This window comes from Pseudonocardia sp., assembly GCF_050246655.1.
Lineage (GTDB): Bacteria > Actinomycetota > Actinomycetes > Mycobacteriales > Pseudonocardiaceae > Pseudonocardia.
In genome coordinates this window covers 1-40,655 of record NZ_JBFWVQ010000051.1, presented here as the reverse complement: position 1 = coordinate 40,655, position 40,655 = coordinate 1, and the positions used below count along the sequence as shown (strand labels likewise).

The following is a 40,655-nucleotide window of genomic DNA, read 5'->3' as shown; positions in this document are numbered from 1 at the left end:
CAACACCGGTCATCGGCCTGCGTCGCGAGCGCGAGGTGCTCACCGTGGCGCTGGCCACCGGCCGCCACATCGTGATCGAGGGCCCGCCGGGGACGGGCAAGTCCACGCTGCTGCGCTCGATCGCCCGCGACCACGGCAAGGACGTGGTGTTCGTCGAGGGCAACGCCGAGCTCACGCCCGCGCGGCTGGTCGGCGCCTTCGATCCCTCGCAGGTGCTCAACGAGGGCTACCACACCGCCGCGTTCGTCGACGGACCGCTGCTCACCGCCATGCGCGGGGGCGGCCTGCTCTACCTCGAGGAGCTCAACCGCGTCCCGGAGGAGACCCTCAACGTCCTCATCACGGTGCTCACCGAGGGCGAGATCGCGGTGCCGCGGCTGGGCACCGTCTCGGCCGGGCGCGAGTTCCGGCTGATCGCTGCCATGAACCCGTTCGACGCCATCGGCACGGCGCGGGTCTCGCAGGCCATCGCGGACCGCATGTGCCGGGTGGTCCTCGGCTACCAGGACACCGAGGCGGAGAAGGCGATCACCGGGTCGGTCTCGGGGCTCTCGGGCCCCGTCGTCGATCTGGCGGTGACGCTCACCCGCGCCACCCGCGAGCACCGCGACGTCCGCATGGGGTCGTCGGTGCGTGGGGCGATCGACCTGTCGCTCGTGCTCACGGGCCTGTCCTCGCTGCGCGGCGAGCCGGCGCTGCTCCGCGAGACCGCCCGCGACGCCGCCTACGCCGCGCTGTCCGGGCGCATCCGGATCGCGGACGGCGTGGACCGCACGCCCGAGTCGGTGATCGACGAGCTGCTGGAGCTGCACTGGCCCGCCGACGCTCCGGACACGCCGGACTCCGATGGGGGTGAGCCGGGAAAAGCTGACGGCCCGTCGCCGCAGGCGGCGGGCTCCCCGAAGCGCGAGCGGCCGCACCGCAACCGGGCCCCGCGCCAGCTGGGCCGCCAGGAGCTCGCCGCACGCCACGAGCAGTTCGAGGAGGTCTCCCCGGAGCTCGGGGAACTCGACCCCGAGGCGTTCGACGAGGCGATGGCCGCGGACCCCGAGGCCGCGGCGGCGCTGCTCGCGGACCTCGCCGTCGCGACGGACCGCCAGCTGCGCGCCGCGGCCCGCCGCCTCGCCGGCCGGGTGTTCATCCAGCTCGGCCGGGTCGGCCCCGCCCGCGCGCGCGGCACCCGCAGGCTGGGGCCGTCGCGGCGCCTCGACGGCGACCTCGACCTGGACCGGACGCTGGAGCGCTGGGACCCGGGCACGGGTGCCCGCCGCCCGGGCCCGGACGACCTCGTCACGCGCACGTGGTCGGCCCACCGGCGCGCGGTCTGCCTGGTCGTCGACATCTCCGGCTCGATGCACGGCCTCGCCGTCGCGCTCGCGTCCGTCGCGGCGGCGGGCGTCATCGTCGCGAACGAGCAGGGCACGCGGAAGCTGGAGCCGTCGGTGCTCGCGTTCTCCTCCGGCATCAGCGTCCTGCAGGCCCAGGGTGTGCGCCGGTCCCCGGAGGAGCTGCTCGGCGAGCTGGTCGCGTTGCGCGGGCACGGCACCACCGACCTCGCCGCCGGGCTGCGGGAGGCGGCCGTGCAGCTCGCGGGGGCGGCCGCGGACGAGCGCGTGGTCGTCCTGCTCTCGGACTGCCTGCACACGGCGGGCGACGACCCGGCAGAGGCCCTCGCCGGCATCGACCGCCTGCACGTCCTCGTCCCGCTGCCGTCGCCCGAGGCCGCGCTCGCCGCGGCCGCCCTGGCAGCGCGTGGCGGGGGGACGGTGCAGGAGGTGCGGCGGCTGGCGGAGGTGGGGCCTGCGCTGACGCGGATCCTGGCGTGAGCGGCCGCGGTGAGTGATCACCGCGGCCGGTACACCACGCTCGGATACGAGCGTCCTGCACCGGCGACGGTGATCATGACGCCCGGGCCAGGGTCGCGCACAGCTCCGCGACCACCGCGGGTCCGCGCCGCTCGAGGTCGTGCCAGGTGAACCGCAGGAGGTCCCATCCGGCCCGGACCAGCGCGTTCCCCTTGCGGCGGTCGGCCGCGAACCGCTCCGCGTCGACGTGCCACGCCCATCCGTCGACCTCCACCGCCACCCGCAGCGCCGGGAACGCCAGGTCGATCCGGTACGGGCCGAACGGGTGCCCGAGCACCCAACCGGTGAGGCTCGCGTCCCGCAGCAGGGCGACGAGCAGCCGCTCGGCGGCGGAGTCGGCGCGGTCGGCCGCGGCGACGAGCATCCGGTGTACGGCGGCGCTGCCCGGACGGCCGAGGTGGCGGCAGTGCGTCCGGTAGAAGGCCGCGAACCGGACGTGGCGCTGCAGCGCGCGATCCAGGAACAGCGAGTCGCCCGCGCCGGTGCGCAGCGTCTCCCACACCGCGAGCGGCTTCTGCACCAGGCGGATGCCGCCGATCCGGACGGTGTCCGCGCCGCGGTCGAGGTCGCGGCGGGTGGCGCGGATCCCCGGCCGCGGACGCGGGTGGCGGGCGGCGGGGACGACCAGGTCGACCACCGGCGGGGGGAGATCGACGATCCGGTGCCAGAACGCCGCCGCGGCACCGGAGACCACGGCGTCCTCCCCGGCCCACAGCCACGCCGCCCGGATCCGGCCCGCGGCGGTGAGCCGGTGCCCGCCCGCGAGGTAGACGGCGGGGTGCAGGCGGGTCCAGCGGCCCTCCCGCACCCACCGGCGCACCGTCGGGCCGGGTAAGCCTGCCCCGGCCGCCTGGGCAAGGGAGACGACCCCGTCCTGGGCCGCCAGGAGCTCGTGCACGGTGATCACGCGGCACAGGGTGGGCGGTGCGGTGGGGTCGGCGGGGCGGAACGGCGAAACTCGCGTCCATGATCGCCGTGGCAGGTACCTGGCGTCCGTATCCGATCGCTCCGTACCGGCGACGGTGATCATGGTCTGGCGCGGTTAGCCTCCCCTTGTGGGCACCCTCGTGAGCTTCCAGGCGCACCCGGACGACGAGTCGATCACCGTGGGCGCCACGTTGGCCAAGGCCGCTGCCGCGGGTCACCGCGTGGTGCTGGTCTTCGCCACCCGCGGTGAGCTGGGCGAACCGGTGCCCGGCGTGCTGGCGGTGGGGGAGCAGCTTCCGGTGCGCCGCTCGGCGGAGTGCTTCGCGTCGGCGGCCGCACTGGGCGCGAAGCGGGTGGAGTTCCTCGGCTGGACGGACTCCGGGATGATGGGCGAGCCCGCCAACGCCGAGCCGTACTGCTTCTGGCAGGCCGACGTCGAGCACGCGGCGCGTCGCCTCGCGGTGATCCTCGACGAGGAGGAGCCCGACGTCCTCACCGTGTACGACGACAACGGTGGGTACGGCCATCCGGACCACATCCAGGTGCACCGCGTCGGGAACCGGGCCGCGCGGCTCGCGGGCGTGCCCGTCGTGGCGCAGTCGACGTTCCCGCGGGAGCTCGTGCGGGCGCGGCTGGCCGAGCGGCTGCCCGAGGGCGTCGAGCCCCCGGCGATCGACGTCGACACCTTCGGCAAGCCCGAGGCGGAGATCACCCACCGGGTGCTCGCGGCCGGACACGCGGCGGCCAAGCGGGCGTCCATGCTCGCCCACCGCAGCCAGATGGCCGACGACCACTTCCTGCTCACCCTCCCCGACGAGGCGTTCGCCGCGATGATGGGCACCGAGCACTACGTCGTCGACCCGCTGCCGGTGGACGTGCCGGAGCTGTTCACGGACCTGTTCACCCCGGCGCGCTGATTTCGTCGCGGCCCGCGGCCCGCGGCCCGCGCCCAAGCGCCCCGCGCCCCGCGCCCCGCGCCCCGCGCCCCGCGGCACCGGCCCCGGTGCCGCCGCCCCAGGAGGGGTATCCCGCTCTGTGGGCGGAGGGCGTCGACCCGGTGGGTCGTACCGCCGATTGAGGGCCCCTCACACAAGCCTTCGACAACGAGTAGAGCTACGATCCTCCAGCAATGGCCGTACGCGATGGAGGCAGTGACATGGAGGTTGGGCCGTGACAGCCGTCGAGCCGCGCCCGATCACGACGACGCCGTACCCGGTGCGGCGGTCGATCAAGGGCGCCACCTTCCTGAAGATGCTCCACACGACGGACCCCAAGGACATCGCGATCCTGTACCTGGTCACGTCGTTCGCGTTCTTCATGATCGGCGGGGCGATGGCGCTGCTCATGCGCGCCGAGCTGGCCGTGCCCGGGGCCCAGTTCCTGTCGCCGGAGCAGTTCAACCAGCTGTTCACGATGCACGGCACGATCATGCTGCTGCTGTACGCGACGCCGATCCTGTTCGGCTTCGCGAACTACATCGTGCCGCTGCAGATCGGCGCGCCCGACGTCGCGTTCCCCCGGCTCAACGCCTTCTCCTACTGGCTGTTCCTGTTCGGCGGGACGATCGTCGTCTCCGGCTTCCTCACCCCCGGTGGTGCGGCGGACTTCGGCTGGTTCGCCTACACGCCGCTGTCGGACGCGATCCGCTCGCCCGGGGTCGGCGGTGATCTCTGGATCGCGGGGCTGGCCCTCGCCGGTCTGGGCACGATCCTCGGCGCGGTCAACTTCATCACCACGGTCGTCTGCATGCGCGCGCCCGGCATGACGATGTTCCGGATGCCGATCTTCACCTGGAACATCTTCATCACCGGTGTCCTCGTCCTGATCGCGTTCCCGGTCCTCACCGCGGCGCTGCTGGGCCTGCTCGCGGACCGCAAGCTCGGCGCCCACGTCTTCGACCCCGCCAACGGCGGCGTCATCCTGTGGCAGCACCTGTTCTGGTTCTTCGGCCATCCCGAGGTCTACATCGTGGCGCTGCCGTTCTTCGGCATCGTCTCCGAGGTCTTCCCGGTGTTCTCCCGCAAGCCGGTCTTCGGCTACAAGGGCCTGGTCTTCGCCACGATCTCGATCGCGGCGCTGTCCATCGCCGTCTGGGCGCACCACATGTACGCCACGGGCGCGGTGCTCCTGGCGTTCTTCTCCTTCATGACCTTCCTCATCGCCATCCCGACGGGCATCAAGTTCGTCAACTGGATCGGCACGCTGTGGAAGGGCAAGATCACCTTCGAGACGCCGATGCTGTTCGCGCTCGGCTTCCTCGTCACGTTCCTGTTCGGCGGCCTCACCGGCATCCTGCTGGCGTCGCCGCCGCTGGACTTCCACGTCTCGGACACCTACTTCGTCGTCGCGCACTTCCACTACGTGCTGTTCGGCACGATCGTGTTCGCCACCTACTCGGGCATCTACTTCTGGTTCCCGAAGATGACCGGGCGGATGCTCGACGAGACGCTCGGCAAGTTCCACTTCTGGACGACGTTCATCGGCTTCCACACCACGTTCCTGGTGCAGCACTGGCTGGGCAACGAAGGCATGCCGCGCCGCTACGTCGACTACCTGCCCTCGGACGGCTTCACGACGCTGAACGTGATCTCGTCGATCGGGGCGTTCGTCCTCGGTGCGTCCACGCTGCCGTTCATCTGGAACGTGTTCAAGAGCTACCGGTACGGCCGGGTGGTCACCGTGGACGACCCGTGGGGTTACGGCAACTCGCTGGAGTGGGCGACGTCGTGCCCGCCGCCGCGGCACAACTTCACCGAGCTGCCCCGGATCCGCTCGGAGCGCCCGGCGTTCGAGCTGCACTACCCGCACCTGGTGGAGCGCTACCGAGCGGAGGCGCACGTCGGCCGCGGGCACGCGCCGTCCGAGCTCGCGGCGCAGGGCGTCGGCGAGGAGTCGCAGCCGGACGACGACCCGCAGTCGCGCTGAACCCGCCCGGGGAGGCACCGGTGACCGCTGGAACAAGCGTCCTGATCACGGTCACCGGGCCGGACCGGCCGGGGGTGAGCTCGGTGCTCTTCGCCGCGCTCACCCGCCACGAGGTCGACCTGGTCGACGTCGAGCAGGTCGTCATCCGCGGCCGGCTCACGCTCGGCGTCCTCGTGGCGACGCGGCGGGACCCGGAGGAGCTGCAGGAGACGGTCGAGCAGGCGATGGCGAGCATCGCCATGCAGGTCGAGGTCTCGATGGCGGCCGCGGACACGCCGCCGGCCCGGCGGCACTCCACGCACGTCGTCACCGTGCTGGGGCAGCCGGTGACGGCGCGCGCGTTCACGAGGGTCGCGACGGCGATCGCGGAGCTGGGCGCCAACATCGACGCCATCCGGCGCCTCGCGGACTACCCCGTCACCGCTTTGGAGCTGCTCGTCTCGCAGGACCCGTCGGACCCGACCGTCTACCCGCCGGGCACTCTGCGCGCCCGGGCGTTGGAGGTCGCGCAGACGGCCGGGGTGGACGTCGCGGTGGAGCGGATGGGGCTCATGCGGCGCAGCAAGCGGCTCATCGTGTTCGACGTCGACTCCACGCTCGTCCAGGGCGAGGTGATCGAGATGCTCGCTGCCCGTGCGGGTGCAGAGGCGGAGGTCCGCGCCGTCACGGAGGCGGCGATGCGCGGTGAGCTGGACTTCGCAGAGGCGTTGCGGCGGCGGGTGGCGGTGCTCGAGGGGCTGCCGGTCTCGGTGCTGGACGAGGTCGCCGCCGAGCTGACCCTGATGCCCGGGGCGCGCACGACGATCCGCACGCTGAAGCGGCTCGGGTTCCGCTGCGGGCTCGTCTCCGGCGGGTTCACGTCGGTGATCCGCAGGCTCACGGACGAGCTGGGCATGGACTTCTGCGCGGCGAACGAGCTGGAGGTCGTCGACGGGAAGCTCACGGGCCGGGTCGTCGGCGAGATCGTGGACCGGGCGGGCAAAGCGGTGGCGCTCGGCCGGTTCGCGGAGGAGTCCGGCGTGGCGCTCACGCAGACGGTCGCGGTCGGCGACGGCGCCAACGACATCGACATGCTCTCCGCCGCCGGCCTCGGCATCGCGTTCAACGCCAAGCCCGCGCTACGGGCGGTCGCCGACACCGCGATCACCCACCCCTACCTCGACATCGTGCTGTTCGTGCTCGGCATCAGCCGCGACGAGGTCGAGCGGGCGGACGCCGCGGAGGGCCTCCTGCGCCGTGTCCCCATCGCCTGAACCCCGTCGAGAACGACATTGTGCTGATCCACAGGGCCCTGCAGGCTGCACAACGTCGTTCTCGACGGTGCTGGACGCGGTTGCGGCCCGGTACCCGGGGGTGAAGGCCGGGGTGATCCCACCGGAGGCGGACGGGCCCGTGCGCGCCATGGCGATGGTGCTGCACCTGGAACGCGACGCCCCGCCGCGCACGGCCGTCCTGGAGGCGGCGGCCGCCGCGGCGCTCGCCGTCTGCCTCGATCCCCGGTGCGCGCCGGGCGGGGAGTGGCACGAGGCCGTCGCGTCGTGGACGGCCGGCCGGATCCGCAAGATCGCCCGTCGGGCGCGTGGCGCGCACTGGGCGGCGGTCCAGGAGGTGCCCGGGGTGACGTGGGCGGTGCCGATCGGCGGAGGTGCCCCTGGCGGCGGACCGGCCGTCGCCGAGGTGCGGGCGCTGGTGCCCGGCCCGGTCGACGAGGTGCCCAAGGTCGTCTCCCGCCTGCAGATCGGTGGCACGGACCTGCCCGAGGACGAGCCCGGCCCCGTTCCGGACGGCGCGGTGGCGATCCACCTCAACCCGCGGATCGGGATGTCGGTCGGGAAGGCGGCTGCGCAGGTGGGGCACGCGTCGATGCTGTGGGCGGCGGTGCGCGGCGTCGACAGCATCGACGAGATGCCGCGCTTCGCCGTGCGGACGGCGTCGCCGGACAGGTGGGCGCAGCTGTGCGCCGCCGTCGGCCGCGACGAGGCCGTGGCGGTGCGCGACGCGGGCTTCACCGAGGTCGATCCGGGCACGATGACGTGTGTGATCGACGGTTGAGCTGACGCGCCCCCGTCGAGAACGGCGTTCTGCTGATCAACAGGGCCCCGTGGGCTGCACAACGTCGTTCTCGACGGGGCCCCCACGGGACCGGCACCGGGACCGGACCGCGCGGGAATCCCGCGACCGCCGTTCCCGTGTGACCATGGGCTGTTGATCGACCACGGAGGGTGGCTGTGGCGTCTCGGGGGTCCCGCAACGGCTCGTCCGTGCGCCGTCGGATGCTGGCGCGGCGGCTGCGGCTGCTGCGCGAGGCGGCCGGGCTGACCCTCGCCGACGCCGCACCCGCGCTGGACTGGTCGGTGAGCAAGCTGAGCCGCATCGAGATCGCCCAGGTCGGGGTGGACGTGCACGGCGTGCGCAGCATGCTCGACCTCTACGAGGCGGCCGACCAGTGGACCGAGCTGGTGGAGCTGGCCCGGGAGGCGAACCAGCGGGGCTGGTACCGGGCGTACGGGCTCGGCGACCACAGCTACGTCGGCTACGAGACCGAGGCCGTGCAGGTGCAGGAGTACGCCGCCGGCTTCGTGCCCGGGCTGCTGCAGGTGGCCGACTACGCGAAGGCGCTGTTCCTCGCCACGCCCATCCGGCGCAGCGCCGCGGAGCTGGAGCGGGAGATCGCGGTCCGGATGATCCGCCAGCGGCGGCTCACCGCGGCCGAGGACGAGCTGCGGCTGGTGGCGATCGTGGCCGAGGGGGTGCTGCGCAACCCGGTGGGCGGGCCAGCCGTGCTGGGCGCCCAGCTGGAGCACCTGCTGATCGCCGCCGAGCTGGACAACGTGTCCCTGCAGGTGCTGCCGGCCGGGGCCGGCGCGCACGCGGCGCTGGCGTCCGGGTTCTACGTGCTGAGCTTCGGCGACATCGGCGAGCCGGACATGGCCTACGTCGAGCACGCGCTCGGCGCGGTGCATCTGGAGAAGGAGGCGGAGGTGTCGCTGGCTAGACTCGCATTCGACCAGCTGCGGTCCCTCGCGCTGGCCCCGGCCGAGTCGCTCGCGCTCGTGGAGCGCGCGCTCGCCGAGTCGTAGGCGACACCGGAGGAGGGCGTCGTGCACCCCGACGGCCTGACCTGGCGGACGAGCAGCTTCAGCGGTGGCAACGGCGGGAGCTGCGTGGAGGTGGCGTTCCTGCCCGACGGGGGCGTCCTGGTCCGCGACACGAAGGACCGCGCACTCGCCCCGCACCGCTATACCGCCGCCGAGTGGGACGCGTTCGTCGCCGGTGTGCGGGCGGGGGAGTTCGACCGGCCCTGACGAGGGCGCCCTGACGAGGGCGCCCTGACGAGGGCGTCCGGCCCCGCACACCGGGCCGATCCAGGCCCGATGACCTGCATCGTCGGCTGATCGCCCGAGTCGTCCGCGACGAACGGTCGAATGCACCACTCGGCTTCGCGCCACGACCGTTCCCCGAGCGCCGTTCACTCGTTGGGGTCTTCGGGTGGTCGACACCGGGAGGTGGCCGTGGGGGATGCAGGTGGGCTGGTGGTCCTCGCCGTGGACGACGAGGAGCCGGCTCTGGACGAGCTCGCGCTGCTGCTGGGCGAGCAGCCGGGCGTCGGCACGGTGCTGCGCGCGAGCGACGCCGCGGAGGCGATGCGGATCGTCGACGGGAACGGGTCCCGCCCCGTCGACGTCGTCTTCTCCGACATCCACATGCCCGGCCTGGACGGCATGGAGCTGGCCCGCCACTGCGCCGGCCTCGCCGATCCGCCCGCCATCGTCTTCGTGACGGCCAACGACACGTGCGCGCTCGACGCCTACGAGGTGGGCGTCGTGGACTACGTGCTCAAGCCTGTGCGGTCGGACCGGCTCCGCCAGGCTCTGCGGCGCGCGCCCACCGGCCGCCGGGAGCGCCCGGCCGTCGCCGGTCGTCGGGAGCGTCCCACCGGGGAGGTCGTGGCGGTCGAGCTCGGCGGCCACACCACGCTCGTCCCGCGCGACGCGGTGCGCTGCGTGGTCGCGGAGGGCGACTACGTCCGCCTGCACACGCCTGCCGGGAGCCACCTCCTCCGGGTCCCGCTGTCGGTGCTGGAGGAGCGCTGGGCGGGTGCGGGATTCCTGCGGGTGCACCGCTCCTACCTGGTGGCCGCCTCCGCGATCTCCGCGCTGTGCCCGGAGGGCGACGGCCACGTCCTGGTCCTCGGCGCGGGGCCGCAGGCGATGCGGGTGCCGGTGAGCCGCAGGCGGATCTCGCAGGTGCGGCGGATGCTGCGCGGGGAGCACGGTCGCCGCAGCGCCTGACGATCCGGTCTCAGGCGTCCCGGAGCCGCCTCAACGCGCCGAGCACGGTGTCACGGTCCTGCGTCGGCCAGAACGGGGGCAGGGACGCCCGCAGGAAACCGCCGTAGCGGGCGGTGGCGAGGCGGGGATCCAGGACCGCGACGACCCCCCGGTCGCCCATCCCGCGCAGCAGCCGGCCCGCGCCCTGCGCGAGCAGCAGCGCGGCATGCATCGCCGAGACCGACAGGAAGCCGTTCGCGCCACGGGCGTCCGCGGCCCGCTGCCGGGCGGCGACCAGCGGGTCGTCGGGACGGGGGAACGGGATGCGGTCGATGATCACGCACGACAGGGACGGTCCGGGGACGTCCACGCCCTGCCACAGCGACAGCGTCCCGAACAGCGTTGTCGCCTCGTCCTCGGCGAACTTCTTCACCAGCAGCATCGTGGCGTCCTCGCCCTGGCAGAGCAGGGGGGTGCCGAGCCGTTCCCGCAGCGCCTCGGTGGCCTGTTTCGCGGCGCGCATGGACGAGAACAGCCCCAGCGTGCGGCCACCCGCGGCCTCGACGAGCCCCGCGATCTCGTCGAGGTAGGCGGGCGGGAGGCCGTCGCGGCCGGGTGGGGGAAGGCGCCGGGCGACGTAGAGGATGCCGGCCTTCGCGTGCTGGAAGGGCGAGCCGACGTCCAGGCCGGTCCAGCGGACGGTGTCGAGGTCGACGGCGTCCGTGTCGGGCCGACCGGCCTCCGACGTGGTGGCGTCGCCCGGAGCGGGACGGCCCTCCGGTGCCCCCGTTGCGGCGCCGGGGCCGCTGCCCGCGGTACCGGGGGCCTGCGGGGGCAGGCCCCACTGGCGGGCCAGCGCGTCGAACGAGCCACCCAGCGCCAGCGTCGCGGACGTCAGCACCACGGTGCTCCGTCCGAAGAGCCGCTCCCGCAGGAGACCGCCCACCCACAGCGGTGCGATCCGGACGACCCTGTGTCGCGCCGTCTCCGAGCCCTGCGACTGCGCGGATGCGCGCTCCGCCTGCGCACCGCGCTCGGCGAGCCACACGACGTCGCGGCGCTTCGCCGGGTCGGGCTCGTCGAACGCCCCCAGCAGGCGGACGGCGGTCTCGGCGATCTCGTCCAGCGCGGCCTGGGCGACCTTGCGGCCCGTACCGTCCTCCTCGCCGCGCCGCTCGCCGGACAGCGCCTGCCGGCACCGGCCCGCGGCGTCGCGGATCGCCGACACGGCGCCCGCGACGGGGCGCGGCAGGCTGTCCCAGCGGCCGGGCGGCAGGTCCTCGCAGATGAGCGCGAACCCCTCCCCGGCCTCGACGAGCCGGTCCGCGAGCGCCTCGTCGACGAGCTTCGCGCACCGCTTGCCCGCCGTCGTGACCATGGCCGAAGTCAGCTCCGCCGTGGCGACGCCCGTGACGCGGTCCACCAGCTCGTGCGCCTCGTCGACCACCACGACGTCGTGCTCCGGCAGCACGGGGCGACCCTCCAGCGCGTCGATGGCGAGCAGTGCGTGGTTGGTGACGACGATGTCGGACTGCCCGGCCACCGCGCGCGCCCGCTCCGCGAAGCAGTCCTCGCCGACGGGGCAGCGGGACGCGCCCAGGCACTCGCGGGCGCTGACGGAGACCTGGCGCCACACGGTGTCCGGGACGCCGGGGACGAGCTCGTCGCGGTCGCCGGTCTCGGTGTCGTCGGCCCACTCGTGGATGCGCTTGACCTGGCGGCCCATCGCGGAGACGGCGAACGGGTCGAACAGCTCCTCGGCGGGGTCCACGTCGTCCTCGGGGCCGTGGAGCTTGTTGAGGCACAGGTAGTTGCGCCTGCCCTTGAGGATCGCGAACGTCGGCGCCCGGCCGAGCAGCGCCTTCAGCGCCTTGGCGAGCTTGGGCAGGTCGCGGTCCACGAGCTGGCGCTGCAGCGCGATCGTGGCGGTCGAGACGACGACGGTGGCGTCGTCGGCCACGGCGTGGCGGATCGCAGGCACCAGGTAGGCCAGCGACTTCCCGGTGCCCGTCCCGGCCTGCACGGCGAGGTGCTCGCCGGAGACGATCGCCCGGCGCACGGCCGCGGCCATCTCGTCCTGGCCCTCGCGGCGGCTCCCGCCGACGGCGTCGACGGCGGCGGAGAGCAGCTCGGCGACACCGGCCGGTTCGGAGGGGGGCACCCGAGGGAGGCTACCGAGCGGCGCCGCGCGGCGCGGCCGGATGCGTCAGGACACCGCCCGGAGGACCGCTCAGACGATCTCGACGCCCGCCTCGCGCATCATCGCGATCGCGGCCGACGTCGTCTCCGGCGCCACGCCCACACACAGGGCCAGCAGCACGCGCGTGCGGAAACCGGACGCCACGGCATCCAGCGCGGTGGCGCGGACGCAGTGGTCCGTGGCGATGCCGACGACGTCCACCTCCTGCACGCCGCGCTCGTGCAGCCATTGGTGGAGCGGGACGCGGGCGTGCGCGTGTCCCTCGAACCCGGAGTACGCGGCCGCGTGGGCGCCCTTGTCGAACACCGCCTCGATCGGACCGACGTCGAGGGCGGGGTGGAACGACGCCCCGGGGGTGCCGGCGCGGCAGTGCGGCGGCCAGGAACCCGCGAAGTCCGGGGTGTCGCTGAAATGGTCGCCCGGTTCGACGTGGTGGTCGCGGGTGGCGACGACGTGGTCGTAGCGCCCGGCTCGCGCGTGCGGGCCGATCGCCGCCGCCACCGCCGAGCCCCCGGTGACGGCGAGCGAGCCACCCTCGCAGAAGTCGTTCTGCACGTCGACGACGATCAGCGCGCGCATGACGCCACGCTACCGGCGCGAACCCGAGAGCGTGTGATCACCGAGAGTGTGACGGCGGGCCCGGATACGAGCGCCGTGTCCCATTCCCGGCGATCATGCTCGGAACTCTCCGGCGCAGGCCGCGTCGGCCGAGGCACTGATCGACGACCCGCCGAGCCGATAGCGTGGCCGCCGTGTTCCTCCCCGCGCGCCTGCTCGACCCCGCCCATGCGGCGGCGGCCGTCCTCGTCGAGCGCGGCGAGACGCTCGCGGTCGCCGAGTCCTCGGCGGGCGGGCTGATCTCGGCGGCGCTGCTGTCCTTCCCGGGGGCGTCGCGCTTCTACCGGGGCGGGCTCGTCGTCTACACCCTTGACGGGGCCCGCACACAGCTGGCGGGGGCGACCACGCCCGCACCGCAGCCACTGCGCGGGGCGTGCGAGCCGTTCGTCCGCTACCTCGCCGCCGCGGCGGCCGAGCTGCTGCGGGCGGACCGGGCCGTCGCCGAGACCGGGGCCACCGGCCCCGCCGGCAACCCCTACGGCGACCCGCCGGGCCACGCCTGGGTCGCGGTCGCCCCGGGGCAGGCCGAGCACGTGCTCACCGGCAGCGCGGACCGCGACGCGAACATGGTGGAGTTCGCGGCCAGGGCGCTGGAGCTGCTGCGGCGCGCGCTCGGGGCGTAGATCGCCGCGGCGGGTACGCAACGTCCGCCGACGAGCGCCCTGCACCTGCGGTGGCGATCATCGCGGGGATCGGCGTCAGCCCAGGAACACCGTCGGAATCGCCGGCTCCCCGCGGGAGAGCTTCAACCCCTCCCACGGCACGGACACGAGCGCCGCCCGCAGCCGTTCCCGGGCCTCGTCCAGGCCCGGCAGGCCGTCGACCGGCCGGCCGTCGCGCATGAGCGCTATGGGCAGCACCTGGTCGTGGGGGCCCAGCTCGGGCACCACGGTGGCCGGGTGGACGACCTCCTCCGTCGCGGTGCCGGTGGGCCGGTGGCGGCGCACCGCGGACTTGCGCCCGCCCTTGGACTCCTTGGACGCGCTGCGCTTGGCCACCGGCCGCTCGTCCACCTCGACGAGCTTGTAGACCATCCCCGCGGTCGGGGCGCCCGAGCCGGTGACGACCGAGGTGCCCACCCCGTAGGCGTCGACCGGCTCGGCGCGCAGCGCGGCGATGGCGTACTCGTCGAGGTCCCCGGACAGGACGATCCGGGTGCCGCCGGCCCCCAGCGTGTCCAGCTGCTCGCGAGCCTGGCGGGCGAGCACGCCCAGATCGCCGGAGTCGATGCGGATGGCGTCCAGCTCGGGGCCAGCGACGGCGATGGCGTTCTCGATCCCGCGGCGGATGTCGTAGGTGTCCACCAGCAGCGTCGTCTTCGCCCCGAGGGTGGCGACCTGGCTCGCGAACGCCGCCCGCTCGTCGTCGTGGAGCAGGACGAACGCGTGCGCGGCGGTGCCCGCGGTCGGGATGGCGTGGCGGCGCTGCGCCTCCAGGTTCGACGTGGCCGCGAACCCGGCCAGGTAGGCGGCCCGGGCCGAGGCGACGGCGGCCTCCTCGTGGGTGCGCCGCGAACCCATCTCGATCAGCGGCCGCCCCGCAGCGGCCGTCACCATGCGGGCCGCGGCCGACGCGACCGCGCTGTCGTGGTTGAGCACCGAGAGCACGAGCGTCTCCAGCAGCACGGCGTCGGCGAACGTGCCGGTGACGGTGAGGATCGGCGAGCCCGGGAAGTACAGCTCGCCCTCCGGGTAGCCGTCGACGTCGCCCGCGAACCGGTACCCGGCGAGCCACTGCAGCGTCGGCTCGTCGACGACACCGGTGAGGACCGCGAGCTCCTCCTCGCCGAACCGGAACGCCTCGATCAGCTCCAGCAGCCGTCCCGTGCCCGCGACGACACCGTAGCGGCGGCCGTCCGGCAACCGCCGCGCGAACACCTCGAACACGCAGCGCCGCGCCGCCGTGCCGTCCGCGAGGGCCGCGGCGGCCATCGTCAGCTCGTAGCGGTCGGTCAGCAGTGCGGAACCGGCGACGGCGGTGCTGGTCATGACCGTGCAGGGTATGTCCCCGTGCGGGGCGGTGGGGCCAGGTGTCACCATGGAGCCATGGCCATGCCCCTTCCCACGCCCACGAGGCAGGTGGACGAGGAGACCGACAACGTCGCGGCCGCCGAGACGCCCTGGCAGGCAGTCGTGTGGAACGACCCTGTCAACCTCATGTCCTACGTCTCCTACGTGCTCCAGAAGCTGTTCGGCTACCCCGAACCGAAGGCGACCGCCCTGATGCTCGACGTGCACCACAAGGGCAAAGCCGCGGTCTCCTCGGGCGACCGGGAGAAGATCGAGAACGACGTCGCCAAGCTGCACGCCGCCGGCCTGTGGGCCACGATGCAGCGCACGTAGCCAGGGAAGGACGAGCGGTGAACGGCTGGAAGCGGTCGGGCCGCGGTGCGCGCAGCCGTCTCGTGGCGACGTTCGCCCCGCAGGAGGCGGCCGTGCTGCGGGGGCTGGTCGAGGAGGTGCGCCAGCTGCTCGCCGGCCGCGTCGCCGAGCACCCCGTGGACGAGCTGGCCGCCCTCACCGGGATGGCGACGGGGCCGTCCACCCGCCCGGACGACCGCGTCCTCGCCCGGCTGCTTCCGGACTTCACCCGCGACGATCCCGGCCTCGCCGGGGCCCTGCGCTCCCTGCACGAACCCGCGCTGATCGAGTCGAAGCAGGAGATGGTCACCGAGGTGCTCGACACGCTGCCGTCGCAGGGCGGCCGGGTCGAGCTCACCCCCGGGCAGGCCGACCGGTGGCTGGGGGCGCTCAACGACGTCCGTCTCGCCCTCGGTACCGCCCTCGACGTGAGCGAGGACATGCCCGAGCAACTGGACCCGGAGGATCCCCGGACCCCCCACCTGGGCGTCTACCACTGGCTCACCTACGTGCAGGACGCGCTCGTGCAGGCGCGGATGCGGGTGGGCTGACCCGGTCTGCGGCCGGGAGCGATGCGATGCTGCGGCCATGGGTGCCCGCCACACCGTCCGCGTCCGCGTGCGCAGCTACGAGCTCGACGCCAACGCCCATCTCAACCACGCGAACTACCACCGCTACGGCGAGCACGCCCGAGCCGAGCACTTCCTCGCGGCGGGCGCGTCGTTCGAGCGGTTGCTGGAGCACGGTCTGGGCTTCGTGCTCCTGGAGACCCACGTGCGCTTCCTGCGCGAGCTCTGCGCGGGTGACGAGGTGGAGATCGACTCCCGCGTCGGGTTCGGCACCGGCAAGACGTTCACGATCGACCACACGCTCACCCGCGCGGACGGGGTGGTCGCCTGCGAGATCACCTGCCGGATCGGACTGATCGACTCGACGGCGCGCCGGCTCGTGGCGGATCCGGTGGGGCGGCTGCGGGAGATCGCGACGGACCCGGGGGTGCTGGGGTTGTAGCTGCGTGCGCGACCGGGTGCCGCGTGTGAGACCGGGCTCGGCGGTGTGCGACCGCTCCGGGGTGCCACGTACCCTGGACGACGTGCTGGTCATCCGAGCCGACCTCGTCGAGGCCGTCATGGCGCACGCCCGTGAGGAGCATCCCCACGAGGCCTGCGGCATGATCGCGGGCCGCGAGGGTGCCGATCGGCCCGAGCGGTTCATCCGGATGACCAATGCAGCGAAACCCACCGGCGACGCCGCCGCCGATCAGCAGGAGCGCGCGCACCGCGCCGTCCTGCTGGGCGATGCCCACGCCGAGTACGACGGCGAGGTGCGCTCCTCGCTGACGTACTACACGTACGAGACGAAGGAACGGCTGCGCGTGCAGCGCGAGATGGATGCGGCCGACGAGTGGCCGGTCGTGATGTACCACTCGCACACGCGCAGCGGGGCCTACCCGTCGCAGGTCGACGTCGACCTGGCGTCCGGTCCCGCCGCCGATCCGCGCATCCACTGGGTGATCGTGTCCACCAGTGAGGACGCGACGCCCACGGTCGCGGGCCACGAGTTCCGGTCGTTCCGGATCGTGGACGGTGTGGTCACCGAGGAAGAAGTCGACGTCGTCGAGACTTATATGTTCGCCCACACCGGCGCGGACGACGTCCCCGACCTCGGCTGACCCGCACCACCACCGATCCGGACCGATCTTCACAGGAGCACACGCATGGCCGTCACCGTCTCGATCCCCACCATCCTGCGCACGCACACCGGCGGCGAGAAGACCGTCGAGGCGAAGGGCAGCACCGTCGCCGAGGTGATCGACGACCTCGAGTCGCGCCACGCGGGCATCGCGGGGCGCCTGGTGAACGACGGCAAGCTGCACCGCTTCGTCAACATCTACGTCGACGACGAGGACGTCCGCTTCGCCGGTGGCCTCGAGGCTCCGGTGGGGGAGAACTCGACCGTGACGATCCTGCCGGCCGTCGCGGGCGGCTGATCATGGCGCGGTACGACTCACTGCTCCAGGCGGTGGGAGACACACCGCTGGTGGGTCTGCCGAACCTGTCGCCCGCGGAGCACGTCCGGCTGTGGGCAAAGCTGGAGGACCGCAACCCGACCGGCTCCATCAAGGACCGCCCGGCGCTCGCGATGATCGAGAAGGCCGAGGCGGACGGGCTGCTCGAGCCCGGGTGCACGGTGCTGGAGCCGACGTCCGGCAACACCGGCATCTCGCTGGCGATGGCGGCGAAGCTCAAGGGCTACAAGCTCATCTGCGTGATGCCGGAGAACACCTCCGTGGAGCGCCGCCAGCTCCTCGAGATGTACGGCGCCGAGATCATCTCCTCACCCGCAGCGGGTGGCTCCAACCAGGCCGTCGCGATGGCCAAGGAGCTGGCGGCGCGCAACCCGGACTGGGTGATGCTGTACCAGTACGGCAACCCGGCCAACGCGGACGCGCACTACCGCACCACCGGGCCGGAGATCCTGCGGGACTGCCCGGAGATCACGCACTTCGTCGCGGGGCTGGGCACCACCGGCACGCTCGTCGGCACCGGCCGCTACCTGCGCGAGAAGAAGCCGGACGTGCAGATCATCGCGGCCGAGCCGCGCTACGGCGACCTCGTCTACGGGCTGCGCAACCTCGACGAGGGCTTCGTCCCCGAGCTCTACGACCCGGACGTGCTCACCGGCCGCTACTCCGTCGGGTCGGCGGACGCGCTGCGGCGCACCCGCCAGTTGGTGGAGCAGGAGGGCATCTTCGCCGGCATCTCCACCGGCGGCATCCTGCACGCCGCGCTCGCCGTCGCCGAGAAGGCCGCCGGGTCGGGGGACCGGGCCGACATCGTGCTCGTCGTCGCGGACGGGGGCTGGAAGTACCTGTCCACCGGCGCGTACACGGGCACGCTGGACGAGGCCGCGGAGCGGATCGAGGGGCACCTCTGGGCGTGACGGCCGCCGTGGGGGTGACGGCCGCCGTGGGGGTGCCGCCGTCGAGAACGACCTTACGCTGATCAACAAGCCCTGTTGATCAGCAGAACGTCGTTCTCGACGGGGAGTCGGTAGCCTCGGCAGGGTGACGTCACCGCAGCAGCGCACCGGCCGTGTCCTGCCCGCCTCGCCGTTCACCGCGTTGCTCGGCATGGCCGTCTTCACGGCGATGCTGTGGGTGGTCGAGGCGTTCGACGTCGCGTCGGGCGAGCAGTTGGAGCGCAACGGGATCCTGCCGCGCATGCTGGACGGGCTGAGCGGGGTGGTCTGGGCGCCGCTGCTGCACGACGACTGGGCGCACCTCGCCGCGAACACGCTGCCGTTCTTCGTACTGGGGTTCCTCGCGCTGGCGAACGGGCTGCGCCAGTTCGTCGTGGTGACGGCCACGATCTGGGTGCTCGGCGGGCTCGCGGTGTGGCTGGTCGGCCCATCGGGCACCAACCACATCGGGGCCTCCGGGCTGATCTTCGGCTGGCTCGCGTTCCTGCTGGTCCGTGGGTTCTACGCGCGCAGTGCCGCGCAGATCACGTTGGCCGTGATGCTCTTCCTGTTCTGGGGCGGGATGCTCTGGGGTGTGCTTCCGGGACAGCCGGGGGTGTCGTGGCAGGGTCACCTGTTCGGCGCGCTCGCCGGGGTGGTCGCAGCGCGGATGGTGGCACGGGCCGACCGGGGGGCGGTCCCGGCGTAGCGGGCTCGCCCGTGCCGCGCGCTGGTGCCCGTGCCGCGCGCCGAGTGGCGTTGCCGGAGGTCAGCGGGCGGTGGCACACATCGGGCGGTGCTCGCACACGTCGGGCGGTGGTCGCACACGTCCGGTGGTGCTCGCACACGTCCGGTGGTGCTCGCACATGCCGCTGGCGGTGTGTGCCAGCGCTGCGGGGTGTGTGCGGGCGCTGCGGGGTGTGTGCGGGCGCTGTGGGGTGTGTGCGAGGTGCCCGGGGGCGGGTCGAGCGGTCGCGGGAGCCCGTCCCGCGGGCGGGGTGGCGGTGGCACACATCGGGCGGTGCTCGCACATGCCGCCGGCGGTGTGTGCCAGCGTTGCGGGCTGTGTGTGGGCGCTGCGGGGTGTGTGCGAGGTGCCCGGGGGGCGGGCCGGGCGGGTCGAGCGGTCGCGGGAGCCCGTCCCGCGGGCGGGGTGGCGGTGGCACACACCAGGTGGTGGTCGCACATGCCGCCGGCGGTCTGTGCGAGGGCCCCGCGGTGCGTGTGAGGGCTCGAGCGTGTGTTCGACGGCTCCGGGTGTGACCAGCTCCGGGATGACGGCGGCCCGGACGGTGTCCGAGGCTCGAGCGCATGTGCGAGGAGCACCGGCGGCCCCGTGCCGCGCACCGGCGAGGGCCTCCGGGTCGGCGGGACGTGTCGGTCCGCCGACGTAAGCTCGGTGCGTGCCCGCTACCCAGGATGCCCCGATCGGCATCTTCGACTCCGGAGTCGGCGGCCTCACCGTCGCCCGCGCGATCATCGACCAGCTCCCCGCCGAGCAGGTCGTCTACGTCGGGGACACCGCGCACGGGCCGTACGGGCCGCTGCCGATCGCCCAGATCCGCCGCCACGCCCTCGCCCTGGGCGACGCGCTGGCGGCACGCGGGGTGAAGGCGCTGGTCATCGCGTGCAACACCGCGTCAGCGGCCTGCCTCGCCGACGCCCGGGAGCGCTACCCGGTCCCGGTCGTGGAGGTCGTCCGCCCGGCCGTGCGCCGCGCGGTGTCGGCCACCCGCAACGGCCGGGTCGGGGTGATCGGCACGAAGGCCACCATCGCCTCGGGCGCGTACCAGGACGCCTTCACCGCCGCCAGGGACGTGGAGATCACCGCCGTGGCCTGTCCCCGGTTCGTGGACTTCGTGGAGCGCGGCATGACCAGCGGGCGCCAGGTCCTCGGCCTGGCGCAGAGCTACCTGGAGCCGCTGCAGCGCGCCCGCGTCGACACCGTGGTGCTGGGCTGCACGCACTACCCGCTGCTCGCCGGGGTGCTCCAGATCGTGCTGGGCCCGGACGTCACGCTCGTGTCGAGCGCGGAGGAGACGGCCAAGGACGTCGTGCGGGTGCTGATGGCGGGGGAGCTGCTGCGCGATCCCGAGGGCCCGCCGCCCCCGCCGCACGAGTTCCTCGCTACGGGTGATCCGGAACCGTTCCGCCGCCTCGGACGCCGCTTCCTCGGCCCGGAGATCGGCACCGTCGCCACGCTCGGGACGGGGCTCGATCCCGTTCCGGCCCGATGAGCCCGGCGCGTGCCCGGCTGCCCTGGCGGGTGCACCTGCTGGCCACCGGCGCGTTCGCCGTTGGCACGAGTGCCTACGTCGTCTCGGGGGTGTTGCCGCTGGTGAGCGAGGACCTCGGGGTGTCGGTCGCGGCCGCGGGGCAGCTCACCACGGTGTTCGCGCTCGCCTACGCCCTCGGCGCACCGCTGCTCGCGGTGCTCACCGGCCGCTGGGAGCGGCGCACGCTGCTCGTCGCCGCGCTCGCCACCGCGACGGTGGGCAACCTCGTCTGCGCGCTCGCGCCGAACTACCCACTGTTGCTCGGGGGCCGCGTCGTCGCCGCGCTCGGGGCTGCGGTGCTCACCCCCGGTGCCACCGCCGTCGCCACGCAGCTCGCGGCGCCTGCGCAGCGCGGACGGGCGGTCGCGGCCGTGTTCGGCGGCATCACGCTCTCGCTGGTGGTGGGTGTCCCGCTGGGCAGCCTGCTCGGCGGGCCGCTCGGCTACCGGGGGGTGTTCGCGCTGATCGCGGGGCTGTGCCTGGCCGGCGCCGTGGCCGTCCGGCTGCTGATGCCGGTCGTGGCGGCGCCGCAGGCGGCCGGGCTGCGGGAGCGGATCGCGGTCGCCGCGGACACCCGCGTGCTCGCCGTGCTGACGATCACGGTGCTCGCCCTGACCGCGATGATGTCGGTCTACTCCTACGCCGCACCGCTGTTCGAGGCATCGGCCGGGGTGCGCCGCGAGGCGCTCGGGCTGCTCCTGCTCGCCTACGGCGTCGGCGCGCTCGCGGGCAACGCGCTCGGCGGGCGGCTCGCGGACCGCTACGGCAGCAAGCGCCCGATGGTGGCCTCCATGGCGAGCTTCACCGTGCTGCTCGGGCTCCTGCCGTTCGCCATCTCGACCGCCATCGGTGCGGCCGTCGCGCTGTTCCTGCTCGGCGCGGCGGGATGGACCACCAACGCGCCCGTGCAGAGCAGGCTCATCGCGCTCGCGCCGGATGGTGCTTCGCTGCTGCTGGCGCTCAACGCGTCCGCGGTCTACCTCGGCGTGGGCCTGGCCGGGCTGATCGGCGGCGCGGTCGTCGCCACGCTCGGCGTCGCCCCGCTCGCCCCGGTCGCCGCCGGGATCGCGCTGCTCGCGCTGCTGCTCGTCCCCTACGCGATGCGCGGAGAACCTGCGGTAGCTTCGCGGCCGTGATCGACGCGCTGGTGGTCGTGCTCCTCGTCGCGACGGGGGCGCTGGCCGTGTACGGGGTGGTGCTCACGGTGCGCAACCGCCCGCCGGACCGCTTCGCCAAGCTTGCCGTCGGCGTCGTCGTCGCGTTGCTGGCGCTGCAGGCCGTCATCGCGGCGTTCCAGGTGTTCACCGGCACGCAGCTGCCGGAGACCTCGACGTTCCTCATCTACCTGGTCGTCTCGGTGTGCGTGCTGCCGATCGCGCTCCAGTGGGCGACCGCGGAGTCCTCGCGCTGGGGCGGGGCGGTCATCGCGGCCGCCGCGATCGCCACGGGGGTGGCCGTCCTGCGCCTGCAGGGACTGTGGGTGCCGCTTGCGTGACCACCCCGACCAGCGCCCCGCCACCGCGACCGGGCCGGGCCGGCTGCTCATCGCGATCTACGCCATCTTCGCGCTGTCCGCGACGGCCCGAGCGGGTGTCCAGATCGCCACCCGGTTCTCCGAGGCGCCGGTGCCGTACCTGTTGTCGCTGCTCGCGGGGGTGGTCTACATCCTCGCGACGATCGGGCTGGCCGGGCGGGCGCCGTGGGCACGCAGGCTCGCCTGGGGCGCCGTGGTGTTCGAGCTGGTCGGCGTGCTCACGGTCGGCACCCTCAGCCTGGTGGACGCCGCGGACTTCCCCGACGACACCGTCTGGTCGGGCTTCGGGCGCGGCTACGGCTTCGTGCCGCTGGTCCTGCCGATCGCCGGGCTCTGGTGGCTCATCCACACTGGACGAGTCGCGCGCAAGGTCTCCTGACACGTCCGGGCATGTCCTCGCGGTGTGACAAGCGGTACGGCGCGGGCTAGCTTTCCGCCATGCGGCTCATCGTGCTCGGGTGCTCGGGTAGCGGACCGGGGCCGACCTCGCCCGCGTCCGGCTACCTCGTCCGTGCGGGCGACGTCGCACTCACGCTGGACCTGGGCAACGGCACGTTCGGGGCGCTCCAGCGCCACATCGACCCGTGGGGGCTGGACGCCGTCGCGTTCTCCCACCTGCACCCGGACCACTGCGCGGACTTCTCCGCCCTGGTCGTGCACCGGCGCTACCACCCCTTCCCGCCCTTCGACCCCGCCCGCAGGCCGCTCCCGGTGCTCGCGCCGGGCGAGGCGCCGCGCCGCTTCGCCTGCCAGTACGCGCCGTCCGCGACGGAGCTGGCCGCGACGGACCTCACCGATGTCTTCACCTTCCACGCCCTCGGCGACGGGGTGCGCGTCCCGGTGCGCGACGTGACGGTGCGGGCGGGCGCTGTGGACCACCTCTGCGAGGCCTACGCCCTGCGGGTCGAGCACGAGGGACGCAGCCTCGTGTTCTCCGGCGACACCGGCCCGTGCCCCGGCCTGGTGGAGCTGGCCCGCGGCGCGGACGTACTGCTGTGCGAGTCGTCCTGGCCGCACGTCACGGACCGGTGGACGGAGCCGCCGACCGGCGTCCACCTGTCCGCGCGGCAGGCGGGGGAGCACGCCACCGCGGCGGGTGTGGGCCGGCTGCTGCTCACCCACGTTCCCCCGTGGGTGGACGGGGCGCAGCTACTCGCGGAGGCCAAGGAGGCGTTCGACGGGCCGGTCGAGATGGTCGTCCCGGACGAGGGCTACGACGTCTGATCGGCGGTGTGCAGCATCACACCGAAATAGTTGACCTGATGTAACGATCGCGGCCCGTCGATCGCTCACATGGATGTGAGCACCACCCTCCTGCGCCACCGGCACGCGGCGCCGGAGCCGACCCTGACGCCGGCCCCGCCCCCTGCCCAGGCACCCTCCACCGGCCACGGCCAGGTCTTCGTCGACGACTCGGGCAGGCGGCGGCGCATCGTGCGCCGTTTCGCCATCGCGCTGGCCGTCGGCGCCGTGCTGTACCTCGCGGCCGTCGTGGGCGCCCTCGGCGACACTTCCGTCCGGCCCGGGGTCGAGGTGCCGGCGGATGCCGGCAACGGACAGGTCGCCGGATTCCCGCTGGACCCGGGCACGCCGGGCCTGCTCACCGCGCGGCCCGCTGCGCCCACCCGGCCGGCCATCACGTCCCGGCCGCGGGCCACCGCGACACCGAAGCCCACCCCGAAGCCGTCGGCGGGCCCGACGACGGCGCCCGCGCCCTCGACCGCGCCGTCCACCGCACCGTCCACAGGGCCCTCGACGACGGCGACGCCGAGCTCGACCGCGACGTCGACCGCATCGCAGCCGGGCGCGACGACGTCGCGTGGCTCCACGAGCCCCAGCGGCTCGGCGGTGACCCCGTGAGCAGGCACGCCGCCCTGCGCGGCCACCTGCTGCGTCCCAAGAGGCTGCTCCTCGCGACCCTCTTCGTGACGTTCTGCTGCATCCTGCTGGTCAACGGGCTCATCCGCTCCCAGGTGGGCGTGGACGCCCTCGGCGCCGCCGCGGAGGGCCCCGACGACCACGTTCCGAGCGCGGTGACCGACGGCGGCCCGATCGTCGATCTCACCGACGGGCACATGCGCAGCTTCGCCATGCCGCCCCGGACCGTCGCCCTCACCTTCGACGACGGCCCCGACCCCACCTGGACCCCCCAGATCTTCGACGTGCTGCGCAGCCACGGCGTGCCCGGGACGTTCTTCGTCGTCGGCTCGCACGTCACCGCCTACCCGGAGCTGGTCCGCGAGATCCGCGACTCCGGCTCCGAGATCGGGCTGCACACGTTCACCCACCCCGACCTGGGCACCGTCTCCCCGCAGCGGGTCTCGCGCGAGCTCGCCGCCACCCAGCTCGCACTCGCCGGCGCCACCGGCCGGCTGAGCTACCTCGTCCGGCCGCCGTACTCGTCGGAGGCCTCGGCGGTCGACGACGCCGGCTACGCCGTCATGCAGCAGATCGGCGCCGACGGCTACGTCACGGCGTTCGTCGACGTCGACGGCGAGGACTGGCAGCGCCCCGGCGTCGACCAGATCGTCGCCGACGCCACCCCGCCCGACGGGCAGGGTGCGGTCGTGCTGCTGCACGACGCGGGCGGCGACCGTGCCCAGACCGTCGCGGCGCTGGAGAAGCTCATCCCCGAGCTGCAGGCGAAGGGCTACACGTTCACCACCGTCACCGCGGGCGCTGGCCTGCCCGACGCCGCCACCCCCGCGAGCTGGTCGCAACGGGCGCTCGGCACGCTGCTGCTCGGCGCGGCCGGGACCGCCGAGCTGGTCGTCGGCTTCCTCGAGTGGAGCCTGCTCATCGTCGGCGGCCTCGTCGTGCTGCGGCTGGTCGTGATGGTGGTGGCCGCCGTGGTGCAGGCACGCCGTCGGCGCCGGCAGAGCTGGGGCCTGCCCGTGACAGTGCCCGTGAGCGTCGTCGTCCCCGCCTACAACGAGAAGGACACCATCGAGCGGACGGTGCGTTCGCTCGTCGCGAGCGACCACCCCCTCGAGGTGATCGTCGTCGACGACGGCTCCACGGACGCGACGGCCGAGCTGGTCGCGTCGCTGCGGCTGCGCAACGTGCGGGTGCTGCGCCAGCCCAACGGCGGCAAGCCCGCCGCCCTCAACGCCGGCATCGCCGCCGCGAGGAACGAGATCGTCGTCATGATGGACGGCGACACGATCTTCGAGCCGTCTACCGTGCGCCGCCTCGTGCAACCGTTCGCCGACCCCGCGGTCGGTGCCGTCGCGGGGAACGCCCGCGTCGCGGACCGTCGCCGCCTCATCTCCCGCTGGCAGCACATCGAGTACGTGATCGGCTTCAACATCGACCGCCGCGTGCAGGACCTGTGGCAGGCGATGACCACCGTCCCCGGCGCGATCGGCGCCTACCGCCGCTACGCGCTGCGCGAGGTCGGCGGCGTCAGCGACGACACCCTCGCCGAGGACACCGACCTCACCATCGCGCTCGGCCGCCGGGGCTGGGCCGTCGTCTACGAGCCCACCGCGCGGGCCTGGACCGACGCCCCGTCGACGTTCGCCCAGCTCTGGCGGCAGCGCTACCGGTGGAGCTACGGCGTCATGCAGTCGCTGTGGAAACACCGCCACGCGCTGGTCGAGCGCGGCCGCTCCGGGCACGTCGGCCGCGTCGGGCTGCTGGTCACGGCGCTCTTCCAGGTGGTGCTGCCGCTGCTTGCACCGATGGTGGACGTCTACCTCGTCTACGGGATGATCTTCCTCGATCCCGCCACGACGCTGGTCACCTGGAGCGCCGTGCTCGGCCTGCAGATGCTCACCGGCGCCGTCGCGTTCCGCCTGGAGGGCGAGCCGCTGCGCGGGCTGCTCCTCCTGCCGCTGCAGCAGGTCGTCTACCGCCAGCTCATGTACGCCGTGCTCGCGCAGTCGGTGCTGTCCGCGCTCGTCGGGGACCGGCTGCGCTGGCAGAAGATCCCGCGAGCGGGCCGGTTCAGCGCCGCCGAGCTGGACGGGGCCCTCCGGTGAGGCGGGCCGTCCTCGTCGTCCTGCTGCTGGCGGGTGTCGCCGTGGGCTGCGCGCAGGCCCCGGCGGTTCCGGCGACCCCCCGTGTCGCGCCGCCGCCGGCTCCCGCGGCGTCCTCGGCGGGGTCCTCGGCCCCGGGCGGCACCGTCCGCGTCGAGGTCACCTTCTACGCCGGCGCGGACAACGACCCGCCCGGCAGCGCCGACATCGCCTACCCCAACGGCCGCCACCAGACCGCGGGCGGCACCGGCACGTGGGCCGACCCGCTGACCCTCGCGAGCGACCCCGCGGAGCTGCCCGTCGGCACGATCGTCTACCTCCCGCGCCTGCAGAAGTACTTCGTCATGGAGGACGACTGCGAGGAGTGCATCGCGGAGTGGAAGCGCGACCATCACGGGCACGTCGACCTGTGGGTGTCCGCGGCGACCGACCCCGGCGTGATCACCTGCGAGGAGGCACTCACCCAGGACCGGCCGGAGACGATCGAGATCAACCCGCCCGCGGACCGTCCCGTCGATCCGCGCCCGCTGCACGACGCGGCGTCGGGGGCCTGCTGGCCGCACACCTAAGCTGACCCGCGTGACGCGAGCAGACGGCAGGGCGGACGGCGAGCTGCGCCCGGTGCGGATCACCCGCGGCTTCCAGAAGCACCCCGCGGGCTCGGTGCTGATCGAGTTCGGCGACACCAAAGTGCTGTGCGCGGCGAGCGTGACCGAGGGCGTGCCGCGCTGGCGGAGGGGATCGGGGCTCGGCTGGGTCACCGCCGAGTACGCGATGCTGCCGTCGGCCACGCACGACCGCAGCGACCGCGAGTCCGTGAAGGGCCGCATCGGCGGGCGTACCCACGAGATCAGCAGGCTCATCGGGCGCTCACTGCGGGTCGCCATCGACCTCAAGGCCCTCGGCGAGAACACCATCGCGCTGGACTGCGACGTCCTGCAGGCCGACGGCGGCACCCGCACCGCCGCCGTCACCGGCGCGTACGTCGCGCTGGCCGATGCCGTCACCTGGCTCGGTGCGCACGGCCGTCTCGCCGATCCCAAGCCGCTGGCCTGCCAGGTCGCGGCCGTCAGCGTCGGGGTGGTGGACGGGCGCGTGCGGCTGGACCTGCCTTACTCCGAGGACTCGCGCGCCGAGGTCGACACGAACGTCGTCGCGACGGACACGGGCACCCTCATCGAGATCCAGGGCACCGGCGAGGGCGCCACGTTCACCCGCAAGACCCTCGACGCCATGCTGGACTGCGCGCTCGGCGGCATCGCGCAGCTCGCCGCGATCCAGGCCGCGGCGCTCGCCGAGCCGTACCCGGGGGAGCTGCCAGCGTGAGCACCCTGCTGCTCGCCACGCGCAACCCCGCCAAGCTCGCCGAGCTGCGCCGCCTCCTGGACGGGGCGGAGGTGCTCGGCCTCGCGGACGTGCCGGAGTTCCCCGAGGCGCCCGAGACCGGGGCGACGTTCGCCGAGAACGCGCTGGCCAAGGCCCGTGACGCGGTCGCCGCCACCGGGCTTCCCACGATCGCGGACGACTCGGGGCTCACGGTGGACGCGCTGAACGGCATGCCGGGTGTGCTGTCGGCGCGGTGGTGCGGGAAGCACGGTGACGACGTCGCGAACCTCGAACTGGTCCTGGGCCAGATCGCCGACGTCCCGGACGAGCGCCGGGGCGCCGCGTTCGTCTGCGCCGCGGCCCTGGTGCTGCCGTCGGGGGTCGAGGTCGTCGAGCAGGGGCAGTGGCGCGGGCGCCTGGTCCGGGCCCCGCGCGGGACGAACGGCTTCGGCTACGACCCGATCTTCGTCCCGGACGGGGAGACCCGCACGTCCGCGGAGCTCGCGGCGGAGGAGAAGGACGCGCAGTCCCATCGGGGGCGTGCGATGCGGGCGCTGCTGCCGCACCTGCGCGCGCTCGCGGGCGCCTGACGGCGGCGTACCGCCGGGCACGTTGGACGAGCGGCGCGTTCGGCCAGCTCAGTTGGACGAACGCGCCGCTCGTTGCGGGCGGGGCCGTCGGTACCGTGGATCCGTGCTCCCCGCGCCCGATCCCGCGCCCACGCGGTCCCGTGCCCGCTGGGCCGTCGCGGGGCTCGCGGCGCTCGCCGCAGCGGCGCTGGCGGTGCTCGGGTTCCGCGACCACCTGCCCGACGTCGCGGCCGCCCTCGCCCCGGCGCTCGCCGCCGTCCGCGCCGCGGGGATCTGGGCGCCTGCGGTGTTCGTGCTGCTCCAGACGGTGGCCACGGTCGCGCCGGTCCCGCGCACGGTCTTCACCGTGGCGGCCGGGGTGCTCTTCGGGTCGCTGTGGGGTGCGCTCGTCGCCGTCCTCGCGACGACCAGTGCCGCGGTGCTGGCGTTCTGGCTGGTACGGCTCGGCACCGCGCGGTTCGTCGCCCGCCACGCGGACCGGCGCGCCATGGCCTGGGTGCACCAACGGCTCGACCACCGCGGGATGCTCGCCGTGCTGTCGCTGCGGCTGCTGCCGATGGTGCCGTTCCCCGTGCTCAACTACGCGTCGGGTGCCTCCGGGGTGCGGTTCGCGCCCTACCTCGCGGGCACGGTCCTCGGGGTGCTCCCCGGCACGCTCGCCGTCGTGGTCCTCTCCGACGCGGTCGTGGGCGGGGCGCCGGATCCGCGGCTGCTCGCCGTGTCGGTGGCGTGCACCGTGCTCGGCGCCGCCGGCGTGCTGCTGGCCTCCCGGCGGCCCATGCAGGGGCGTGAGTCCGTGCCCTGTCCACCCGCCCGATCCGGCGGGGGTTGACGCCGACCCACGCACGGGACGCTTCGGTGCAACGATGACGGTGATGGAGTCCTACGTCGAGCATCCGCCGCTGCCGGGACTGGCAGAGGTCGTGCGGACCGTCTGGATCCAGCGCACCGGTGAGGCGGCGTACGTGCAACGGCACCTGCCCACGGGCGGGGTCGAGATCCACTTCCCGGTCGGTGGCCATCCCCGGCTGATCGGTCCGCTGACCGGTCCGCGGATCGAGGTCATCCCGGCGCGCACCACGCTCCTGGGTGTGCGGTTCCATCCAGGAGCGACGCCACCCCTCCCGACGGTGCTCGAGGACCTTGTGGATCAGCGGCTGGGCCTCGTGGACCTGTGGGGGAGCTCGGCGGACCGCCTCACGGAGGCGGTGGCCCGAGCCGGGACGCCCGAGCTGGCGCTCAGGTGCGCGCAGGCCCACCTCCTGCACGAGTACCGAGGCGCGGTCCGTGCGGATCCGCTGGTGGGCGAAGCCGTGAAGGCGCTGATGCCCTGGCACCCGGTCGGCATCGGGGCCCTGGCCGCCCACCTGGCCCTGTCCGCGAGCCAGCTGCGCCGCCGCTGCCTGCACGCCGTGGGGGTGGGCCCCAAGGTCCTCCAGCGGACGTTGCGGTTCCAGGGGTTCCTCGCGCTGGCCCAGGCCGGCGCCACGGCCACGGGCCGCTGTGGTGCGGACGGCATGGCGGGGCTCGCGGTCGATGCGGGGTACGCCGATCAGGCACATCTCGGCCGGGAGTGCGTGCGTCTGACCGGCCTCACGCCGCGCCGCCTCCTGGGCGGCAGCATCGACCGATGCGCCTGCGGCCATGAGCATTCCGCCTCCTTCGTGCCCTTCCTCGCCACCCGTGGTCGGCCGCCGCTTCGGGTCTGAGCCTGCGCGATTCGTTCAAGACCCCTCGGCGCGCCGCTCGTAGCGTCGTCCCCGTGCCCGATCTGGCCGAGCTCGTCGACCCGCGGGAGATACCCGGCGTGCCCCACCTGCTCCCCGGAGTGGCCCGATGATCCTCGTCACCGGCGGACTGGGCATGATCGGCGCTCACACCGCCCGCGCGCTCGTCGACCTCGGGCACGAGGTCGTCGTCACCGGGCACCGCCGGATCGAGGTCCCGTCGTTCCTCGCCGGCCGGGTCACCGTCGAACCCCTCGACGTCACCGACCGGGGCGCCGTCCTCGCCGTCGGCGATCGCCACGACATCAGCGACATCGTCCACCTCGCCGGCAGCATCCCCGGCCAGGACCCGGTCGCGTTCCTCCGCACGGACACGACCGGCCTGCTCAACGCGATGGACGCCGCCCGCACCTGGGGCGTTCGCAGGTTCGCCGTCGCCAGCAGTCTCGGCGTGTACGTCGGCCGGGCCGAGACCTGCTGGCACGAGGAGCTCGCGCTGCCCACCGCAGACCTGCCACATCTGATCGTCGCCTTCAAGAAGGCGGTCGAGCCACTCACCACGCACGGCCTCGCCGGCACCGGGGTCCAGCCGGTCGTGCTCCGGATCGGCAGCATCTGGGGACCGCTGATGGACCCGGAATCGCCGTTCCACCCGATCCCGCCCTACATCAGTGCGGCACTGCGCGGTGAGGAGCCGCAGCCGCCGCACGCCGACGACGGCGGCGACAGCTGCTACGCCCCCGACGCCGGGCGCGCGATCGCCCTGCTGACGACCGCGGACACCCTGCGGCACGACACCTACAACGTGTCCAGCGGCCGACCGTTCACCCACCGCGAGCTCGCGGACGCCGTGGCGGCGACCATCCCCAGCCTGCGGCTCGATCTCCTGCCCGGACGCCGGCACGGCCCCGGCACCGACCCCTGTCTCGACATCACCCGGCTCACGCAGGACACCGGCTTCACGCCGGCCTTCGACATCGCCGCGGCGGTCGCCGACTACGTCGCGTGGCGCGCCGAGAACGCCCGATGAAGGAGCACCCATCCATGCCCGACGCCGCCCTGCCCCCCATCGTCGATCACGAGACATGGCGCAAGGAGCTGGCCGAGCTGCGCGTCCGGGAGAAGGCAGCCACCAGGGAGCTCGACGCGATCGCCGCACGGCGACGACGGCTACCGATGGTGAGAATGCCCGGGTACACCCTGGTGGGAGCCGAAGGACCGGTCCGGCTCGTCGACGTCTTCGACGGCAGGTCCCAGCTGGTCGTCTACCACCACATGTGGGACCCGGGAGCGGAGTGGCAGTGCGGCGGTTGCACGAGTTTCACCTCGGCGTTCACCCGGCTGGAGTTCCTCGCCAACTACGACGCGCGCTTCGTGATCGTCACCCCGGGTCCCATCGAGGCCGTGCTCGCCTACGCCGACCGCGTCGGCAACAGGATGGCGTGGTACTCCACCGCCGACAGCACGTTCGGAGCCGACGTCGACGCACCGGCCGGCGGCGGGTTCGCGGTGAACGTGTTCCTGTGCGACGGCGAGACCGTCTACCGCATGTGGCACACGTCCGGTCGCGGCGTCGAGCAGCTCACGCACACGTTCGCGCTGGCCGATGTGCTGCCCTATGGGCGGCAGGAGGCATGGCAGGACTCTCCCGACGGCTGGCCGCAGGGACCCACCTACGGGCGCTGGCTCGACTCGCCCGATGTCGCCCGGTTGTACGGTCCCGCGACCGGTGAGGGCGATGGCAGAACGTGATCGGTGCGGTTCACACGTGGTGCCGGCGGCGGGATTCGAACCCGCACTGTCGGCGTTCTAAGCGCCGCCTCTCTGCCCGGTTGGAGTACGCCGGCCGTTCTTCCGCCCGCACCAGGTATCGGTGAGGGCGTGGCAGTTCGGGCACAGGATACGGAGGTTCTGAATCCGGTTGTCGGTGTGGTCGCCGTTGACATGGTCGAGGTGCAGCGGCAGGCGTTCGCCGCGCCACTCGGAGAGACCGCACTCCTCGCAGTGGGCCGGCTTCAGGCCGGCGGCGATGATCCGCCTGCGGAGCGTCGACGACGTTGCGGTCGAGCCCTCGACGAGGAGCTCGTGCAGTGGGCAGGAGGCTCGCGGCCGTTGCATGCCCCGCGCCCAGGCCTGGCCCCGAAAGTGGCTCGTGTCCAGTTCGAGTCGCCGGATGTGTGCCACCACATACCGGAACATGCCGCCGCTGGTCGTGTATCCGAGCCGACGTAGGACTCCGTGAACGCTCGCCTCGAGTCGGACAGCCTCGACAAGATCCTCGTCCCGGAAACGCCGCCTTGTCCGCGGCGACCCCTCCACGGCCCGCGGCAGGTGCGATGCGTCGATCCCCAGTCGCCGGATGTGCGCCCGCAGCCCGTCGTACTTCCCCGGGCGCAGCCCGAGCCGCCGGCACACCTCGCTCAACGTGCGACTCGCGGCGACGGCAGCGGCGAGCTGCTCGTCGGTCCAACGTCGGGGGCGAGGCACTCGACGATCGTATCGAACTAATGTTCGAACGAGGTCTAGACTTCCAGCTCGCGGCGGAGCTTCGCCACGTGCCCCGTGGCGCGGACGTTGTACTGCGCCACCTCCACCTTCCCCTCGGCGTCGATCACGAACGTCGACCGGATGACGCCCGTCACCGTCTTGCCGTACATGGTCTTCTCGCCGAAGGCGCCCCACGCCGTGAGGACCTCGCGATCGGGATCGGACAGCAGGGGGAAGGTGAGACCCTCGGCGTCGCGGAACCTCGCGAGCTTGGCGGGCTTGTCCGGCGAGACGCCGAGGACGGCGATCCCCGCGGCGTCCAGGGCCGAGAGGCTGTCGCGGAAGTCGCACGCCTGCTTCGTGCAGCCGGGGGTGGACGCGGCCGGGTAGAAGTAGACGACGACGCGGCGGCCGCGGTAGTCGGCCAGCGAGACGGGCTTGCCGTCGGCGTCGGGGAGGGTGAAGTCGGGTGCGGTGTCTCCGGGTTCCAGGCGCGACATGCCCCGATCCTCGCGCGGCGCCGTCGTGCGCCACCGCGGGGGGTGTTGACTGTGTTGACTACGGTGACGCCAGCCCCCGAGCACAGTCGGTGAGACCCGAGGAGACCCCATGGCGCGTGACCCCGAGACCATCGAGCAGGAGATCGAGAAGGCCCGCGACCAGCTCGCGGAGAGCCTGGATGCACTCACCGACCGGGCCCATCCCCGCCACCTCGTCGAGAGTGGCAAGCAGCGGGTGCAGGCCCGCCTCGAGACGCCCGCGGTGCGCTACGCCCTGATCGGCGTGGGCGCGATCCTCGCCCTGGCGGTGCTGCGCAAGCTCTTCCGCTGACCGGGAGGGTGGACCTGCCGATCTCCCATCGTGCGGGGCCGGGCAGCCGGCCCCGCTCAGGACATGCGGGTGTCCGGGTCGAGCCGGGTGCGCAGGCGGGTGAGGGTCTGGGCGAGCAGCCGGGAGACGTGCATCTGCGAGATGCCGACCTCCTCCGCGATCTGCGTCTGCGTCATGTTGCCGAAGAACCGCAGCACGACGATGGTCCGCTCGCGGGGAGCGAGTTCGGCGAGCAGGGGCCGCAGCGCCTGCCGGGAGTCGACCCGGTCCAGCTCGGCGTCCGCGGCGCCCACCAGTTCGCCGACGGTGGCGCTGCCCTTCTCCGAGGAGAGCATCTCGTCCAGCGACGAGCTGCGGTAGGCCTCCGACGCCTCCAGGCCCTCCAGGACCTCGGCGACGGGCACGCCGAGCCGTTCGGCGATCTCGCTCGGCTTGGGCGCGCGGCCGAGCTTCTGCGACAGCTCGGACACCGCGCCGTTGATCGTGACGTGGAGGTCCTTGAGCCGCCGGGGAACCCGCATGGACCAGCCGAGATCCCGGAAGTGGCGACGCACCTCACCGGAGATCGTGGGTACCGCGAAGGAGAAGAAGTCCGAGCCGCGATCCGGGGCGAAGCGGTCGATGGCGTTGATGAGCCCGACGGTCGCCACCTGGACGAGGTCGTCGAGCGGTTCGCCCCGGTTGGCGAAGCGGCGAGCGATGTGCTGGGCGACCGGGAGGAACCCGGTGACCAGTTCGGTACGCAGCGGCTCGCGACGAGGATCCTCGGGACCGAGGGCCGCGTAGCGTTCCAGCAGCGGGAGAAGGTGGGCGTACTCGGGATCGGACGGTGTCAAAGGTCCCGTCCGCCGGTGCTCGCGCGCTTGTCGAGGCGGATGCCGAGCATCGGCCGCTCGCCGCTGTCGCCCGGCACGTGGTGGACCTCGACCTTGTCGGCGAGGGTCTGCAGGACGCGCCAGCCGAACGTGTCCGTCGAGACGGTGGTGTCGGGCTTGTCGGCCTGCACCTCGGCGTGCACCTCGATGTGCTCGGGGCGCACCTGGAAGACACAGCGCAGCATGGACGCGGGTGCGGCGGCGTCGACGAGCGTGGCGCAGGCCTCGTCGACGGCCATCCGTAGATCGGAGATCGAGTCGAGATCGAAATCGGCACGTGCGGCGAGGTCTGAGGCGACCGCGCGGATCGTCGGGATCAGTGCGGCGCTCGCCGACGTCCGGACCTCCACGGTGGACACCCCGGCCAGTGCACTGTCGAGGTCAGCAGCGTCGGACACGGGTCTCCTTCCATAGGACTCGACATCGTCCTACCCCTGCGCCGGACGGATCAATCTCAGGGGTGAGTGTCCGGATGTCGGACTGTACCGGTGCAGCGTCAGGTGGTTCTCAGCGGCGCGGCACACCGCTCACGGACCACCGGGAGCCGCTCACCGTCTGTGTCAGGAAGCGGTGGAAAGTTGGGCATCCGACATAGTTTCCTTGACAGGTACGTCCGGTCTGCGGAGGCCGGATCGGGGGTTCGGGGGTCTGTCCATGGTGGCGGTCGTCGACGGCGGATTGAGCCCGCCCGATCAGCACTGGAGCGGTCCCGCACTGCACCGGCTGGTCGCCGTGGCCCTGCGGCCGGACGAGCTGCGCGCCGGTGCCGACCTCGTGCGGCGGCTCGCCGCGGCGCCCCACGTCGACCTCCTGATCCTCACGGATGGTGACGACGCGGCGGGGTCGGCGGACGATGACACGGACGCCGGTGTCGGGGAGGACGACGACCTTGCGGACGTCGCGCTGCCCGCGGATCTCGCGGGCGTCGAGGGACCGGACGTCGGCGCGCTCGCCCGCGAGCGGGCAGCGGCCCTCGGCCTGCGCGTGAACGTGCACCGGCTCGCGCTGCCCGCCCCCTCGGACGTCCGTCCCCGTGACGTCGACGACGTGGTGGCGGCGATCAGCGAGCTCGTGGGGTTCGACCCCGAGCCAGGCGTCGGTTGCGTCGTGCCGATCGGGGCGTACGAGGAGTCGCGCCTGTCCGGAGCGGCGGCCGGCCCGGCCGACGTGATGGTCGGCCGGGCCGTGGAGCGGATCGTGGCGGCGTACCGGCTGCCGCTGGTGACCTACGTTCCCCAGGTGTTCTAGCTGGCCACGGCGATGCCGCGGCTCTGGAGGATGACGCGGCGCTCGGCTTCGCCCAGGCCGCCCCACACGCCGAAGGGCTCGCGGGTCTGCAGGGCGAACTCGCGGCACAGGTCGATCACGGGGCAGCGGGCGCAGACCTGCTTGGCCTGGGCGGTGCGGCGGGCACGCGAAGGGTTGCGTTCCCCGTCCGGGTGGAAGAACACCGAGCTGTCCATGCCGCGGCAGGCGCCGAGGCGCTGCCACTGCCAGGCATGATCCATCGGGCCCGGAAGCCGGGACACATCGCTCATCGCGCCGTCACCTCTAAGTCCGTCGTCCGCCCGAGGCAGGCTCAGGCATTCGACGTGCTGATTCCCCGGCGCTCCCGACGCCAAACGCACCCCATCGCGGTCCGGGGTGCCGTCACCGATTCGTTACGTGCGTGCCAGAGCCAGTTCGAGGGTGTCGTGGATGTCGAAGAGCGGTACGAGCCCGGCGATGGCGAGCGGGCGAAGGACCCGGCGCTGCGTACAGGCCAGGCGCAACTCCACCCCGGCCACGTGGGCGGCCTCCCGGACCTCGATGAGGACGGCGAGGCCGCTGGTGCCGAGGAACGTGACGCCGTCCAGCCCGAGGACGACGAGCTCGGCACCCCCGGCGAGCTGGTCCAGCGCGACCCGGCGCAGCTGCGGCGAGGTGAGCATGTCGACCTCGCCACCGACCTCGATCACGACCTGCCCCTCGGCCGGGCTGGTCGTGCTGATGGTGATCTGGTCGTCACCCTCGGCGCCGGGCGTGGCGGTGCGCTCGGCCATGGGCTCGCTGGTGTCGGGCATCGGACGTCACCGTAGGGCCCCCGGCGCGCTGCTGCCACTCGGAGCGCCGGCGGCCCACCGGGACGCGTGAGCAGGGGTGCGCCGTCAGTGGACGGCGAAGCCCGGGTAGCCGTTCGCGGCGACCTCGTCGCACTTCTGCCGGTAGGTCCCCACGCCGCCGCAGTAGGACAGGACCCGGCGCGGCTTGCCGGGGACGTTCGAACCGAGATACCAGCCGGTCGTGTTCGCGATCAGCGTCGCGCCGGAGGTCTCCTCGTGGTGGGCGACCCAGGCCTCCTCGCCCTCCCGGGTGGGCTCGATCGTCGACCCGCCCTGCTCGCGCACGTGCCGGATGGCGTCGCTGATCCATTCGGTCTGCTGCTGCAGGCAGGTGGTCATGTTGCACAGCGCGGCGGAGGGAGCGAGGGGGACGGCGGTGGTCAGCAGGTTCGGGTAGCCGTGCACGCCGAGGCCCATCATCGTGCGGATGTCGCGGCCCCAGTCCTCGGTGAGGCTGCGCCCCTCCCGGCCGCGGACGTCGATGCGGGTCAGCGAGCCGGTCCCGGCGTCGAAGCCGGTGGCGAGCACGATCACGTCCAGCTCGTGCAGGGTGCCGTCGGCCAGCGCGAGGCCGTCGGGGGTGATGCGGGTGATCGGGTTGTCGCGGATGCCAACGAGCTCGACGTTCTCGCGGTGGTACACCTCCAGGTAGTCGCGTTCGAGCGGGACGCGGTGAGTGCCGAAGCCGTAGTCGGTGGGTACGAGGATGTCGATGAGCCGCTGGTCCTTCAGCCGGGCGCGCATCTTCTCGCGCACGAACTCGGAGATCTCCTCGCTGACGCCCTCGTCGAAGAACATCTCCGCGAAGCTCGCGAGCCACAGCTTGAGCGACCCGTCCTCGTAGATCTCCTCCAGTACCTCGCGGCGCTTCTCGGGGGTGCACTCCGCCCAGACGTGCACGAAGTCGTACTCGAAGCCGGTGAACGTGTGGGGGATGGTCGACCTCAGCTCGTCGAACCTGGCCTTGTAGGCCGCCTGCTCCGCCTCGCCGTAGGCAGGGCTCTTCATCGGCAGGACGTACTGCGGGGTGCGGGCGAAGACGGTCAGGTGCGCGACGTCGTCGGCGATGGTCTGGATGACCTGGATGCCGGTGGCGCCGATGCCGACGACCCCGACCCGCCTGCCCGCCAGGTCGACGCCGCCCGCTGGCCACTTGGAGGTGTGCAGGATGTCGCCCCGGAAGCTGTCCTGGCCGTCGAACACGTTCTCGAGCGGGGCGGAGAGCATCCCGGCGCAGCTGATGAAGAACTGGGTGTCGACGACGTCGCCGCGGTCGGTGCGGACCGTCCACCGGCCGCGGTCCTCGTCGTAGTGGGCGCTGGTGATCGCCGTGGAGAACCGGATGTCGCGGCGCAGGTCCAGCCGGTCGGCGACGTACCGCATCCACCGCTCGACCTCGGGCTGGCCGGGGAACTTCTCGCTCCAGCTCCAGTCCTTGTAGAGATCCTCGTCGAACAGGTACTGGTAGATGTAGGCCTCGCTGTCGAAGCGGGCGCCCGGGTACCGGTTCCACCACCAGGTTCCGCCGACGTCGCCCGCCTTGTCGAAGGCGCGCACGCGCAGGCCCTGCCGGCGCAGCTGGTGGAGCTGGTAGAGGCCGGCCACGCCGGCGCCGAGGATGACCGCGTCGAGTTCGAGCACGGTGCCGTCGGTGGGTGCGGGCTGCGTGGACGTCAACGTGACCACGGCTCCTTCGCCTCGGGGACGTCTGTGTGGACGGCCACAGCATGCGAAGGGTCCGGCGCGCCCGGCCCCACCCGAGCGGGTAGCCGCAGCGGGCGGCGATGACGTCGGCAGGCGTCCCCGCTGCCCGGCCACGTGACGGGTGGTGGCCCCCGTCGGGCGGCGTCCCCGAGCCGGATCCGACCGCGATGCCGGGCGAACTACCCGATCGGGTAGTCAGCCCGGCGCCCAGGCCGGTGATGCTGTGTTGTACGACACAGCTGTCGAGCCGGAGCGGGGGTCGGGGATGGTCGTCGGGCCGCCGCGGGCGATGCCGGTCGACGCCTCCGCGCGGTTCCGGGCGCCGACCTACGTCCGCAACGTCATCGAGCGGCGGCGCCTCCTGACGATGTTGAGTGCCCGGCGGGACCGGCAGCTCGTCGTCATCCACGCGCCCGCCGGGTACGGGAAGACGACGCTCGCGGTGCAGTGGCTGCGCGTCCTGGAGGAGGACGGGGCGGCCGTCGCCTGGCTCGGGCTGCACCGCGACGACAACGACCCGCACTGGTTCCTCTCGCACCTCCTGGAATCGGTACGGCGGGTCCTGCCGGACTCCGACGCCGCGATCGGCGAGTTGAAGGAGCTGATCGAGCAGAGCGCCGAGGACACCCAGCGGTACACGGTGACGGCGCTGCTGGAGCAGATCGCGCGGCACGGGGGCCGGTTCGTGCTGACGTTCGACGACCTGCACGTCGTCGACGACCCCCGCATCCACGACGCGGTGGTCCAGCTCCTCGACTTCGCCCCGCCGAACATGGCGCTGATCATCACCAGTCGCACCCGCCCGCACCTGCCGCTCAGTCGCCTGCGGGTGCGCCAGCAGCTGATCGAGATCGACGCAGGCACCCTGCGTTTCGACACGGACGAGACGCGGGAGTTCCTCATCGAGCTCAACGGGCTCCGGCTCGGCCCCGACGACGTGGCGCGCGTGTCGGAGGGCACCGACGGATGGGTCGCCGCGCTCCAGCTCGTCTCGCTGTCGCTGCGGGACGCCGCCGATCCCACCGAGCTGATCCAGGGATTCTCCGGACGCCACCACTCGGTCGGCGAGTACCTCGCCGAGAACGTCCTGAGCGCGCTGCCCGAGGAGATCCTCGACTTCCTGATCTCCACCTCGGTCTGCGACCGGCTCTGCGGGAGCCTCGCGGGCATCCTCAGCGGCCGTGACGACGGTCAGGCGATGCTCGAGGACCTGGAGCGCCGCGACATGTTCCTGCGCCCGCTCGACGAGGAGCGGGAGTGGTTCCGCTATCACCACCTCTTCGCCGACCACCTCCGCAGGCGGCTCCAGCGCGATCACCCGGAGCGGCCGCGGCTGCTGCACCGGCGCGCCTCCGCCTGGTTCGCCCACCACGACCTCGTCTCCGAAGCCGTCACCCACGCGCTGGCCGCCGGCGACCCGGGGCGCGCCACCGACCTGGTCGAACGCCACGCGATGTCGCTCGTCGAGCACAGCCGCATGGTCAGCCTGCTGGGGCTGACGGCACGGCTGCCCGCCGACGCGGTGGACGGGCGGCCGCAGCTGCTCATGGCGGTCGCCTGGGCCAACTGCCTCCTGCAGCGTTCCGAGGAGGCCCAGCTCGCCCTCGACCACCTGCGCCAGGCGATGTCCGAGCACCCCGCGGACGAGGAGATGCAGAGCGAATCCGACGTGGTCCAGGCCTGCATCGACATCTACGGGGATCGCCTGGACCGGGCCGAGCCGCTGGTCGCCGCCGCGCTCGCCGGATCGCGCACCTACCGGGCGTGGATCGTGGCCGTCGCCGCGAACATCCAGACGTTCTGCGACATCCACTCGATGCGCTACCGGGCGGCCCGCGACCGCCAGCGATGGGCCAGGCGCTTCCACGACCGCACGATCGGACCCTTCGCCGGTGTCTACGGGCGGTGTTTCGCCGGCATCGCCGCGTTCGCCCAGCTCGACACGAACGCCGCCGAGGAGCACCTGCTCGATGCCGTCGAGCTCGCCCGCGAGTCAGCAGGTCGACGTTCCCACGCGGCCCAGCTCGCCAGCGCCCTGCTGGGCGAGCTCCAGTACGAACGCGGCCTGCTCGACGAGGCCGAGCGGCTGCTGGAGGACAGCAGGCAGCTCGGCGCGGAGAGCGGAGTCGTCGACTTCATGATCGCCAGCTACACGGTGCTGGCCAGGATCAAGGCCCACCGCGGTGCCGCGGCAGAGGCCTCCGAGCTGCTCACCGAAGGTGCCAGGGTCGCCGCACGGCTCGGCCTCACCCGCCTGTCCGCCGCCGTCATCGCGGAGCGCATCCGCCAGCTGCTCCTGGTCCGGCGGGTGGGCGATGCCCGCCGGATCGCGCAGTCCCTTCCCGACGGCTCGCGCGCCGCCGGCGGCATCGGCCTCGCCATCGACCAGACACGGACCAGCTCCCTCGCCGCGGTGATGACCGCCGAGGGCGACCACGACGGCGCTATCGCGCTGATCGAGGAGTTGATCGACGACCTGACCCGCCGAGGCCAGATCCGGGACACGATCATCGCGGCCGTCCAGCTCAGCGCCGCCCAGGAGCGCGCAGCGCGACGGATGGCCGCCGAACGCACCCTGGCGGGTGTCCTCGCCCGCGCCGTCCCCGCCGGGCTCCGGCAGACGATCATCGACGGTGGCCCGGACGTCGCGGCCGTGCTCGACCGGCTCTGCGAACACGCCCGCGCCGACGCGTGGCCGGGCGCGTTCCCGCCGATCGCGGCGGGTCAGCTCGAGGCGCTCGCCTCCGGAGCCTGCGGGACGCGCGCGGACGGCGACGTCGGTGGGCTCTCCCCGCGGGAGCTGACGATCCTCGCGATGCTCGACGCGGGTCGGACCAACCAGCAGATCGCCAGAACGCTGACCGTCACGGTCAACACGGTGAAGTGGTACCTCAAGAACATCAACGCCAAGCTGGGCGCGACGAACCGATCCGAGGCGGTGTCACTGGCGCGCCGCGGAGGACTCCTCGGCTAGCTGTACTGACCGGAGACGTTGGTCGAACTCGTGTGACGACACGATGTGACTGATCTTGAACGGGGAGGACCTCCCGTGGTTGGTGTGGAGCTGTCTGACGGCATCCACTCCTGACCACTGGA

44 protein-coding genes and 1 tRNA gene are annotated in these 40,655 nt (G+C 73.1%); 33 read left to right on the top strand and 12 right to left on the bottom strand.

The features are described from left to right. Window positions 1-1,826: AAA family ATPase (locus AB7J25_RS17450; RefSeq protein ID WP_428510286.1), on the top strand; the 1,826-nt coding region annotated here is incomplete at its 5' end. Window positions 1,827-1,899: 73 nt separating this feature from the next. Here the strand turns inward: AB7J25_RS17450 and AB7J25_RS17445 are convergent. Further along, window positions 1,900-2,772, bottom strand: a complete 873-nt coding sequence (locus AB7J25_RS17445) for a type IV toxin-antitoxin system AbiEi family antitoxin domain-containing protein (protein WP_428510284.1) — start codon at window positions 2,770-2,772, stop codon at window positions 1,900-1,902. A 148-nt stretch (window positions 2,773-2,920) separates the two neighbouring features. Between AB7J25_RS17445 and AB7J25_RS17440 the strand changes: the two genes are divergently transcribed. From AB7J25_RS17440 to AB7J25_RS17410, 7 genes are all read left to right on the top strand, one after another. Continuing rightward, window positions 2,921-3,709 (top strand): PIG-L family deacetylase, encoded by a 789-nt coding sequence (locus AB7J25_RS17440; protein ID WP_428510282.1) that lies wholly within the window; start codon window positions 2,921-2,923, stop codon window positions 3,707-3,709. A 253-nt stretch (window positions 3,710-3,962) separates the two neighbouring features. Further along, window positions 3,963-5,717: an aa3-type cytochrome oxidase subunit I gene (gene ctaD / locus AB7J25_RS17435; RefSeq protein ID WP_428510280.1), complete on the top strand. Its 1,755-nt coding sequence runs from the start codon at window positions 3,963-3,965 to the stop codon at window positions 5,715-5,717. A 20-nt stretch (window positions 5,718-5,737) separates the two neighbouring features. After that, the gene (gene serB, locus AB7J25_RS17430; protein ID WP_428510278.1) at window positions 5,738-6,970 is read left to right on the top strand and encodes a phosphoserine phosphatase SerB; all 1,233 of its coding nucleotides are present in this window, start codon (window positions 5,738-5,740) and stop codon (window positions 6,968-6,970) included. A gap of 67 nt (window positions 6,971-7,037) precedes the next feature. After that, window positions 7,038-7,769 (top strand): peptidyl-tRNA hydrolase, encoded by a 732-nt coding sequence (locus AB7J25_RS17425; protein ID WP_428510276.1) that lies wholly within the window; start codon window positions 7,038-7,040, stop codon window positions 7,767-7,769. Between the two features lie 176 nt (window positions 7,770-7,945). Then, window positions 7,946-8,797 carry a helix-turn-helix domain-containing protein gene (locus tag AB7J25_RS17420; RefSeq protein WP_428510274.1) on the top strand — a complete coding sequence of 284 codons (852 nt, stop codon included), beginning with the start codon at window positions 7,946-7,948 and terminating at the stop codon, window positions 8,795-8,797. Between the two features lie 21 nt (window positions 8,798-8,818). Beyond that, window positions 8,819-9,022 (top strand): DUF397 domain-containing protein, encoded by a 204-nt coding sequence (locus AB7J25_RS17415; protein ID WP_428510272.1) that lies wholly within the window; start codon window positions 8,819-8,821, stop codon window positions 9,020-9,022. Window positions 9,023-9,229: 207 nt separating this feature from the next. Beyond that, the gene (locus tag AB7J25_RS17410) at window positions 9,230-10,009 is read left to right on the top strand and encodes a LytR/AlgR family response regulator transcription factor (RefSeq protein ID WP_428510270.1); all 780 of its coding nucleotides are present in this window, start codon (window positions 9,230-9,232) and stop codon (window positions 10,007-10,009) included. Window positions 10,010-10,019: 10 nt separating this feature from the next. Here AB7J25_RS17410 and AB7J25_RS17405 read toward each other — a convergent pair whose 3' ends face one another. After that, a complete protein-coding gene (locus AB7J25_RS17405) occupies window positions 10,020-12,149 on the bottom strand; it encodes an ATP-dependent DNA helicase (protein WP_428510268.1) in 2,130 nt (709 codons plus the stop codon). A gap of 69 nt (window positions 12,150-12,218) precedes the next feature. Next, window positions 12,219-12,767 carry a nicotinamidase gene (locus tag AB7J25_RS17400; RefSeq protein ID WP_428510266.1) on the bottom strand — a complete coding sequence of 183 codons (549 nt, stop codon included), beginning with the start codon at window positions 12,765-12,767 and terminating at the stop codon, window positions 12,219-12,221. 173 nt (window positions 12,768-12,940) lie between these two features. On the opposite strand from AB7J25_RS17400, the gene AB7J25_RS17395 reads away from it, so the two are divergent. Then, complete coding sequence (locus tag AB7J25_RS17395) at window positions 12,941-13,429, top strand: CinA family protein (protein ID WP_428510264.1); 489 nt, start codon at window positions 12,941-12,943, stop codon at window positions 13,427-13,429. Window positions 13,430-13,504: 75 nt separating this feature from the next. On the opposite strand, the gene AB7J25_RS17390 is transcribed toward AB7J25_RS17395, so the two are convergent. Then, the gene (locus AB7J25_RS17390; protein ID WP_428510262.1) at window positions 13,505-14,794 is read right to left on the bottom strand and encodes a nicotinate phosphoribosyltransferase; all 1,290 of its coding nucleotides are present in this window, start codon (window positions 14,792-14,794) and stop codon (window positions 13,505-13,507) included. A gap of 63 nt (window positions 14,795-14,857) precedes the next feature. Here AB7J25_RS17390 and clpS point away from each other — a divergent pair, with 63 nt between their 5' ends. From clpS to AB7J25_RS17285, 21 genes are all read left to right on the top strand, one after another. Then, window positions 14,858-15,148, top strand: a complete 291-nt coding sequence (clpS, locus tag AB7J25_RS17385; protein WP_428510290.1) for an ATP-dependent Clp protease adapter ClpS — start codon at window positions 14,858-14,860, stop codon at window positions 15,146-15,148. Between the two features lie 17 nt (window positions 15,149-15,165). After that, entirely contained in the window at window positions 15,166-15,717 is a 552-nt protein-coding gene (locus AB7J25_RS17380; RefSeq protein ID WP_428510260.1) for a DUF2017 domain-containing protein, read from the top strand. 37 nt (window positions 15,718-15,754) lie between these two features. Further along, window positions 15,755-16,177: an acyl-CoA thioesterase gene (locus tag AB7J25_RS17375; RefSeq protein WP_428510258.1), complete on the top strand. Its 423-nt coding sequence runs from the start codon at window positions 15,755-15,757 to the stop codon at window positions 16,175-16,177. Between the two features lie 82 nt (window positions 16,178-16,259). Further along, entirely contained in the window at window positions 16,260-16,838 is a 579-nt protein-coding gene (locus AB7J25_RS17370; RefSeq protein ID WP_428510256.1) for a Mov34/MPN/PAD-1 family protein, read from the top strand. Between the two features lie 45 nt (window positions 16,839-16,883). After that, the gene (locus AB7J25_RS17365) at window positions 16,884-17,156 is read left to right on the top strand and encodes a MoaD/ThiS family protein (RefSeq protein WP_428510254.1); all 273 of its coding nucleotides are present in this window, start codon (window positions 16,884-16,886) and stop codon (window positions 17,154-17,156) included. A 2-nt stretch (window positions 17,157-17,158) separates the two neighbouring features. Further along, window positions 17,159-18,109 carry a PLP-dependent cysteine synthase family protein gene (locus AB7J25_RS17360; RefSeq protein WP_428510252.1) on the top strand — a complete coding sequence of 317 codons (951 nt, stop codon included), beginning with the start codon at window positions 17,159-17,161 and terminating at the stop codon, window positions 18,107-18,109. A 190-nt stretch (window positions 18,110-18,299) separates the two neighbouring features. Beyond that, window positions 18,300-18,836, top strand: a complete 537-nt coding sequence (locus tag AB7J25_RS17355) for a rhomboid family intramembrane serine protease (RefSeq protein ID WP_428510288.1) — start codon at window positions 18,300-18,302, stop codon at window positions 18,834-18,836. Window positions 18,837-19,530: 694 nt separating this feature from the next. Beyond that, window positions 19,531-20,364: a glutamate racemase gene (gene murI, locus AB7J25_RS17350; protein ID WP_428510250.1), complete on the top strand. Its 834-nt coding sequence runs from the start codon at window positions 19,531-19,533 to the stop codon at window positions 20,362-20,364. Then, a complete protein-coding gene (locus tag AB7J25_RS17345) occupies window positions 20,361-21,539 on the top strand; it encodes an MFS transporter (RefSeq protein ID WP_428510248.1) in 1,179 nt (392 codons plus the stop codon). Before murI ends, AB7J25_RS17345 begins: the two co-directional genes overlap by 4 nt. Continuing rightward, complete coding sequence (locus AB7J25_RS17340) at window positions 21,536-21,898, top strand: hypothetical protein (protein ID WP_428510246.1); 363 nt, start codon at window positions 21,536-21,538, stop codon at window positions 21,896-21,898. Before AB7J25_RS17345 ends, AB7J25_RS17340 begins: the two co-directional genes overlap by 4 nt. Next, window positions 21,891-22,316 carry a hypothetical protein gene (locus tag AB7J25_RS17335; RefSeq protein ID WP_428510244.1) on the top strand — a complete coding sequence of 142 codons (426 nt, stop codon included), beginning with the start codon at window positions 21,891-21,893 and terminating at the stop codon, window positions 22,314-22,316. Before AB7J25_RS17340 ends, AB7J25_RS17335 begins: the two co-directional genes overlap by 8 nt. Before the next feature lie 59 nt (window positions 22,317-22,375). Next, window positions 22,376-23,161 carry an MBL fold metallo-hydrolase gene (locus AB7J25_RS17330; RefSeq protein WP_428510242.1) on the top strand — a complete coding sequence of 262 codons (786 nt, stop codon included), beginning with the start codon at window positions 22,376-22,378 and terminating at the stop codon, window positions 23,159-23,161. A 75-nt stretch (window positions 23,162-23,236) separates the two neighbouring features. Beyond that, window positions 23,237-23,797, top strand: a complete 561-nt coding sequence (locus AB7J25_RS17325; RefSeq protein ID WP_428510240.1) for a hypothetical protein — start codon at window positions 23,237-23,239, stop codon at window positions 23,795-23,797. Beyond that, window positions 23,794-25,920, top strand: coding sequence for a glycosyltransferase (locus tag AB7J25_RS17320; RefSeq protein WP_428510238.1), 2,127 nt, complete (start codon window positions 23,794-23,796; stop codon window positions 25,918-25,920). The genes AB7J25_RS17325 and AB7J25_RS17320 overlap by 4 nt, the downstream gene beginning before the upstream one ends. Further along, on the top strand, window positions 25,917-26,486 hold the full coding sequence (locus AB7J25_RS17315; RefSeq protein WP_428510236.1) for a hypothetical protein: 570 nt from the start codon (window positions 25,917-25,919) through the stop codon (window positions 26,484-26,486). The genes AB7J25_RS17320 and AB7J25_RS17315 overlap by 4 nt, the downstream gene beginning before the upstream one ends. Window positions 26,487-26,496: 10 nt before the next feature. Continuing rightward, on the top strand, window positions 26,497-27,243 hold the full coding sequence (rph, locus tag AB7J25_RS17310; RefSeq protein WP_428510234.1) for a ribonuclease PH: 747 nt from the start codon (window positions 26,497-26,499) through the stop codon (window positions 27,241-27,243). Then, on the top strand, window positions 27,240-27,833 hold the full coding sequence (gene rdgB, locus AB7J25_RS17305; protein WP_428510232.1) for an RdgB/HAM1 family non-canonical purine NTP pyrophosphatase: 594 nt from the start codon (window positions 27,240-27,242) through the stop codon (window positions 27,831-27,833). Before rph ends, rdgB begins: the two co-directional genes overlap by 4 nt. A gap of 103 nt (window positions 27,834-27,936) precedes the next feature. Beyond that, window positions 27,937-28,665: a TVP38/TMEM64 family protein gene (locus AB7J25_RS17300; protein WP_428510230.1), complete on the top strand. Its 729-nt coding sequence runs from the start codon at window positions 27,937-27,939 to the stop codon at window positions 28,663-28,665. 34 nt (window positions 28,666-28,699) lie between these two features. Then, entirely contained in the window at window positions 28,700-29,542 is an 843-nt protein-coding gene (locus tag AB7J25_RS17295) for a DUF6597 domain-containing transcriptional factor (RefSeq protein ID WP_428510228.1), read from the top strand. Window positions 29,543-29,669: 127 nt separating this feature from the next. Then, complete coding sequence (locus AB7J25_RS17290; protein ID WP_428510226.1) at window positions 29,670-30,590, top strand: NAD-dependent epimerase/dehydratase family protein; 921 nt, start codon at window positions 29,670-29,672, stop codon at window positions 30,588-30,590. Window positions 30,591-30,604: 14 nt separating this feature from the next. After that, window positions 30,605-31,312, top strand: a complete 708-nt coding sequence (locus AB7J25_RS17285) for a DUF899 family protein (protein ID WP_428510224.1) — start codon at window positions 30,605-30,607, stop codon at window positions 31,310-31,312. 17 nt (window positions 31,313-31,329) lie between these two features. Here the strand turns inward: AB7J25_RS17285 and AB7J25_RS17280 are convergent. From AB7J25_RS17280 to bcp, 3 genes are all read right to left on the bottom strand, one after another. Further along, window positions 31,330-31,407, bottom strand: a tRNA-Leu gene (locus tag AB7J25_RS17280). After that, window positions 31,370-32,047, bottom strand: a complete 678-nt coding sequence (locus tag AB7J25_RS17275; protein WP_428510222.1) for a transposase — start codon at window positions 32,045-32,047, stop codon at window positions 31,370-31,372. Before AB7J25_RS17275 ends, AB7J25_RS17280 begins: the two co-directional genes overlap by 38 nt. Window positions 32,048-32,082: 35 nt before the next feature. After that, window positions 32,083-32,547, bottom strand: coding sequence for a thioredoxin-dependent thiol peroxidase (gene bcp / locus AB7J25_RS17270; protein ID WP_428510220.1), 465 nt, complete (start codon window positions 32,545-32,547; stop codon window positions 32,083-32,085). 109 nt (window positions 32,548-32,656) lie between these two features. Between bcp and AB7J25_RS17265 the strand changes: the two genes are divergently transcribed. Further along, window positions 32,657-32,878, top strand: a complete 222-nt coding sequence (locus AB7J25_RS17265) for a DUF3618 domain-containing protein (protein ID WP_428510218.1) — start codon at window positions 32,657-32,659, stop codon at window positions 32,876-32,878. 56 nt (window positions 32,879-32,934) lie between these two features. Here AB7J25_RS17265 and AB7J25_RS17260 read toward each other — a convergent pair whose 3' ends face one another. Continuing rightward, entirely contained in the window at window positions 32,935-33,714 is a 780-nt protein-coding gene (locus AB7J25_RS17260; RefSeq protein WP_428510216.1) for a SigB/SigF/SigG family RNA polymerase sigma factor, read from the bottom strand. Continuing rightward, window positions 33,711-34,151 carry an ATP-binding protein gene (locus tag AB7J25_RS17255; RefSeq protein WP_428510214.1) on the bottom strand — a complete coding sequence of 147 codons (441 nt, stop codon included), beginning with the start codon at window positions 34,149-34,151 and terminating at the stop codon, window positions 33,711-33,713. The genes AB7J25_RS17260 and AB7J25_RS17255 overlap by 4 nt, the downstream gene beginning before the upstream one ends. Before the next feature lie 256 nt (window positions 34,152-34,407). On the opposite strand from AB7J25_RS17255, the gene AB7J25_RS17250 reads away from it, so the two are divergent. After that, window positions 34,408-35,001, top strand: coding sequence for a hypothetical protein (locus AB7J25_RS17250; RefSeq protein WP_428510212.1), 594 nt, complete (start codon window positions 34,408-34,410; stop codon window positions 34,999-35,001). Here the strand turns inward: AB7J25_RS17250 and AB7J25_RS17245 are convergent. The 3 genes from AB7J25_RS17245 to AB7J25_RS17235 all read right to left on the bottom strand — a co-directional run bounded on the left by AB7J25_RS17245 (window position 34,998) and on the right by AB7J25_RS17235 (window position 37,541). Next, the gene (locus AB7J25_RS17245) at window positions 34,998-35,291 is read right to left on the bottom strand and encodes a WhiB family transcriptional regulator (RefSeq protein ID WP_428510210.1); all 294 of its coding nucleotides are present in this window, start codon (window positions 35,289-35,291) and stop codon (window positions 34,998-35,000) included. The genes AB7J25_RS17250 and AB7J25_RS17245 overlap by 4 nt on opposite strands. A gap of 123 nt (window positions 35,292-35,414) precedes the next feature. Next, the gene (locus AB7J25_RS17240) at window positions 35,415-35,816 is read right to left on the bottom strand and encodes an STAS domain-containing protein (protein ID WP_428510208.1); all 402 of its coding nucleotides are present in this window, start codon (window positions 35,814-35,816) and stop codon (window positions 35,415-35,417) included. Between the two features lie 84 nt (window positions 35,817-35,900). Continuing rightward, the gene (locus AB7J25_RS17235; protein ID WP_428510206.1) at window positions 35,901-37,541 is read right to left on the bottom strand and encodes a flavin-containing monooxygenase; all 1,641 of its coding nucleotides are present in this window, start codon (window positions 37,539-37,541) and stop codon (window positions 35,901-35,903) included. A gap of 244 nt (window positions 37,542-37,785) precedes the next feature. Here AB7J25_RS17235 and AB7J25_RS17230 point away from each other — a divergent pair, with 244 nt between their 5' ends. Then, on the top strand, window positions 37,786-40,533 hold the full coding sequence (locus AB7J25_RS17230) for a LuxR C-terminal-related transcriptional regulator (RefSeq protein ID WP_428510204.1): 2,748 nt from the start codon (window positions 37,786-37,788) through the stop codon (window positions 40,531-40,533). The last annotated feature ends 122 nt before the right edge of the window (window positions 40,534-40,655 follow it).

Bases quoted from the DNA above. Each gene is read 5' to 3' on its own strand.
- bcp (WP_428510220.1), bottom strand. From the start codon at position 32,547: ATGTCGCGCCTGGAACCCGGAGACACCGCACCCGACTTCACCCTCCCC.
- AB7J25_RS17375 (WP_428510258.1), top strand. From the start codon at position 15,755: ATGGGTGCCCGCCACACCGTCCGCGTCCGCGTGCGCAGCTACGAGCTC.
- AB7J25_RS17355 (WP_428510288.1), top strand. From the start codon at position 18,300: ATGGCCGTCTTCACGGCGATGCTGTGGGTGGTCGAGGCGTTCGACGTC.
- AB7J25_RS17400 (WP_428510266.1), bottom strand. From the start codon at position 12,767: ATGCGCGCGCTGATCGTCGTCGACGTGCAGAACGACTTCTGCGAGGGT.
- AB7J25_RS17330 (WP_428510242.1), top strand. From the start codon at position 22,376: ATGCGGCTCATCGTGCTCGGGTGCTCGGGTAGCGGACCGGGGCCGACC.
- AB7J25_RS17365 (WP_428510254.1), top strand. From the start codon at position 16,884: ATGGCCGTCACCGTCTCGATCCCCACCATCCTGCGCACGCACACCGGC.
- AB7J25_RS17295 (WP_428510228.1), top strand. From the start codon at position 28,700: ATGACGGTGATGGAGTCCTACGTCGAGCATCCGCCGCTGCCGGGACTG.
- AB7J25_RS17390 (WP_428510262.1), bottom strand. From the start codon at position 14,794: ATGACCAGCACCGCCGTCGCCGGTTCCGCACTGCTGACCGACCGCTAC.
- AB7J25_RS17360 (WP_428510252.1), top strand. From the start codon at position 17,159: ATGGCGCGGTACGACTCACTGCTCCAGGCGGTGGGAGACACACCGCTG.
- AB7J25_RS17285 (WP_428510224.1), top strand. From the start codon at position 30,605: ATGCCCGACGCCGCCCTGCCCCCCATCGTCGATCACGAGACATGGCGC.
- AB7J25_RS17265 (WP_428510218.1), top strand. From the start codon at position 32,657: ATGGCGCGTGACCCCGAGACCATCGAGCAGGAGATCGAGAAGGCCCGC.
- AB7J25_RS17250 (WP_428510212.1), top strand. From the start codon at position 34,408: ATGGTGGCGGTCGTCGACGGCGGATTGAGCCCGCCCGATCAGCACTGG.
- AB7J25_RS17290 (WP_428510226.1), top strand. From the start codon at position 29,670: ATGATCCTCGTCACCGGCGGACTGGGCATGATCGGCGCTCACACCGCC.
- AB7J25_RS17245 (WP_428510210.1), bottom strand. From the start codon at position 35,291: ATGAGCGATGTGTCCCGGCTTCCGGGCCCGATGGATCATGCCTGGCAG.
- AB7J25_RS17345 (WP_428510248.1), top strand. From the start codon at position 20,361: ATGAGCCCGGCGCGTGCCCGGCTGCCCTGGCGGGTGCACCTGCTGGCC.
- clpS (WP_428510290.1), top strand. From the start codon at position 14,858: ATGCCCCTTCCCACGCCCACGAGGCAGGTGGACGAGGAGACCGACAAC.
- AB7J25_RS17240 (WP_428510208.1), bottom strand. From the start codon at position 35,816: ATGCCCGACACCAGCGAGCCCATGGCCGAGCGCACCGCCACGCCCGGC.